This window comes from Streptomyces varsoviensis (assembly GCF_000718635.1).
In the GTDB taxonomy this organism is placed as follows: Bacteria; Actinomycetota; Actinomycetes; order Streptomycetales; family Streptomycetaceae; genus Streptomyces; species Streptomyces varsoviensis.
Genome location: NZ_JOBF01000032.1, coordinates 1 through 57,671, shown reverse-complemented (window position 1 = coordinate 57,671; position 57,671 = coordinate 1). Strand labels below are relative to the sequence as shown.

General features: G+C 73.7%; 41 protein-coding genes and 1 pseudogene (1 of these 42 running past the window's edge). 23 read left to right on the top strand and 19 right to left on the bottom strand.

Annotation, left to right across the window (positions count from 1 at the left end; all coding sequences use genetic code 11):
* The 3 genes from IF55_RS32080 to paaK form a co-directional block, all read right to left on the bottom strand.
* On the bottom strand, nucleotides 1-2,499 hold the 5' portion of the coding sequence (locus IF55_RS32080) for a lantibiotic dehydratase (protein ID WP_078645608.1). The gene continues 783 nt to the left of window position 1, outside the view; only the first 2,499 of its 3,282 coding nucleotides appear in the window; its start codon is at nucleotides 2,497-2,499; its stop codon lies beyond the left edge, outside the window.
* Between the two features lie 204 nt (nucleotides 2,500-2,703).
* Nucleotides 2,704-2,847 carry a hypothetical protein gene (locus IF55_RS39570; RefSeq protein WP_157854561.1) on the bottom strand — a complete coding sequence of 48 codons (144 nt, stop codon included), beginning with the start codon at nucleotides 2,845-2,847 and terminating at the stop codon, nucleotides 2,704-2,706.
* Nucleotides 2,848-2,985: 138 nt separating this feature from the next.
* Nucleotides 2,986-4,284, bottom strand: a complete 1,299-nt coding sequence (gene paaK, locus IF55_RS32075) for a phenylacetate--CoA ligase PaaK (RefSeq protein ID WP_030890633.1) — start codon at nucleotides 4,282-4,284, stop codon at nucleotides 2,986-2,988.
* A 245-nt stretch (nucleotides 4,285-4,529) separates the two neighbouring features.
* Here paaK and aroQ point away from each other — a divergent pair, with 245 nt between their 5' ends.
* Entirely contained in the window at nucleotides 4,530-5,270 is a 741-nt protein-coding gene (gene aroQ, locus IF55_RS32070) for a gamma subclass chorismate mutase AroQ (RefSeq protein WP_245661566.1), read from the top strand.
* Between the two features lie 79 nt (nucleotides 5,271-5,349).
* On the opposite strand, the gene IF55_RS32065 is transcribed toward aroQ, so the two are convergent.
* Nucleotides 5,350-6,972 (bottom strand): acyl-CoA synthetase, encoded by a 1,623-nt coding sequence (locus IF55_RS32065; RefSeq protein WP_030890624.1) that lies wholly within the window; start codon nucleotides 6,970-6,972, stop codon nucleotides 5,350-5,352.
* A 282-nt stretch (nucleotides 6,973-7,254) separates the two neighbouring features.
* Between IF55_RS32065 and IF55_RS32060 the strand changes: the two genes are divergently transcribed.
* The 6 genes from IF55_RS32060 to IF55_RS32035 all read left to right on the top strand — a co-directional run bounded on the left by IF55_RS32060 (nucleotide 7,255) and on the right by IF55_RS32035 (nucleotide 12,703).
* Nucleotides 7,255-8,055 (top strand): crotonase/enoyl-CoA hydratase family protein, encoded by an 801-nt coding sequence (locus IF55_RS32060; RefSeq protein WP_030890622.1) that lies wholly within the window; start codon nucleotides 7,255-7,257, stop codon nucleotides 8,053-8,055.
* Nucleotides 8,056-8,390: 335 nt separating this feature from the next.
* Nucleotides 8,391-9,398: a Zn-ribbon domain-containing OB-fold protein gene (locus IF55_RS32055; RefSeq protein ID WP_030890620.1), complete on the top strand. Its 1,008-nt coding sequence runs from the start codon at nucleotides 8,391-8,393 to the stop codon at nucleotides 9,396-9,398.
* Entirely contained in the window at nucleotides 9,398-10,477 is a 1,080-nt protein-coding gene (locus IF55_RS32050) for a thiolase domain-containing protein (protein ID WP_030890617.1), read from the top strand. Before IF55_RS32055 ends, IF55_RS32050 begins: the two co-directional genes overlap by 1 nt.
* On the top strand, nucleotides 10,474-11,640 hold the full coding sequence (locus IF55_RS32045; RefSeq protein WP_030890615.1) for a thiolase domain-containing protein: 1,167 nt from the start codon (nucleotides 10,474-10,476) through the stop codon (nucleotides 11,638-11,640). The genes IF55_RS32050 and IF55_RS32045 overlap by 4 nt, the downstream gene beginning before the upstream one ends.
* 160 nt (nucleotides 11,641-11,800) lie before the next feature.
* The gene (locus IF55_RS32040; RefSeq protein WP_030890613.1) at nucleotides 11,801-12,037 is read left to right on the top strand and encodes a DUF397 domain-containing protein; all 237 of its coding nucleotides are present in this window, start codon (nucleotides 11,801-11,803) and stop codon (nucleotides 12,035-12,037) included.
* 165 nt (nucleotides 12,038-12,202) lie between these two features.
* On the top strand, nucleotides 12,203-12,703 hold the full coding sequence (locus IF55_RS32035; protein ID WP_030890610.1) for a hypothetical protein: 501 nt from the start codon (nucleotides 12,203-12,205) through the stop codon (nucleotides 12,701-12,703).
* A gap of 95 nt (nucleotides 12,704-12,798) precedes the next feature.
* On the opposite strand, the gene IF55_RS32030 is transcribed toward IF55_RS32035, so the two are convergent.
* Both IF55_RS32030 and IF55_RS32025 read right to left on the bottom strand, forming a co-directional pair.
* Nucleotides 12,799-14,832 (bottom strand): N-acetylmuramoyl-L-alanine amidase, encoded by a 2,034-nt coding sequence (locus IF55_RS32030; RefSeq protein ID WP_245661568.1) that lies wholly within the window; start codon nucleotides 14,830-14,832, stop codon nucleotides 12,799-12,801.
* Between the two features lie 274 nt (nucleotides 14,833-15,106).
* A complete protein-coding gene (locus IF55_RS32025; protein WP_030890605.1) occupies nucleotides 15,107-16,249 on the bottom strand; it encodes an aminoglycoside phosphotransferase family protein in 1,143 nt (380 codons plus the stop codon).
* A gap of 235 nt (nucleotides 16,250-16,484) precedes the next feature.
* Here IF55_RS32025 and IF55_RS32020 point away from each other — a divergent pair, with 235 nt between their 5' ends.
* Nucleotides 16,485-17,984, top strand: a complete 1,500-nt coding sequence (locus IF55_RS32020) for a DNA-binding protein NsdB (protein WP_030890602.1) — start codon at nucleotides 16,485-16,487, stop codon at nucleotides 17,982-17,984.
* Between the two features lie 78 nt (nucleotides 17,985-18,062).
* On the opposite strand, the gene IF55_RS32015 is transcribed toward IF55_RS32020, so the two are convergent.
* Complete coding sequence (locus IF55_RS32015) at nucleotides 18,063-19,514, bottom strand: PP2C family protein-serine/threonine phosphatase (RefSeq protein ID WP_030890601.1); 1,452 nt, start codon at nucleotides 19,512-19,514, stop codon at nucleotides 18,063-18,065.
* A 322-nt stretch (nucleotides 19,515-19,836) separates the two neighbouring features.
* On the opposite strand from IF55_RS32015, the gene IF55_RS32010 reads away from it, so the two are divergent.
* Both IF55_RS32010 and IF55_RS32005 read left to right on the top strand, forming a co-directional pair.
* Entirely contained in the window at nucleotides 19,837-21,264 is a 1,428-nt protein-coding gene (locus IF55_RS32010) for a hypothetical protein (RefSeq protein WP_030890598.1), read from the top strand.
* A 119-nt stretch (nucleotides 21,265-21,383) separates the two neighbouring features.
* Nucleotides 21,384-24,980: a hydantoinase B/oxoprolinase family protein gene (locus IF55_RS32005; RefSeq protein ID WP_030890595.1), complete on the top strand. Its 3,597-nt coding sequence runs from the start codon at nucleotides 21,384-21,386 to the stop codon at nucleotides 24,978-24,980.
* Here the strand turns inward: IF55_RS32005 and IF55_RS32000 are convergent.
* Genes IF55_RS32000 through IF55_RS31990 form a run of 3 tightly spaced genes read right to left on the bottom strand, consistent with a single transcriptional unit; the run spans nucleotide 24,965 to nucleotide 27,245 of the window.
* Complete coding sequence (locus IF55_RS32000) at nucleotides 24,965-25,867, bottom strand: 5-oxoprolinase subunit C family protein (protein ID WP_030890592.1); 903 nt, start codon at nucleotides 25,865-25,867, stop codon at nucleotides 24,965-24,967. The genes IF55_RS32005 and IF55_RS32000 overlap by 16 nt on opposite strands.
* Nucleotides 25,864-26,484 carry a 5-oxoprolinase subunit B family protein gene (locus tag IF55_RS31995; RefSeq protein ID WP_030890589.1) on the bottom strand — a complete coding sequence of 207 codons (621 nt, stop codon included), beginning with the start codon at nucleotides 26,482-26,484 and terminating at the stop codon, nucleotides 25,864-25,866. The genes IF55_RS32000 and IF55_RS31995 overlap by 4 nt, the downstream gene beginning before the upstream one ends.
* Nucleotides 26,481-27,245 (bottom strand): LamB/YcsF family protein, encoded by a 765-nt coding sequence (locus IF55_RS31990; protein ID WP_030890586.1) that lies wholly within the window; start codon nucleotides 27,243-27,245, stop codon nucleotides 26,481-26,483. Before IF55_RS31990 ends, IF55_RS31995 begins: the two co-directional genes overlap by 4 nt.
* Nucleotides 27,246-27,564: 319 nt before the next feature.
* Between IF55_RS31990 and IF55_RS31985 the strand changes: the two genes are divergently transcribed.
* The 7 genes from IF55_RS31985 to IF55_RS31955 all read left to right on the top strand — a co-directional run bounded on the left by IF55_RS31985 (nucleotide 27,565) and on the right by IF55_RS31955 (nucleotide 38,448).
* On the top strand, nucleotides 27,565-28,281 hold the full coding sequence (locus IF55_RS31985) for a GntR family transcriptional regulator (protein WP_030890583.1): 717 nt from the start codon (nucleotides 27,565-27,567) through the stop codon (nucleotides 28,279-28,281).
* A 234-nt stretch (nucleotides 28,282-28,515) separates the two neighbouring features.
* Complete coding sequence (locus tag IF55_RS31980; protein ID WP_030890581.1) at nucleotides 28,516-29,271, top strand: DUF969 domain-containing protein; 756 nt, start codon at nucleotides 28,516-28,518, stop codon at nucleotides 29,269-29,271.
* The gene (locus IF55_RS31975) at nucleotides 29,268-30,236 is read left to right on the top strand and encodes a DUF979 domain-containing protein (RefSeq protein WP_030890578.1); all 969 of its coding nucleotides are present in this window, start codon (nucleotides 29,268-29,270) and stop codon (nucleotides 30,234-30,236) included. The genes IF55_RS31980 and IF55_RS31975 overlap by 4 nt, the downstream gene beginning before the upstream one ends.
* A 70-nt stretch (nucleotides 30,237-30,306) precedes the next feature.
* Entirely contained in the window at nucleotides 30,307-30,951 is a 645-nt protein-coding gene (gene pcp / locus IF55_RS31970; RefSeq protein WP_030890575.1) for a pyroglutamyl-peptidase I, read from the top strand.
* A 57-nt stretch (nucleotides 30,952-31,008) separates the two neighbouring features.
* Nucleotides 31,009-32,532: a hypothetical protein gene (locus tag IF55_RS31965; protein WP_030890572.1), complete on the top strand. Its 1,524-nt coding sequence runs from the start codon at nucleotides 31,009-31,011 to the stop codon at nucleotides 32,530-32,532.
* A gap of 118 nt (nucleotides 32,533-32,650) precedes the next feature.
* Nucleotides 32,651-33,562, top strand: coding sequence for a hypothetical protein (locus IF55_RS31960; RefSeq protein WP_030890569.1), 912 nt, complete (start codon nucleotides 32,651-32,653; stop codon nucleotides 33,560-33,562).
* A gap of 65 nt (nucleotides 33,563-33,627) precedes the next feature.
* Complete coding sequence (locus IF55_RS31955) at nucleotides 33,628-38,448, top strand: hypothetical protein (protein ID WP_048832919.1); 4,821 nt, start codon at nucleotides 33,628-33,630, stop codon at nucleotides 38,446-38,448.
* 4 nt (nucleotides 38,449-38,452) lie between these two features.
* Here the strand turns inward: IF55_RS31955 and IF55_RS31950 are convergent, their stop codons facing one another.
* From IF55_RS31950 to IF55_RS31940, 3 genes and pseudogenes are all read right to left on the bottom strand, one after another.
* On the bottom strand, nucleotides 38,453-39,106 hold the full coding sequence (locus IF55_RS31950) for a hypothetical protein (RefSeq protein WP_030890563.1): 654 nt from the start codon (nucleotides 39,104-39,106) through the stop codon (nucleotides 38,453-38,455).
* Nucleotides 39,106-40,263, bottom strand: a complete 1,158-nt coding sequence (locus tag IF55_RS31945; protein ID WP_157854559.1) for an L-histidine N(alpha)-methyltransferase — start codon at nucleotides 40,261-40,263, stop codon at nucleotides 39,106-39,108. The genes IF55_RS31950 and IF55_RS31945 overlap by 1 nt, the downstream gene beginning before the upstream one ends.
* A 93-nt stretch (nucleotides 40,264-40,356) precedes the next feature.
* Nucleotides 40,357-40,695: pseudogene (locus IF55_RS31940) on the bottom strand (hypothetical protein); the annotation flags it as partial.
* 354 nt (nucleotides 40,696-41,049) lie between these two features.
* On the opposite strand from IF55_RS31940, the gene IF55_RS31935 reads away from it, so the two are divergent.
* The 4 genes from IF55_RS31935 to IF55_RS31920 all read left to right on the top strand — a co-directional run bounded on the left by IF55_RS31935 (nucleotide 41,050) and on the right by IF55_RS31920 (nucleotide 45,312).
* Complete coding sequence (locus IF55_RS31935; RefSeq protein WP_030890550.1) at nucleotides 41,050-43,554, top strand: sensor histidine kinase; 2,505 nt, start codon at nucleotides 41,050-41,052, stop codon at nucleotides 43,552-43,554.
* Nucleotides 43,551-43,988, top strand: coding sequence for a roadblock/LC7 domain-containing protein (locus IF55_RS31930; RefSeq protein WP_030890548.1), 438 nt, complete (start codon nucleotides 43,551-43,553; stop codon nucleotides 43,986-43,988). The genes IF55_RS31935 and IF55_RS31930 overlap by 4 nt, the downstream gene beginning before the upstream one ends.
* Before the next feature lie 8 nt (nucleotides 43,989-43,996).
* Nucleotides 43,997-44,410: a DUF742 domain-containing protein gene (locus IF55_RS31925; protein WP_030890545.1), complete on the top strand. Its 414-nt coding sequence runs from the start codon at nucleotides 43,997-43,999 to the stop codon at nucleotides 44,408-44,410.
* A gap of 290 nt (nucleotides 44,411-44,700) precedes the next feature.
* Nucleotides 44,701-45,312, top strand: coding sequence for a GTP-binding protein (locus tag IF55_RS31920; protein ID WP_030890542.1), 612 nt, complete (start codon nucleotides 44,701-44,703; stop codon nucleotides 45,310-45,312).
* A 63-nt stretch (nucleotides 45,313-45,375) separates the two neighbouring features.
* On the opposite strand, the gene glpK is transcribed toward IF55_RS31920, so the two are convergent.
* The 4 genes from glpK to IF55_RS31900 form a co-directional block, all read right to left on the bottom strand.
* Nucleotides 45,376-46,965 (bottom strand): glycerol kinase GlpK, encoded by a 1,590-nt coding sequence (gene glpK / locus IF55_RS31915; protein ID WP_048832915.1) that lies wholly within the window; start codon nucleotides 46,963-46,965, stop codon nucleotides 45,376-45,378.
* 13 nt (nucleotides 46,966-46,978) lie between these two features.
* Nucleotides 46,979-47,713, bottom strand: coding sequence for an MIP/aquaporin family protein (locus IF55_RS31910; protein WP_030890536.1), 735 nt, complete (start codon nucleotides 47,711-47,713; stop codon nucleotides 46,979-46,981).
* Nucleotides 47,714-47,995: 282 nt separating this feature from the next.
* On the bottom strand, nucleotides 47,996-48,835 hold the full coding sequence (locus IF55_RS31905; RefSeq protein ID WP_398245585.1) for a M15 family metallopeptidase: 840 nt from the start codon (nucleotides 48,833-48,835) through the stop codon (nucleotides 47,996-47,998).
* 274 nt (nucleotides 48,836-49,109) lie between these two features.
* Complete coding sequence (locus IF55_RS31900; protein WP_048832925.1) at nucleotides 49,110-51,554, bottom strand: TIM-barrel domain-containing protein; 2,445 nt, start codon at nucleotides 51,552-51,554, stop codon at nucleotides 49,110-49,112.
* Between the two features lie 309 nt (nucleotides 51,555-51,863).
* On the opposite strand from IF55_RS31900, the gene IF55_RS31895 reads away from it, so the two are divergent.
* A complete protein-coding gene (locus IF55_RS31895; RefSeq protein ID WP_048832913.1) occupies nucleotides 51,864-53,927 on the top strand; it encodes an acetoacetate--CoA ligase in 2,064 nt (687 codons plus the stop codon).
* Between the two features lie 134 nt (nucleotides 53,928-54,061).
* Nucleotides 54,062-54,997: a hypothetical protein gene (locus tag IF55_RS31890; protein WP_048832911.1), complete on the top strand. Its 936-nt coding sequence runs from the start codon at nucleotides 54,062-54,064 to the stop codon at nucleotides 54,995-54,997.
* Between the two features lie 51 nt (nucleotides 54,998-55,048).
* Here the strand turns inward: IF55_RS31890 and ptsP are convergent, their stop codons facing one another.
* Nucleotides 55,049-56,719 carry a phosphoenolpyruvate--protein phosphotransferase gene (gene ptsP, locus IF55_RS31885; RefSeq protein WP_030893312.1) on the bottom strand — a complete coding sequence of 557 codons (1,671 nt, stop codon included), beginning with the start codon at nucleotides 56,717-56,719 and terminating at the stop codon, nucleotides 55,049-55,051.
* 78 nt (nucleotides 56,720-56,797) lie between these two features.
* Nucleotides 56,798-57,247, bottom strand: coding sequence for a PTS sugar transporter subunit IIA (locus tag IF55_RS31880; protein ID WP_030893314.1), 450 nt, complete (start codon nucleotides 57,245-57,247; stop codon nucleotides 56,798-56,800).
* Nucleotides 57,248-57,671 lie beyond the last annotated feature (424 nt).

Genomic DNA, 57,671 nt, shown 5'->3' with positions numbered 1-57,671 from the left:
CCAGCGGTCCACCTCCTCGGGCACCCCGGCGAGCAGGGAGTTCATGGAGCGCGCGAGCAGTTCGTCGTGCCGGGCGGCGGTGCAGTGGACGGTGGCGTACAGCCATTCGCCGCCCGGGGCGTGTGCGAAGTCGTGCTGCCGCCGGGGCGAGGGGCCGGCTGGTTCCCGCCGGCCCGGTTCCCGGAGGGGCGGAGCGGCGGGCCGCTCGGCAGGCGCGTCCGGGGCCGGCCGCGCCACCAGAGGGATCACCAGTTCGTTGCGGTGCGGGCCGTCCGGGCCGGTCAGCCACCCCGCGCCCGACCCGTCCGGGTCCAGCAGTTCCTGCACCACGGTGGCGGGGCGGCGTTTCAACTCGTGCCGCAGCAGCCGCAGATGGAGCGGGCGGGTCAGGTCGAGTTCGAGGCGCTGGTCCGTGTAGACCGAGCAGATCCGGTCGGGCACCCGCCAGCGCTTGCGCCACGCGTGCACCGCGTCGGCCCATTCGCCGAACGGCGCGTCCTGGTCCCGGACGGCCTCGGAGGGGCGCCAGCGTGCCGGAGCGAGGACGACGCGCCCGTAGCGCACTCGCGGTACGTACGGCAGGTTCCCGGCCTGACCCCAGTCCCAGTGGACGCCGCGGACCTCGCCCCGGCCGATCTCGGCCAGCAGGCGTACGGCGTTGGGGGCCAGGGAGTGGGTGTTGAGCCGGTGCAGCACGGTCGGCAGCACCTCCCGGCCGCTGCCGGTCTCCACGATCCGCAGCCGCCGCGGACCGGCGGTGACGGCGAGGTTCTCCAGCGGCAGCGTGCCGGGCTCGGAGGCGTCGGCGAACACACCCACCGGAACGATGTGCTCCAGCAGCCGCGGGACCTGGGCCACGTTGTCGCCGCGGCCGTGGCGGGCCTGGAACACGAGTTGCGCGCGCAGCGCGTCCGGCGCCGAGTCCCCGCCGCCGCCCGCCTCGGCCAGTTGGGCCAGCGAGGCCCGCGGCTCGTCGGGAAGGAGGTAGGCGAACCGGCCGAACGTCGAGACAGCCGAACCCACCGCGCCGCCCGTCAGGACCAGCCGGAACTCCCCCTCCCGCAGCGCCTCCACCGAGGTCGCCAGAAGCTGGGCGAACAGCTCGGCCGATGGCGGCCGCCGCTCCTGGGCGCCGCCGGTGAACCGGGCTGCTCGCTCGATCACGTCCTCATCGACCACGACCTCGTCGGCGCCGGAGAGCAGCGCCTCCTGGGCGAGTTCCATCATCAGCCGGTCCCGCTCGGTGGCGTCGGACGGCACCGGCGGCGCGGTACGCGTACTGGGCGGCTGCGCATACCCGGCGGGCGCGCCCAGCCCGGCGTCGGGGTCCAGCAGCTCCGTCACGGAAACGGCCCGCCCCGTGCCGTAACGCTCCACGAACTCCCTGTGGTATTCGCCGAGTGCCGTGGAACCGGGGGAGTCCGGGGCGAGCCGCCACAGGAGGTCCGCCGCCCGCTCGGCCTCCGCGGCCACCGCGGGCGGTAGCCGCACGCTCGCGTCCAGAGCCAGGTCCACTTGCACACCCCGCTGCGCGGGCCGCAGCCGGTGCATCCGCGAGACGATGTCACGCCAGGCGCTGTGACCCTGCCCCAGCGGCGCGGCCGCGTAGTCGGAGAGGGAACGGACGACATCGCCCAGTGCGGCCGGGTCCGGGAACGCGGAAGGGTCCACAGCGGCGAGAGCGTCCAGTACGTGCCGCCCCGCGTCTGGCGTCTCCGCCGGTGGGCGAAGATCGGTGAGCAGGAATTCCTTTCTGATCAGCTCGCCCAGCATGCGGTCGACCGCGCCCCTCGGGGCCGCGGGGAACCGCTGGGCCAACCGCCGCCTCAGCTCCGGGTAGCGCAACGGCCTGTCCCGCACCGCCTCCAGCGCGGCCCGCACCGCTTCGGTGTGACGGACGTTGACCTCGCGCACCCCCTCCTGCGGGGCGGCGGCCTCACCGCTCTGATCCTCCAGAGGCAGATACGACAACGCGAGACGGTCGCCGCGCACACGACACAAGTTGTTGGCCGATACCCGGAGTTCGTTCAGCACCTCCGCCCTCGTGGTCCAGGAAGCCGCGAGCGCCCTGATCCAGCCCCGCTCCAGCCGCACCGACTTGCGGTGCGCCGTGCCCACACGCACCCGAGCGGACTCCGCGGTGTCCGCGAATCGCGCCACCGCGACCCCGGCCATCAGCCCGAACGGCGTGCACCGCGTCGCCATCCGCAACCGGTACGCGGTCAGCGCGCGCACCACCCGCCGCACGTCGGAAGCGCGCCCCTTCTCCCCGCGCAGAATCTCATCCCAACGACGCGCCAGAGACGGACTGGAGACCCCCACCGCCTCCCGCAACAGCTCGTCGCGGGCCAGCGAACGCAGATACCCCACACTCTCGGAGATCTCGTCCGCGTCGCCCTCCACGATGTCGGCGTGAGTGACCGCGGCGTGACGCAAGGACTGGGCCGGAGCACGGAGCAGCACAACACCGGCGCATGAGAAGGAGATCCAGTCAGGCACGTCGCTCTCTTCGGCGTTCGGTCGACACCATCGACAACATCGACAACAACGACAAGGCCGAACGAGGAGACGACTCCCGCTGTAACACAGGCAGCCGCCTCCCGTTCACCCCAGGCCCACTGGTCACAGTTGAGTAATCAGGCCCACGGGTTCACGCGTTCATCGATGCACGCGTTCATCGGTTCACAGACAAGGAAAAGCGCTTTACGCGCACGTCCACGCACACGTCTGAGGGCACGTCACGGCCTCGGTCTGGGTCATGGCCACAGGCATCGTGGTCTCGTTCGGGTCCACGATCTCGCGTACGTCCAAGTCGAATATGTCCTGGGAACGGTCATGGTCGAGCATGGTTCCTCCTGATATCGAACGGGATGGCACGTACTGACCGACAAGATCGGCCAACATGTGGAGAGTGACAGGTGCCTGGGGCATCTACAAGACCCGCGCGTCACTCCAGCCACCCCGCACGGGGCACCGGCTCCCCGCCTACGAGGGCCTGGCGTCCACGATGCGTTTGAACTTGCCCACCGAGCGCTCCAGCGTCTCCGGGTCGACGATTTCGACCGCTACCGACACCCCTATGCCGTCCTTCACGCCGGAGGAGATCAGCCCGATCGCCTCCGTCCGCTGCTCGGGCGTCGCACCGGGCCGCGCCTCGGCCCGTACGGTCAAGTGGTCCATGCGGCCCTCGCGCGTCAGCCGGAGCTGGAAGTGCGGCGCGATGCCGGGGGTGCGCAGCACGATCTCCTCGACCTGGGCGGGGAAGAGGTTGACCCCGCGCAGGATGATCATGTCGTCGCTGCGGCCGGTGACCTTCTCCATCCGGCGGAAGGGCGCGGCGGCCGTGCCCGGCAGCAGGCGGGTGAGATCGCGGGTCCGATAGCGGATGACCGGCATGGCCTCCTTGGTCAGCGAGGTCAGGACCAGCTCGCCGTGGGCGCCCTCGGGCAGCGCCTCGCCGGTGATGGGGTCGACGATCTCCGGGTAGAAGTGGTCCTCCCACACGTGCAGCCCGTCCTTGGTCGCCGCGCACTCCTGCGCCACGCCCGGGCCGATGATCTCCGAGAGGCCGTAGATGTCCACGGCGTCGATGGCGAACCGCTCCTCGATCTCGCGGCGCATCTCCTCCGTCCACGGCTCGGCCCCGAAGACGCCGACCTTGAGGGACGTGCTGCGCGGATCGACGCCCTGGCGCTCGAACTCGTCGAGGAGGGTGAGCATGTAGGACGGCGTCACCATGATGATCTCGGGGCGGAAGTCCTGGATGATCCGTACCTGGCGCGCGGTCATGCCGCCGGACGCCGGAATCACCGTGCAGCCGAGCCGCTCGGCGCCGTAGTGCGCGCCGAGGCCGCCGGTGAACAGTCCGTAGCCATACGCCACATGGACCTTGTGGCCCGGCCGGGCGCCGGCGGCGCGCAGCGACCGGGCCACCACCTCGGCCCACGTCTCCAGATCGCGCTCCGTGTAGCCGACGACGGTGGGCAGTCCCGTCGTGCCGCTGGAGGCGTGGATGCGCCGGATGTCGGACTCGGGGACGGCGAACATGCCGAACGGGTAGTTCTCCCGGAGATCCGCCTTGACGGTGCAGGGGAAGCGCGCGATGTCGGCGAGCGACGCGCAGTCCTCGGGCGCCACCGCCGCCGCGTCGAACGCGCGCCGGTAGAAGTCGACGTTCTCGTACGCATGGCGCAGCGTCGCGCGCATCCGCCGCAACTGGAGGGCTTCCAGCTCCTCGCGCGACATCCGCTCCGCGCCGTCGAGGAGGTCCCGCGGACCCGTCATGACATCACCGCCCCATCGAACCGACCGATCATTCGGTCGCCGTGTCTCCGATCAAATAACCAGGAGGCCCCGGCATGCGTCAAGGAGGGGCGGCGGCCTGTGGATAACTGGTTCGGGAGCCGATGGCTCGGCGTGGAAGCCCAGCATGCGCGCCAGTCGCGCCATAGGCTCACGCGGGTGCCCGGCCAGGATGAGGAAGACGAGGAAGATGAGGAAGACGAGGAAGATGAGGAAGGGGCCGCCCCGTGTCACCGCGTCCATACCCGCGCCGCTCGCTGACCTCGGTCTCCGCCGTCGCCGCCGCCCTCTCGGTCGCCGTCGCGAGCGGCGTGGCCGCCACCCCAGCCGCCGCCGAACGCAGGCCCGTACCCGTCTCCGCGCCCGTACCCGTCTCCGGGTCTGCGCCCGCGCCGCGGCTCGTACCTGCCTCCGCGCCCGTACGCGGCTCCACGCCCGTACCCGCGTCCGTACCCACCCCCACGCCCGCCGCGTACGCCCCGCTGCTGGCGCTCGTGGACCTGTCGGCGCGGCGGCTGGCGATCGGGGACCTCGTGGCCGCCGCGAAGTGGGGGAGCGGCGGGCCCGTCGACGATCCCGCGCGCGAGCGGCGGGTGCTCGACGCGGTGGCGCGGCAGGCGGCCCAGCGGGGCGCGGACCCGAAGGCGACCGTACGGATCTTCCGCGACCAGATCGAGGCGAGCAAGGTGGTGCAACGAGCCCTGCACCGCGCGTGGCGGGCCGATCCGGCGGCGGCGCCGTCACCGGCCGAGCGCCCCGACCTCGCCGAAATCCGGCTGAAGATCAACCGTCTCAACGACGACCTGGTACGGGCCATCGCCGCCGCGCGGCCCGCCCGCGCCGCCCGCACCTGCGACGGCCTGCTGGCGGTGAGCGCCGCGCGCACCCGGCAGACCCGCCACCTGGACCTGACGCACGCCCTCGCCCTCGCCCGCGCGCTGCCCTCGGTGTGCGAGCACCGGCCTTGACCACGCGGCGCGGGGGCCGGGGCCGATGCTGGTGTCAGTGCCAGTGCAGGCTCCGCCTTCGGTGCGCTTGCGCGCGTCCTCACCCCGCCTCGGCGGCCTTCGCCTTGGCCCAGCGGTAGTCGGCCTTGCCGCTGGGGGAGCGCTGGATGTGGTCGGTGAAGACCACGCTGCGGGGGATCTTGTAGCCGGCGAGCCGGGTGCGGCAGTGGGCCTGTACGGACTCTGGACTCAGCGGACCGGCCCCCTCGCGCGGCTGCACGACGGCCGCCACCCGGTTGCCCCAGCGGGCGTCCGGTACGCCCGCGACCAGCGCGTCGTACACGTCCGGATGCGCCTTCAGCGCCTGCTCGACCTCCTCCGGGTAGACCTTCTCGCCGCCCGTGTTGATGCACTGCGAGCCGCGCCCGAGCACGGTGACCACGCCGTCCGCGTCGACGGTGGCCATGTCGCCGAGCAGTACCCAGCGTTCGCCGCGCGCCTCGAAGAACGTCTCGGCGGTTTTCTTCGGGTCGTTGTAGTAGCCCAGCGGCACGTGGCCGCGCTGTGCCAGCCGGCCCGGCTCGCCGGGGGCGACCGGCTCGTGCGTGGCCGGGTCGACCACGGCCGTACGGTCGTTGACGCGGAGCCGGAACCCCCGGTCGGGGCCCGAGTCCTCGGTGGCGGTGCCGTTGAAGCCGGACTCCGAGGAGCCGAAGTTGTTGAGCAACAGCACGTTCGGGACGAGTTCCTGGAACTGGGCCCGTACGGTGTCCGAGAGGATCGCCCCCGAACTGCTGACGGTGAACAGCGACGAGCAGTCGGTGCCGCGCAGGGGGCCGCCGAGCGCGTCCACGAGGGGGCGCAGCATGGCGTCCCCCACCAGGGAGACGCTGGTGACCTTCTCCTTCTCGATGGTGCGCAGCACCTCGTGGGGCACGTACTTGCGGTGGATGACCACCTTCTGGCCGAAGTCGAAGGCGATGAAGGTGGTGAGCGTGGAGGTGCCGTGCATGAGCGGCGGCGCGGGGAAGAAGACGAGGCCCTCGCCGCCCGCCGCCACCCGCTCCGCCAACTCCTCGGGGCGCTTGACGGGTTCGTCGGTGGGCGCGCCGCCTCCGAGGCCGGAGAAGAAGAGGTCCTCCTGGCGCCACATCACGCCCTTGGGCATGCCGGTGGTGCCGCCGGTGTAGATGATGATCTGGTCGTCCGCGGACCGGGGGCCGAAGCCGCGTTCGGGCGAACCCTCGGCTTCGGCCTCGGCGAAGCCGACCGGCGTGATACGGGGCTCCGGCGCGCCGTCCGGGGCCGCGCCGACGCGAATAAGGTGGCGCAGCCGCTCCGCGCGGGGGTGCGCCGCCGCGACGCGCGCGGTGAACTCGCCGTCGAAGACGAGCGCCACCAGGTCCGCGTCGCGGTAGAGGTAGGCCAACTCTTCTTCTACGTAGCGGTAGTTGACGTTGACCGGCACGGCGCGGATCTTCAGGCAGGCCCAGAGCGTCTGGAGGTACTCGACGCCGTTGTAGAGGTGCAGGCCGACGTGTTCGCCGGGCCGTACGCCGCGGTCGCGGAGGTGGTGGGCGAGCCGGTTGGCCGCCGCGTCGAGCTGTGCGTAGGTCAGCCGCCGTTCGGCCCCGGTGCCCGGATGATCGGCGAAGACCAGTGCCTCGCGGTCGGGCACGGTGTCGACGATCGATTCGAAGAGGTCGGCAAGGTTGTACTCCACGTGTCCTCCAGATCGGGGCTGACAGATCGGGGTTGACCGGGGCGACCGAGCGGCTTGGCGGTCATTAGAGCGCCTGGCCGTACAGGTGGGAAGGGCGCGCGCCGAAGAAAACTGACTCCCTGTCAGATAACTCTTGTACTCGCCCCCCGGCTGCTGCAACCTGTTCTAGGTCTTGAGGCGAGCGGACCGACAGGGCGAGCGGGCCCGACAGCGCTGCCGGGCCCGACAGGACCGACAGAACCAGCAGGACCGACAGAACCGACCGGACCGGGAGGACGTGGCATGGGCGGGGAAACGGAACACCTCGGCGTGGAACGCGTCGGCGCCACACTCGTACTGACCCTGAACCGGCCGGAGGCGAAGAACGCGCTCTCGCTGCCGATGCTGGTCGGGCTCTACGACGGCTGGCTCGCCGCCGACGCGGACGACGACATCCGCTCGGTCGTGCTGACCGGCGCGGGCGGCGCGTTCTGTGCCGGCATGGACCTCAAGGCGCTGGCCGGCGACGGCATGGGCGACCAGTACCGGGACCGCCTCAAGGCCGACCCCGACCTGCACTGGAAGGCGATGCTCCGGCACCACCGGCCGCGCAAGCCCGTCATCGCCGCCGTCGAGGGCCACTGCGTGGCGGGCGGCACCGAGATCCTTCAGGGCACGGACATCCGCGTCGCGGGCGAGAGCGCCACCTTCGGCCTCTACGAGGTACGCCGCGGACTCTTCCCCATCGGCGGCTCCACGGTCCGCCTCGCCCGCCAGATCCCGCGCACCCACGCCCTGGAGATGCTGCTCACCGGACGCCCGTACCCCGCCGCCGAGGCCGCCAGGATCGGGCTCATCGGCCACGTCGTGCCGGACGGCACCGCCCTCGCCAAGGCGCTGGAGATCGCCGAGGCCGTCAACGCCAATGGGCCGCTGGCCGTCGAGGCCGTCAAGGCGTCGGTGTACGACACCGCCGCCATGACGGAGGCCGACGGGCTCGCCCACGAACTGGAGCACGGCTGGCCGGTCTTCGACACCGCCGACGCCAAGGAAGGCGCCCGCGCCTTCGCCGAGAAACGCCCGGCCGTCTTCCGGCGCGCCTGATGACCGGCTCCCGCCATGTCACGGCGCCCGCCGCCGAGGCACTGTTGCCGGTCGCATCCCGCTGCGCCCCGTCCCGTCGGCAGCGCGCGCCCGGGCACCCCGTACGGCGCCCGCCGAGGCGCTGCTGTCGACAGCGTCCCGCTGCGCCCCGCCCGTCGGCAGTGCGCACCCGGGGTGCCCCGGGCGACGCCCGCCGCCGACGCGCTGCCGCCGGCCGCGTCCCGCTGCGCCCCGTCCCGTCGGCGGCGCGCACCCGGCCGCAAGCCCGTATGTCACCGCGTGACCGTCGCCCCGCCAGGGAAACGGCCCAGGTTCTACGCGAAGGAGACCACCGCATGTCATCCGCCCCGGCGCCCGAGGCGCTGAGTGCGCCGCTCACCGTCGAATTCCCCTTCACCCGCTCTCTCGGGCCCGTGCAGAGCGCGTTCCTCACCGGGCTGCGGGAACGCGTGCCGCTCGGCGTGAGGACGAGCGACGGGCGGGTGCTCGTGCCGCCCGTGGAGTACGACCCGGTCACCGCCGAGGAGATCGGCGAGCTCGTCGAGGTCGCGCCCACCGGGACCGTGACCACCTGGGCCTGGAACCCGGCGCCGCGTCGCGACCAGCCGCTGTCCACGCCCTTCGCCTGGGTGCTCGTCCGGCTCGACGGCGCCGACACCGCCCTCCTGCACGCCCTGGACGCGCCGGGGCCGGAGGCCGTGCACACTGGGATGCGGGTCCGAATCCGCTGGGCCGCCGAGCGCGGCGGGGCCATCACCGACATCGCGTGCTTCGAACCGGACGACGGCCCGGACGACGGCCCGGAAGGCCGCCAGGACGACGGCCGTGACAGCAGTGCCCAGGCCGCTGAAGCGCGCCCGCACGACGGGCGGTTCGCGGACCTCGTCACCGGCATCGTCGCCCCCGCCCGGCTCGACTACCGCTACTCGCCCGGCCGCGCGCAGACCCGGTACCTCGCCGCGCTCGCCGAGCACAAGACCGTCGGCGAGCGCTGCCCCTCCTGCCGCAAGGTGTACGTGCCGCCCCGCGGCGCCTGTCCCACCTGCGGCGTCGCGACGGCCGAACAGGTCGAGGTGGGGCCGCGCGGCACCGTCACCACGTACTGCGTCGTCAACATCAAGGCGAAGAACCTCGACATCGAAGTCCCCTACGTCTACGCCCACATCGCGCTCGACGGCGCCGACCTCGCGCTGCACGCCCGCATCGGCGGCATCCCCTACGACCAGGTCCGCATGGGCCTGCGCGTGGAGCCGGTGTGGGCCGAGGGCGGGCGCTACCCCGACCACTACCGACCCGCCGACGAACCAGACGCCGACTACGACGCGTACAAGGAGCTGCTGTGATGCCCGACGCCCCCGACGTACCGGACGTGGCCGTCGTCGCCTTCGGGCAGAGCGAGCACCGCGCGAACACCGCGGACCTCTCCGAGGTCGAGATGCTGCTCCCCGTCCTCGCCGAAACCCTCGGCCAGGTCGGACTCACCGCAGGGGAAACCGACTTCACCTGCTCGGGATCGAGCGACTACCTGGCCGGCCGCGCCTTCTCCTTCACCATGGCCCTCGACGGCGTGGGGGCCTGGCCGCCGATATCCGAGTCCCATGTCGAGATGGACGGGGCCTGGGCGCTGTACGAGGCGTGGGTCAAGCTCCGCACCGGCGAGGCCGAGACCGCGCTCGTCTACTCGTACGGAAAATCTTCCCCGGGTCACCTCCGGGACGTGCTCACCCGGCAGCTCGACCCCTACTACCTCGCGCCCCTGTGGCCCGACTCCGTCTCCCTGGCCGCGCTCCAGGCCCAGGCGCTCATCGACGCGGGCCACACCGACGAACGCGCCCTCGCCGCCATCGCCGCCCGCGACCGGACGAGCGCCGAGGAGAACCCGCACGCCCAACTGCGCGGTTCGGCCCCGCCCGAGCGGCTGCTCGACGCCGACTACCTCGTACGGCCGCTGCGCGGACACGACGCGCCGCCCATCGGCGACGGCGCCGCCGCCGTCGTCCTCGCCGCCGGGGACACGGCCCGCCGGCTCTGCACCAGGCCCGCGTGGATCAGGGGCATCGACCACCGCGTCGAACCGCACGCCCTGGGCGTCCGCGACCTCACCGACTCGCCCTCCACCCGGCTCGCCGCCGAGCGCGCCGGAGCCTTCGACGCCCCCGTCGACACCGCCGAACTGCACGCCCCCTTCACCTCCCAGGAAGTCGTCCTGCGCAAGGCGCTGCGGCTCGGCGACGACGTGACGGTCAACCCCTCCGGCGGCGCCCTCGCCGCCAACCCGATGATGGCGGCGGGCCTCATCCGCATCGGCGAGGTGGCGGCCCGCATCCACCGCGGCGCCTCCGACCGGGCGCTCGCCCACGCCACCTCGGGCCCCTGCCTCCAGCAGAACCTGGTCGCCGTACTGGAAGGAGACCCCCGATGAGCAAGGAGCCCGTCGCGGTCGTCGGGATCGGCCAGACCAAGCACGTCGCCGCGCGCCATGACGTGTCCATCGCCGGTCTCGTCCGGGAAGCGGCCGTACGGGCGCTCCAGGACGCCCGACTCGGCTGGCCCGACATCGACGCCGTCGTCATCGGCAAGGCCCCCGACTTCTTCGAGGGCGTCATGATGCCGGAGCTGTATCTCGCCGACGCCCTCGGCGCCGTCGGCAAGCCCATGCTGCGCGTGCACACCGCGGGCTCCGTCGGCGGCTCCACCGCCCTCGTCGCCGCCAACCTCGTCGCCGCCCGCGTCCACCGCACCGTCCTGACCCTGGCCTTCGAGAAGCAGTCCGAGTCCAACGCCATGTGGGGCCTCTCCCTGCCCATCCCCTTCCAGCAGCCGCTGCTGGCCGGGGCCGGCGGGTTCTTCGCGCCGCACATCCGGGCGTACATGCGGCGCACCGGCGCCCCCGACACCGTGGGCTCCCTCGTGGCGTACAAGGACCGCCGCAACGCCCTCAAGAACCCCTACGCGCACCTCCATGAGCACGACATCACCCTGGAGAAGGTGCAGTCCTCGCCGATGCTGTGGGACCCCGTCCGCTACTCCGAGACGTGCCCGTCCTCCGACGGCGCCTGCGCCATGATCCTCACCGACCGGGGCGGCGCGGGGCGCTCGCCGCACCCGCCCGCCTGGGTGCACGGCGGCGCGATGCGCAGCGAGCCCACCCTCTTCGCGGGCAAGGACTTCGTGTCGCCCCAGGCCGGCAAGGACTGCGCCGCCGACGTCTACCGGCAGGCGGGCATCGCCGACCCGCGCCGGGAGATCGACGCCGTCGAGATGTACGTGCCCTTCAGTTGGTACGAGCCGATGTGGCTGGAGAACCTGGGCTTCGCCGCCGAGGGCGAGGGCTGGAAGCTCACCGAGTCGGGCGTCACCGAACTCGATGGCGACCTCCCCGTCAACCCCTCCGGCGGGGTCCTGTCCACCAACCCCATCGGCGCCTCCGGCATGATCCGCTTCGCGGAGGCCGCCCTCCAGGTGCGCGGCCAGGCGGGCGAGCACCAGGTGGACGGGGCCCGCACGGCGCTCGGCCACGCCTATGGAGGCGGCGCGCAGTTCTTCTCCATGTGGCTCGTCGGCTCCGAACCGCCGACGTCCTGACCACCGCCGGAGGGGTACGGGCGGGCCGCCGCGGCCTCTTTGGAGCGGCTCGCCGCACCGCGCGCCGTCCGGGGCGTACGGACCTGTCCCCGCGGCCTGTCCGGCGCCCGCCCCGATCGCTAGGGTGGGGCCCCGACGACCGACCGGGAGGAGCACGGACGTGGCGGAGAGCACGACTGAGCATCCGGCTGCCGGCGCGCGGCCGCAGCTCGACCTGAGCAACGCCCAGTGGCAGTCGAGCAGTCAGGGACCGGGCGACGTGCAGGTCGCCTTCGTGGAGGGCTACATCGCCATGCGCGACGGCCGCAGCCCGGAGGGCCCGTCGCTGATCTTCAACCCCGGCGAGTGGCGCGCGTTCGTACTGGGCGCGCGGGACGGGGAATTCGACCTCACCTGAGGCACCCGGCGCGGCGGCCCGGGGCCGGCTCCGCCGGCGAGCCCTCCCCGGCCGCTCCGCGACCCCTCCGTCCAGCGCCGCCCACCGGGCCGCCGACGCGGCGACGGGCCACGACCGCCCCGGGCCCCGAGACGCGAAAGGCCGCCGGGCACGTACGATGTGGGCATGTCGTTCCTCCGCCGCCGCAGCGCAGCCACGCCCACCGGGCCGGACTTCGACGTCCTCGCCATGGACCCGGGGGACTGGCCCGGGGACCTCGGAGCCGGGCTGCTGCCCGCGCCCGACGGTAGCTGCCAGGGCGTTTTCCTGCGCTACGACCTCTTCGGCGGGCGCGGACCAGCGATGATCATCGGCAATCTGCCCGAGGGCTCCCCGGCGCGGGACGTCGCGGACGGGCAGGTGCCGTTCGAGGTGGCGCAGCTTCTGGCCGCGCTCGACAACGACGAGCCGGTGCACGTCGTGGAGACCGAGGACACCCCGGTCATGCACGACGACAACCTGCTCATCGTGCGGCGCGTCAAGTGCTCCGAGAGCCGTGTCTCCTGCGCCCAGTTCGACCGCAGCGACGGCGTGCTCGTCACCATCGCGAGCTGGGACCGGCCGATCACCGACGAGCTGTACCAACTGCTCAAGCCGCTCCCCGCCGAGCTGTTCCAGCAGGGCTGAGCACGCCCGGCCGGGTCGAGCGCATCCGGCAGGACCGGGCGCGGGGCCGGCAGTCGCCGGGCCCCGCGCCGCGCGCGTCATCCCCCCCGCGCGCCTCACCGGCCGGAGGGCCGCAGCGTCACATCGGCGGCCCGTACGTACCCCACCCGGTGCCCGACCTGGATCTCGTAGTACGTGTCCTTGCCGCGCACCACCTTGTGCCCGGCCGGATCGAACGTCTGCGCCCACAGGTACTCGGCCGCGGCCCTGCCGCCCACCGCGTACGCCTGCCCGGCGAGCAACCGGTACGGCAGCGGCGAGGCGGACTGCACCGGCACCCCGGCCGGGTACGCGGCCTTCTCCGGGTACGCGCGCCCGTACACCGGGACGCCGCCGGGGCGCCGCTTCGGGACGGCGACGAGGCCCTTGGCGTCCAGGGCGGTCGGCCGGGCGTGCGGGTTGTGGAACCACGCCTTCTGCCCGAGGTACCAGATCGCCGTCCAGTCGCCGTGCCGCCCGGCCACGGCGAACCGCTGACCGGTGGAGGCGCGGGCTCCGGTGTCGTTGACGCCGGTCGTGGAGTCGCCGCCGTCGGGACGCAGCCCGATGTCCTTGACCAGCGGCGCGCCCGCGCTGGGCGCGGTGTGCAGCCGGACCGCTCCGGAGCCGTGCGGCGCGCAGGTCTGTCCCGCCTTCTCGCAGCCCGTGTATACGGGCCGGTGGCGGTCGTAGTCGGGGGCCACGGTCACCAGGCCGCCGTGCGGGCCCGCGGTGCGGTTAAAGGGGCGGCCCAGCAGCCGGAAGTAGTGCGCCCAGTCCCAGTACGGGCCCGGGTCGGTGTGCATGTCCTTGACCGTGCCGGCCGTCGTGCCGGGCACGTTGTCGTGGCCCAGGATGTGCTGCCGGTCCAGCGGGATGCCGAGCTTGTGCGACAGGTACCGCACCAGCCGGGCCGAGGTGCGGTACATCGCCTCCGTGTACCAGGCGTCGGGGGCGGTGAGGAAGCCCTCGTGCTCGATGCCGACGGACTTGGAGTTCACATACCAGTTGCCGGCGTGCCAGGCGACGTCCTTGGTCCGCACGTGCTGCGCGATGTGCCCGTCGGAGCTGCGCACGGTGTAGTTCCAGGAGACGTACGTCGGGTCCTTGATCAGCTTGAGGGTGGTGTCCCAGCTCCCCTCGGTGTCGTGGACGACGATGTAGTCGACCCGCTGCGACGCGGGGCGGTCGGCCAGGTCGTGGTTGCCGAAGTCGCCGTCGCCGAACCGCTCGTAGGGGGCGGGAACCCACTCGCACGCCACCGTGCGCGGGCACTCGACGCCGCGGCCCGCGCCGTCCGCCGCGCCCTTCGCCGGAGTTCCGGCGGGCAGGCCGAGCCGGTCCAGTTGCGCGGATTCGGCCCGTAGCGCCGGGTCGGCGGCGAGCGTCACGCGCTGGCCCTGGTCCGTGGTGCGGGACTCGCCGCCGCGCAGCACGTCGTAGACGTCGTCGGCGAACACGGCGGCCGTCGCCGCGTCCGAGGCGCCCGAATAGCCCGCCACCGCGCCGTACCAGTCGGCGGGGTCCGCGCTCGGCGGCAGCCCCAGCCGCCGCTGTTCGGCGGCGAGCAGCGCCGCGCCGCCCCGGACGTTGGCCGCCGCGTCCCGCCGCAGCCGCTCGCCCGGCAGGCCGGTCAGCGCGGCGGCCCGGTCCAGGGTGCGCAGCCGGGCGGGCGCCTCGGCGGCCTGCTGGGGAAGCCGGTCGCGTACGGGCGTCCAGGGCCGTGCGCCGTCGCCTCGGGGGTCCTCGCCGCCCTCGCCGTGGTGCGGGGCCTCGGCCAGGGCCGTACGGGCGTCCGTGAGGTGCATGGGGCCGTAGCCGCCGGTGACGCTCGGTGCGCCGCCGTGGCCGTCCCAGCGGGACTCCAGATAGCCGACGGCGAGCAGGACGCTCGGCGGCACGTGGTAGGCGGCCGCCGCGTCGGCGAACGCGCGCTGCAGCTCCCCGGAGGGCGGCGGCGCGGCGGTGGCGGGCGGGCCGGTCGCGACGAGCGGCAGCAGCAGGGCGGCGGTCGCCGTGGCGGCGGCCGCGGTGCGTAGCGCGCGGCGGTGGCGCGACGGTCCCGAATCGTTTCTTCGCGGTCCTGCCGGACGCAGGAGCAGTGCGGACAGTGTGGGCAACACAGCCTCCTCAAGCCGGGCCGTACCGTGCGCCGGGGCGCATGGTGCGCGGCGGGCGGGCGGAGCCGGACCCACTTAGAGGTACCCCTGGCCGAGGCGGCGCCAATCCTGCGGGAGGAAGCCGCGATCCTGCGGGAGGAAACGGAACGCGCACGTCAGCGCCCATGTCGGGGAGTTTCCCGGAGCAGCCGCGCGGACCTGCGGCGCGTCACAGGTCCATACCGGTGACGCGCCGCACAGAGGTCGAGACCCGATGCCGGTGGTGTCAGCGGGTGCCGACCGCGGCTCGCACGGCACGCCGTGCGAGCGCGCAGTCGTCGTGCAGCCGCCGGAGCAGCAGCCGCTGCTCCTCACCGCTCTCGGCCGCGCCCGGAGCCGCCGGGGCGGGGTCGTGCATGGTGCGCTGCACGGCCGTCTCATAGGTGCGGATCTCGCGGGTCAGCACCAGCATCAGATTCACCAGGAAGGCGTCCCGCGCGGCGGCACCGCTCTGCTGGGCGTGCTGGCTGATCTGACGGCGCGCCACCGGGGCGTCCCCGAGCACCGTCCACAGGGTGGCCAGGTCGTACCCCGGCAGATACCAGCCCGCCTGATCCCAGTCGACGAGCACCGGCCCGGCGGGGGACAGCAGAACGTTCGACAATTGGGCGTCGCCGTGACAGAACTGCCCCTGCGCGTGGGAGAGTCCGCGCAGCAACTGCTGGAGGTCGCCGAGGTCCCGGTCGGTCAGCAGCCCCAGCTCATGGAAGCGGGCGATGCGCTTGCCGTAGTCCAGCGGCATCTCGAACAGGCCCGCCGGCGGCCGCCACTGGTTGATCCGGTGCACCGCGCCGAGCGCGGCCCGGACGTCCGCGCGCGGTGGCGCCTCGACCGGATGCCGCTGCGTGGCCGTCGCCCGCCCCGGCATCCGCTCGACGACCAGCGCGCAGTTGTCCGGGTCGGCCGCGATGAGCCGGGGCACGCGCACCGGCGGCCGGTGCCGCACGAACGCGCGGTAAGCGGCTATTTCGTGCCGGAACCGCTCGGCCCACGCCGGGGAGTGGTCCAGTAAACACTTGGCGACCGCGGTGGCGCGGCCCGTCGTGCCGATCAGGATCACGGACCGGCCGCTGTGCCGCAGTACCTGCACCGGGCTGAACTCCGGACAGATCCGGTGCACCGAGGCGATGGCCGCGCGCAGTTGGGCGCCGTGCGGGCCGGACATGTCGATTCTCCCGCTGAGCGGCTGGGAGCGGCCCGCGCCCTGGGGGCGCTTGAGCCGCCCGCCGACGCCGGGAGGGGCGCCCGGGGAGCCGGGGACGACGCCCGCACCGGCCGCGTGGGTGGGGTCGAGGTAGGGCCCCCCACCGGCCGGCTGCGGACGGTAGGGCCGAGGCGGCGCGGACACGGAGGACGATGCTGCGTACATGGGCTATACGGATCCCTTCGTGTGCCGACGAACTTGCGTGCGCGCCCCGGTCCCGGATGCCATGGGCACCCTGGGGAATGCGGTCCGGCTGCCGGGCCCGGGTGGCGCGTTCCTACATCACACCCGCGCCCGGGTGGCACACCATCTGGCGCACCCTGGCGAACCCTGGCGAATACTCGCGTGGCTCATGACGGGCCGATACCTTCAAGTCAGCCGAGGAACCTGGGGGCTTGACGTGATGAGGGAACCCAACACCCGACTTTCGGACCTGTTCGGCCTGGCCGGCTGGTCGAAAGGGGAGCTGGCGAGGCTGGTGAACCGGCAGGCGGCGGCCATGGGCCACCCGCAGCTCGCCACCGACACCTCGCGGGTGCGGCGCTGGATCGACACGGGGGAATGCCCCCGCGACCCCGTGCCGAAGGTGCTGGCGGCCCTCTTCACCGAGCGTCTCGGTCGTGTCGTGACCATCGAGGACCTCGGGTTCGCGAAGCAGGGGCGCGCAGGCAAGAAGCAGTCCGCGGACGGACTGCACTGGCCCCCCGGGCGTACGGCCGCGGTCCTCACCGAATTCACGGGAATGGACCTCATGCTCAATCGACGTGGATTGGTGGGCGCGGGCGCCGCGCTCGCCACCGGTACCGCACTCAGCAGCACGCTGCACGACTGGCTGAAATCCGACAAGACCCTGGCCTCCGACGCCCCCCGCGTCGACGACCCGCTGTCCTCCCTCTCCTCCATGACGGCCGATCCGGCCAGTTACGACCGGTACGAAGCGGCCCCCGTGGGGTCCCAGGAGATCGACGCCCTGGAGAGCTCCGTCGACGTCTTCCGCCTCTGGGACGCGAACCGCGGCGGCGGCCTCCAGCGCAAGGCCGTCATCGGCCAGCTCAACGAGGTGGGCGGGATGCTCGCCTACCACCACCCCGAGCCCCTTCAGCGCCGGCTGTGGGGGGTGGCCGCCAACCTGGCGGTCCTCGCGGGCTGGATGTCGCACGACGTGGGCCTGGAGCCCACCGCCCAGAAGTACTTCGTGATCGCCGCGCACGCGGCCCGTGAGGGCGGCGACCGGCCGCGGGCCGGCGAGGCGCTCTCCCGCGCCGCCCGCCAACTGGTCCACCTCGGCCGCCCGGACGAGGCGCTGGACCTCATGAAGGTGGCGCAGCGCGGCTCGGGCCCGGAGAACCTGCCGCGCACCCGGGCGATGCTCTGCACCATCGAGGCGTGGGCGCAGGCGTCGATGGGCCATGGCCAGGCCATGCGGCGCTCCCTGGGCCGGGCCGAGGAGCTGTTCGCCGCGGACAAGGGCGATGTGCCGCCGCCGAGTTGGATGCAGATGTTCGACGAGGCGGACCTGCACGGCATGCAGGCCCTGGTGCTGCGTACGCTCGCGGAGCGCGATCCGTCGGCGGCGCGCCTCGCGCAGAACCACGCCAAGCTGGCGCTGGAGCTGCGGGTGGACGGCCGCGAGCGGTCGAAGATCTTCGACTACATCTCGATGGCCTCGGCCTGCTTCATCGGCAGCGACCCGGAGCAGGCCGACCGGTACGCCCGGCTGGCCCTGTCGACCATCGGCCACACCTCGTCCCACCGCACCTGGGACCGGCTGCGCGAGATGTACCGGCTCACCGGGCGGTACGCGAGCGACGGCAGCATCCGGGAGCTGCGCGCGGATATCCGCAAGGCCATGCCGAAGGCGCCGAAGAGCGCGGCGAACGGCAGGAGCGGCGCCGTGTGAGGGGCGGGCGGCACCGCGGGAACCCGCCTGCCGCGGCCCGGCCGCCTCTGCAGCCGGGCCGGCGTCGCAGGGCCGGTGTCAGGGGCCGACGCGCGCGATCAGCACGCAGGCGTCGTCTTCCCGCTCCTCGCCGCCGAACTCCTCCACCACGGCCCGTACGCACTCCTGGGCGCCGCGGGCGGCGGCGAACCGCGGCGCGAGCTCCAGCAGTCGCTCCGGACCCCGCTCCACGTCCAGCTCGGGCATGCGCGGGGAGAGCCCGTCGGTGTGCAGCACGAGCAGGTCCCCGGGGAGCAGCTTCTCCTCGGCCTGCCCGTAACGCGCGCCGGAGACCGCGCCGAGCAGCACGCCCTCCGGCGGCCGGAGGGCGCGCCCCACGCCGTCGCGGAACAGCAGCGGCGCGGGGTGGCCGGCCTGGGACCAGGACAGGGTGCGCGAGCCGGGCTCGTACCGGCAGCAGATCGCGCTGCCCAGGGCGGGCTGCGCGGAGGCGTCGAGCATCTGGTTGAGCCAGCCCATCAGGGCGCCGGGCGCGGCGCCGGACACGGCCATCCCGCGCACGGCGCCGAGCAGCATGGCGACGCCCGAGGTGGCGCTCACGCCGTGTCCGGTGAGGTCGCCGACGCTGAGCAGCGTCTGGCCGTCGGGGAGCTGGAGCGCGTCGAACCAGTCGCCGCCGACCAGGGCGCTGGTCGAGGAGGGGAGGTAGTGCCCGGCGAGGTCGAGGGAGGCCGGGCCGCCCTGGGGGAGCCGCAGGGAGCCGCGCCAGGGCGGCAGCACGGCCTCCTGCAACTCGACCGCGAGCCGGTGCTCGGTCCGCGCGATGTGCCGCTGGCGCTGCAGACAGTCGCGGCTCTCGCGCACCGCGCGCTCGCTGCGGCGGAGCTCGCTGACGTCGCGCAGCACCGCCCACATGGACGCCGTGCTGCCGTCGGCGGCGAGCACGGGCTCGCCGGTCATGTGCACCGTGCGCCGGCCGCCGTCGGGGCGCACGATGCGGAACTCGTCGTCGATCGGCTTGCCGTCCACCAGGCAGTCCGTGACCCTGGCCGTCAGCAGCTCCTGATCCTCCGGGAGGAGGCAGGAGGGCAGCTCGTCCAGGGTCGGGGCGCCGTCCGCGCGGCTGCGGCCGAAGATCTGGAACAGCTCCTCGGACCAGGTCACGTCGTCGGTCAGCAGATTCCATTCGGCGCTGCCGACGCGCTTGAGCAGCGAGCCGCGCTCCGGCTCGGGCGGGGCCGCGGGCAGCGGCGGGCGGTACGGCTCCGGCTCCAGCAGCTCGGCGGGCACCCCTTCGCGCAGTTGGCCGAGGTGCGCGCCGAGGTCGTCGAGGTGGTGCACGGCCAGCTCGCACAGCGCGCGCTGCCAGCGGATCTGCGGGTCGTCGAGCTGCTCCTCGTCCACCGCGGCCTCCCGGCGGACGGCGTCCACGCCGCCGCGGAGCCGTCGGGTCTGGGAGATGAGGGCGTCCACCGCGCCGCGCTCCGGCGGCTGGGCGGAGGAACGGTCCGCGAAGAGGGGGGACGGCATGTACGTACTCCGATTGACGCGCGGCGCGGCCGGCTCGGGCGGATCTGGCGAAGTGGGCCGGTAACGACTGTTGCACAGGGAGCGACGCCGCGTAAGGGATTTGGCACTACCCGATACGGTGGTGCTTCTGACATATGCCACCGGCTCGGCCGGTGAGCGCTGGCCGGAACTCGGCGGAATCCATTCCTCCGGGTAGGCTGCGCCGCGCGGAAGCACCGAGGTCCGCACTGTTCACCCGGCATAGGACGGGCGGACACCGGCAAGAATGCCGGACGACGGAAATCCCGTTGCCACCGAAGTCCCCGCACCGGATGCTGACCCCATGTTCGATCCAGACATAGCGCCCAGCGGCACCCTGCTCGGCCTCCTGCAGCGAGGCCGCGGCGACGGGACCCTGCACGCCCTCGCGGCCCCGCGGGCCGAGGCGCTCGCCGCGCTGCACCACTGCGTGCTCCGCGACCCCAGGCGCGACTGGCAGGTCGAGAACCGCTCGCTCTACTACGCCCGCCTCCACATGGAGCTCGACGGCCCCCTGGACGCGATCGAACACCACCTCTTCCACCCCGACGACCTCCTCGACCCGCGCGAGGAGCGCACCGGCCTCGCCCTCTCCGTCCTCGGCCACCTCGCCTCCTACGGCCGCCGCGACGCGCTGCTGCTGCTGCGCCGCTACGCCGCCACGGGCACGAGCTGGGCCTGGGCCCTCGACGAACTCGCCCTGCGCGACGACGACACGGGCCTGGCCGGCCTCGGCGAGCTGATTCTCGCCAGATTCCCGCGGACCGCCGACGGCGACGCGGCCCTCACCGCGGCCGTACGCGACGCGTTCGAGCCACGCCCCTGGCGGTTGTGGGCGGACGACACCCTCTCCCCGGGCACGGCCGCCCGGGTGCGCGCCGCCGGCGAACAGGGCTCCTTCGACCGCTGGCGACGCCAGATGCGGCCGGCCGGCCCGGGGCCGGGCTGGAGCGTCCGCGAAGTCCTCGAATGGGCCCAGGCGGGCCTCGACATGCACCCGACCCAGCACCGCCACGTCCCCGCCACCCGCTGCCTCACCGCCGTCGCCGGGCCCGAGGACCGCCTGGAGATCATCGAGGCCGCCTTCGCCGGCCCCGAGGCCGCCCGCGCCACCGCCCTGCGCTACCTCGCCGAACACCACGACCCGCGCGCCCTCGACCTCATCGAGAGCGCCGTGGAGGACCCCAGCGCCCTCGTGTCGGACGCCGCCGTCACCGCGTTCGAGCGGATGCGCAGCACGGCCGCCCTGGTACGGGCCCGGGCCTGGCTGCACCGCACCGACGCCCTCGGCGACGCCGCGGCCGGAATGCTCGCCTGCCGGGGCGCCGAGTACGACGCCGGCCCCGTGCTGACCGCGCTGCGCCGGACCGTACGGACCGAGGGCCCCGACGCCGGGGTCCTGTGGGACCTCGTCGACGGCGCCGGCCGCCTCTCCATCGGCTGCGCCGCGCCCGTACTGCGCCATGTCTACCGCGAGACGTCCTCCTCCCATCTGCGCGGCCGCGCGGCCCGCGCGCTCGCCGCCACCGACCCCTCCTTCGCGGCGGGCTTCGCCGTCGAGTGCCTGTGGGACTGCGAGGAGACCACCCGCGAACTGGCCGCCCGGCACGCCGCCACCGCCGACGACCGCGTCGTCGACCAGCTTCGGCGGCTCGCCGCGGACCCGGCCGAGGAGGCCGAGGTCCAGACCGCGGTACGCAGCCGCATCGGGCCGGACGCCCCCGCGGTGTAGCGGGCGCCCCGGGGCTCCGCGGGGCCCGGTCCGGCCATCGGGGCGCTCCCGGGGCACCCCGTCCGCACCGGCCGGGAACGCTCCCGCACAACCGCGAACGACGCTGCCACAATGGCCGGGTGACAGGGCTCTGGGAGTTTTGGGTCGACCGCGGCGGCACCTTCACCGATGTGGTGGGCAAGCGCCCCGACGGCAGTCTGCACACGCGCAAGCTGCTGTCCCACAACCCCGAGCGGTACCGGGACGCCGCCGTCGCCGGCATCCGCGCGGCCCTGGAACTCGCCCCCGGCGACCCGATCCCCGCCGACCGGATCGCCGTGGTCAAGATGGGCACCACCGTCGCCACCAACGCCCTCCTCGAACGCAAGGGCGAGCCGACCGTCCTCGTCACCACCGAAGGGTTCCGGGACGCGCTGCGCATCGCCTACCAGAACCGGCCGCGCCTCTTCGACCGCCGCATCGTGCTGCCCGAGGCGCTCTACGGGCGGGTCATCGAGGCGCGGGAACGGGTCGGGGCCGACGGCCGCGTCGTACGGCCGCTGGACCTGGACGCGGTACGCGCCGAACTGCGCGCGGCCCGCGGCGACGGCTACCGCAGCGCCGCCGTCGTCCTCCTGCACGGCTACCGCTACGCCGAACACGAGAAGGCGGCGGCCGCGGCGGCCCGCGCCCTCGGCTTCACCCAGGTGAGCTGCTCGCACGAGGTCAGCCCGTTGATGAAGCTCGTACCGCGCGGCGACACCACGGTCGTCGACGCCTACCTCTCCCCGGTCCTGCGCCGCTACGTGGAGGAGGTCGCGAGCGAACTGCGCGGCGTGCGCCTGATGTTCATGCAGTCCAACGGGGGGCTGCGCGAGGCCGCGCACTTCCGCGGCAAGGACGCGGTGCTGTCCGGGCCGGCGGGCGGCGTCGTGGGCATGGCCCGCTCCGCCGCCGAGGCCGGGCACGACCGCGTCATCGGCTTCGACATGGGCGGCACCTCCACCGACGTGTCCCACTACGCGGGCGAGTTCGAGCGGATCTTCGGCACGGAGGTCGCCGGGGTGCGGATGCGCGCCCCCATGATGAACATCCACACCGTGGCGGCGGGGGGCGGCTCGATCCTGCACTTCGACGGGCGGCGCTACCGGGTGGGACCCGACTCGGCCGGGGCCGTGCCGGGCCCCGCCTGCTACCGGCGCGGCGGCCCGCTGACCGTCACCGACGCCAACGTCATGCTGGGCCGGGTGCAGCCCGCCCACTTCCCGGCCGTCTTCGGGCCCGACGGGGACCGCACGCTCGACGCGGAGACCGTCGCCGAGCGGTTCGCCGCGCTCGCCGACGAGGTCGCGGACGCCGTCGGCGACCGGCGCGGCCCCGAGGAGGTCGCCGCCGGGTTCCTGGAGATCGCCGTCCTCAACATGGCGAACGCCGTCAAGAAGATCTCCGTGCAGCGCGGGCGCGATGTCACCCGCTACGCGCTCACCACCTTCGGCGGCGCCGGCGGCCAGCACGCGTGCGCCGTCGCCGACGCCCTCGGCATCACCACCGTCATCGTGCCGCCGCTCGCCGGCGTGCTCTCCGCCTACGGCATCGGGGTCGCCGACGCCACCGCCATGCGCGAGCAGTCCGTCGAGCGCGAACTGGACGAGGAGACGCTGCGCCACCTGCGCGCGGAGGCCGAGCGGCTGGCCGGGCGCACCCGCGCCGACCTCCTCGCCGACGGCGTCCCGGAGCGGGCCCTGACCACGACGGCCAAGGTCCAGCTCCGCTACGAAGGCACGGACGCGAGCCTCGCCGTGCCGCTCGGCGAGCGGGCCGCGATGACCGAGGAATTCCTGCGCATCCACCGGGCCCGTTACGGCTTCACCATGGACAAGCCCCTCGTCGCCGAGGCGGTGTCGGTGGAGACGGTCGGCGCGGCGGGCGGCACGCAGAGCCCGGTTCTCGGGGCCTCGGCGGGCGAGGGGACGGCGGAGCCGGTCGCGACCGTACGGACCTTCATGGCGGGCCGCTGGCAGGACACCCCGCTGTACGAGCGCGACGGCCTCGGCCCGGGCGACACCGTCACCGGCCCCGCGATCATCGCCGAGCCCGACGCCACCACCGTCGTCGACCCGGGCTGGCAGGCGGCCCCGGTCGAGACCGGCCACCTCCTGCTCACCCGCGTCGGGCCGCGGCCCCGCACCGCCGCCGTCGGCACCGACGTCGACCCCGTCATGCTGGAGGTCTTCAACAGCCTCTTCATGACCATCGCCGAGCAGATGGGGCTGCGCCTGGAGAACACCGCGCACTCCGTCAACATCAAGGAACGGCTCGACTTCTCCTGCGCCCTCTTCGACGCCGACGGCAACCTGATCGCCAACGCCCCGCACATCCCGGTGCACCTCGGCTCGATGGCCGACTCCATCAAGGAGGTGCTGCGGCGCAACGCCGGCGACATGCGCCCCGGCGACGTGTACGCCATCAACGACCCCTACCACGGCGGCACCCACCTGCCGGACGTCACCGTCATCACGCCCGTCTTCGACGAGCCGGGAGCGGAACTGCTCTTCCTCGTCGCCTCCCGCGGCCACCACGCGGAGATCGGCGGCATCACCCCCGGCTCCATGCCCGCCTTCAGCCGCACGATCGAGGAGGAGGGCGTCCTCTTCGACAACTGGCTGCTGGCCCGCGACGGCCGGCTCCGCGAGGCGGAGACCCGCGAACTGCTCGCCTCCGGCCCGTACCCCTCCCGCGCGCCCGACGCCAACCTCGCCGACCTGCGCGCCCAGATCGCCGCCAACGAGAAGGGCGTGCGGGAACTGCGCGGCATGGTCGAGCAGTTCGGCCTGGACGTCGTACGGGCCTACATGGGGCACGTGCAGGACAACGCCGAGGAATCGGTGCGCCGCATCGTGGCGGGGCTCACCGACGGCTCCTGCCGCTACGAGACGGACAGCGGCGCGGTGATCCGGGTCGCGCTGCGCGTGGACCGGGCGCGGCGCAGCGCCGTACTGGACTTCGCGGGCACGTCACCGCAGCAGGAGGGCAACGCCAACGCGCCCCGCTCCGTGGTGACGGCGGCCGTGCTCTACGTCTTCCGCACGCTGGTGGCCGAGGACATCCCGCTCAACAGCGGCTGCCTCAAGCCCCTGACCGTCCGCATCCCCGAGGGGTCGATGCTCGCGCCGGTCCACCCGGCGGCCACCGTCGCGGGCAACGTGGAGACCTCGCAGGCCGTCACCGGCGCCCTGTACTCGGCGCTCGGTGTGCAGGCCGAGGGGTCCGGGACGATGAACAACGTCACCTTCGGCAACGACCGCGCGCAGTACTACGAGACCTTGGCCAGCGGCTCCGGCGCGGGCCACGGCTTCGACGGCGCGGACGCCGTCCAGACCCATATGACCAACTCCCGGCTGACCGACCCCGAGGTCCTGGAGTGGCGCTACCCGGTGCGGGTGGAGAGCTTCTCGGTACGGGCCGACGGCGGCGGGCGCGGCCGGTGGCACGGCGGCCGGGGCGTCGAGCGGCGCATCCGCTTCCTGGAGCCCATGACCGTCGCGCTGCTCACCGGCCACCGCAGGGTCGCGCCGTACGGCATGGCGGGCGGCGAGCCGGGCGCGCGGGGCGAGAACCTCATCGAGCGGACGGACGGCACGGTGGAGCCGCTGGCCGGCTGCGACGTGGCCGAGGCGCGGACGGGGGACGTGCTCGTCGTCCGCACCCCCGGCGGCGGCGGTTACGGCGCGGCCTGACCCGGCGCGACCGCCGCCGCCCGGGGCCGCCGGGGCACGAAGCGTACGGGCGTGCCCGGCACCGCCTGGGCGGCGGCGGGCAGCCAGCGCTCCGGCACGACGCCCACGACGGGGTAGCCGCCCGTCGTCGGGTGGTCGGCGAGGAACAGCACGGGCCGGCCGTCCGGCGGCACCTGCACGGCCCCCAGCACCATGCCCTCGCTGGGCAGTTCGCCCTCCTTGGCCCGCTCCAGCGCCGGCCCCTCGGTGCGCATCCCGATGCGGTTGCTCGCCGCGGACACCGAGAAGCCGCCCGAGGCCAGGGTGCGCAGGGCCGCGTCGGTGAACCAGTCGTCGCGGGGGCCGAGCAGCACCGGCAGCACCAGTTCGCGTACGGGGCCGGGGAACGGCACCGCGTCCGGGCCCGCGGGCACCGGGCGCGGCGCGCCGAGCGCGAGGACGGCCCCGTCGGCCAGCGGCGGCGGGCCGAGCCCGGACAGGACGTCGGTGGAGCGGCTGCCCAGCACCGGTTCCACGTCGACGCCGCCGGAGAACGCCAGATAGCCGCGGAGCCCGTGGGTGGGAGCGCCGACGTCGAGCACGGAGCCGTCCGGTACGCGCACGGCCGCGCCCCACGCCACCGGGCGGCCGTCCACGGTGACCGGGCATGGCGCGCCGGTGACCGCGACGGTCACGGTGCCGTGCGCCCGTACGGCGCACCCCGTCAGCGTCGTCTCCACGGTGGCCGCCTCGGGCCCGTTGCCGACGAGCCGGTTGGCGAGCCGGTGCGCGGGCTCGTCGAGGGCGCCCGCGCGCCCGACGCCCAGGTGGGCGTGGCCGGGCCGCCCCAGGTCCTGCACGGTGCTGAGGGCACCCGCCCGTACGACCGTGATCGCGCGATCGCTCATCGGGCGCCCTCCGGGACGAAGCGGACCGAGGTGCCCGGCGCGAAGAGCGCCGCGGGCTCCCGCGAGTGGTCCCACAGCACGGCGTCCGAGGAGCCCACGAGCTGCCAGCCGCCGGGGGAGGAGCGGGGGTAGACCCCGGCGTACGGGCCCGCGAGGCCGAAGGAGCCGACGGGGACGCGCGTCCTGGGGGTGGCCCTGCGCGGCACGTGGTACCGGGGCGGCAGGCCGGTGAGGTAGCCGAAGCCGGGGGAGAAGCCGCAGAACGCCACGCGGAACTCGGTCTCGGAGAGGATGCGGACGACCCCTTCGGGGGAGGTGTCCCACAACGCGGCGACGTCGGCGAGGTCGGGGCCGTCGTAGCGGACCGCGATGTCCAGGGCGCCGCCCCGGTCGCCGGCGAGCGGCGGGACGGTCCAGGTGGGCAGCTCCGCCGCGAGGCGGGCGGGGTCGGCGAGGCCGGAGAGCAGCACCGTGCGCGCGGCCGGGACGATCTCGCGGACGGGGGGCAGCTCGTGCGCGGCGGCCCGGCGCAGCAGTTCGGCGTGGAGGGCCTCGGCGGCCGCGCCGCTGTCCAGCTCGACGAGCAGGGCGCCGTCCCCGACGGGCAGGGCCCTCACGCGAAGGCCGCCACGCGCACGCCCGCGGCCTCCAGTTCGGCCCGTACCCGGCGGGCGAGGGCCGCGGCGCCGGGGGTGTCGCCGTGCAGGCACAGGGACCGGGCCCGTACGCGCACGACCTCACCGCCGAGCGAGGTCACCGTGGCCTCGCGGGCCAGGGCCACCGAGCGCTTGACGACCGCGTCGGGGTCGGTGATCACGGCGCCCGCCTCGCGGCGCGGCACGAGGGTGCCCGCCGCGGTGTAGGCGCGGTCGGCGAAGGCCTCGGCGACCACGTCCAGGCCCGCGTCCTCGGCGGCCTCGTGGAGCCGGGAGCCCGGCAGGCCGAGCACCGGGTACGGGCCGCCCGCGAGCCGTACCCCCTCGATGACGGCGGCGGCCTGCTCCTCGTCGTGCACGCAGCGGTTGTAGAGCGCGCCGTGCGGCTTGACGTAGGTGACGCGGGCGCCGGCGGCGCGGGCGAAGACCTCCAGCGCGCCGATCTGGTAGGCGATCTCGGCGGCGAGTTCGTCGGGCGGCACGTCCATGGAGCGCCGGCCGAATCCGGCCAGGTCGCGGTAGGAGACCTGGGCGCCGACGGCGACGCCGCGCTCGGCGGCGAGGTCGCAGACCCGGCGCATGGTGCTCGGATCGCCGGCGTGGAAGCCGCAGGCGACGTTGGCGCTGGTGACGACGGAGAGCAGGCTGTCGTCGTCGGTGAGACTCCACCGTCCGAAACCCTCACCGAGGTCGGCGTTGAGGTCTATCACCGGGTCGGTCATGTGCGTCCGTTCCAGAGGTGCCGGGTCGGGGGCGGCCGCCCGGTCCGTATGCACGGCTGATCCATGGCTGTCCATGGCCGCGTACGCGGTGCGCAGGGGTGTCCGCGGTGGGGGTCCGTGGTGGCCTCAGGTCGCAGGACGCTGGATGGCAGCCGGGCCGAGTGGCGTTCCCGTCAAGTTAGAGGATCGTTGAACGATTCGACAAGAGGGGTCGGGTATTGGCTTGAGATCTGGTTGTCTCGACCTTCGATCTGGGATTGACTTCTGACGTCAACGCGGCCCCGGCCGGGGCCCGTCAGGGGCGAAAGGCAGGCACGGCGTGGCGAAAGCGGTCGACCCGGGACTCATCGAGGTCTCCGGGCTGGAGGGCGACCGGGTACTGCTGGGGCGGCTCAGCACGGCGGAGCGGGTCGCCGACATACTGCGCGACCGGATCGCCTCCGGGTACTTCCCACCCGGTGTACGGCTCTCGGAGGAGAGCATCTGCGGCGCGCTGAGCGTCTCGCGCAACACCCTCCGGGAGGCGTTCCGGCTGCTCACGCACGAGCGGCTGCTGGTGCACGAACTCAACCGCGGGGTCTTCGTCCGCGTCGTGACGGTCGAGGACCTGGCCGACATCTACCGGGTGCGCGAGATCGTGGAGTGCGCGGCGGTGCGCGGCCTCGGGGAGCCGCCCTACCGGCTGGCCCCGGTCATGGCCGCCGTCGCCGCGGGGGAGCGGGCCGCCCAGGACCGGGCCTGGCGGGACCTGTCCACCGCCAACATCCGCTTCCACCAGGCGCTCGTCGGGCTGGCCGGCAGCCCGCGGACGGACGAGCTGATGCGCGGCGTCCTCGCCGAACTCCGACTGGTCTTCCACGTGATGGACGACCCGCGCCGCTTCCACGAGCCCTACCTCTCGCGCAACCGGCACATCCTGGAGGCCCTCCAGGCGGGCGCCGTCGCCGAGGCGGAGCGGCTGCTGACCGGCTACCTGGAGGACTCACTGCGGCAGCTCTCGGGCGCCTACGCCGCCAAGGTGCCCGCCGGGGGATGAGGGCCGGAAGGCACTCCCGGGGGCTCGTGGGGGACGAGTCCCCGGGGCTGCCGGGGCGAGCCGGGGCGGTTGCCGCGGCGTGCTGAAGGCCGCCCCGCGCGAGTTGAAGGGCGAAACGATCCGCCGAGAAAGTCCGGATGTCAAGCTCTTGTCTGATCGTTGAACGATCCTCTAACCTCCGGGACAGTCTCCTCACGCTCCAGGTGAGGTCCTGGAACGCGGAAGGCGGGGCGCATGATCGTTCTGCTGGGCGTCCTCGTGGTGATCATCGGCTTCGCCACGAGACGCAACCCCCTGTTGGTCGTCGGAGTGGCGGGCATAGCCACCGGCCTCCTCGGCGGCCTCTCGCCGCAGAAGGTGATCGCCGCCTTCGGCGACGGATTCGCCTCCAGCCGAGCCGTGACGATCTTCGCGATCACCCTCCCGGTCATCGGCCTCCTGGAGCGCTACGGGCTCCAGGAGCAGGCCCGCCGGCTGATCACCCGCTTCGCCGGGCTCACCACCGGCCGGTTCCTCGCCCTCTACCTGCTGCTGCGCCAGGTCACCGCGGCCCTCGGCCTGCAGAGCGTCTTCGGCCACGCCCAGACGGTGCGCCCGCTCGCCGCCCCCATGGCCGAGGGCGCCACCGAGCGCAAGAACGGCCCGCTGACCGACAAGGCCCGCGAGAAGGTGCGCTCCTTCGCCGCCAGCGCCGACAACGTCGGGCTCTTCTTCGGTGAGGACGTCTTCCTCGCGGTCGGCTCGATCCTGCTGATCACCGGGTTCGTCAACACCACGTACCACACCCACCTCGAACCGCTGCAGCTCGCGCTCTGGGCCATCCCGACCGCGATATGCGCGCTCGTCATCCACGGCGGCCGGCTGCTGCGCCTCGACCGCCAACTGGAGCGCGAACTCAGCGCCCCGGCCGCCAAGGACGGCGGCGCGACCAGCACCAAGGGCGCCGCGAAGAAGGCTCCCAAGAACAGCGCACGGGGGACCACCAAGTGATCAAGGCAGAATGGTTCTACTGGCTGGTCGGCGCGATCTTCCTGGTGATGGCCGCCCAGATGGCCACCGACCGCACCAACCCCAAGCGCTTCGGCACCGCCGCCTTCTGGGGCCTGCTCGGCCTCGGCTTCGTCTACAGCACCTGGGTCGTCGACAAGTCGGCTCCGGCCGAACCGCTCGGCGTCGCCGTCCTCGTCATGGTCTGCCTCGCCGGCTTCGGCTTCACCGGCCGCGGCAAGGTCCGTACGAGCACCGCCGAGGAGCGCGCCGCGAGCGCGGACCGGCTCGGCAGCAAGATCTTCATCCCCGCCCTCACCATCCCCGTCGTCGCCCTGATCTGCGCGGTCGGCGTCAAGAAGCTGCGCATCGGCGGCCAGCCGGTCCTCCAGACCGGCAGCGAGACGATCCTCGGGCTCGGCATCGGCGCCGTCGTCGCGCTCGCCGTCGCCATGATGATGATGCGCGAGAAGAAGATCTCAACCCCCATGCACGCCGGCCGCTCCATGCTGGAGGCGATGGGCTGGGCGATGCTGCTGCCGCAGTTGCTGGCCACCCTCGGCACCATCTTCTCGGTCTCGGGCGTCGGCGAGCAGGTCGGGAAGATCACCAAGTCGGTGCTGCCCGACGGGTCGGTGCTCATCGCCGTCATCGTCTACTGCGCGGGCATGTTCCTGTTCACCGTGGTCATGGGCAACGGCTTCGCCGCCTTCCCCGTGATGACCGCGGCCGTCGGCTGGCCCGTACTGGTCGAGCAGGCCCACGGCGAACCCGCCATCATCCTCGCCATCGGCATGCTCTGCGGATTCTGCGGCACACTGGCCACACCCATGGCCGCCAACTTCAACGTCGTACCGGCCGCGCTCCTGGAACTCAAGGATCAGTACGGGCCCATCAAGGCCCAACTGCCCACCGCCGGCGCGCTGCTCGTCTGCAACATCGTGATCATGTACGTCTGCGCCTTCTGAGCCCTCCCCGGACTCCGCCGGCCACCCCGAACCACCCGCACCACCGTGCACGACCCCCTTGGAGCCTCCCATGACCCGGGTACTGCTGACCGGATTCGAGCCCTTCGGGGGCGATGCCACCAACCCCGCCTGGGAAGCGGTCCGCGCCGTCGCCGACAACCCGCCCGACGGCGTGGAGCTCTCCACCGCCTGCCTGCCCTGCGTCTTCGGCGACGCCGTGGACGCGCTGCGCGCCGCCGTCGAGCGGCACGACCCCGAACTCGTGATCAGCGTCGGGCAGGCCGGCGGCCGCCCCGACATCACCGTGGAACGCGTCGCCGTCAACATCGACGACGCGCGCATCCCCGACAACACGGGCGCCCAGCCCATCGACGAGCCCATCGTGCCCGGCGGCCCCGCCGCCTACTTCGCCGAACTCCCCGTGAAGGCGTGCGTCGCGGCCGTACGGGCGGCGGGGCTGCCCGCGTCCGTGTCGCAGACCGCCGGCACCTTCGTCTGCAACGAGGTCTTCTACGCCCTCATGCACCTGGCCGCGACCGAACGGCCCGGACTGCGCGGCGGCTTCGTGCACGTGCCGTTCGCCCCCGAGCAGGTCACCGACAAGCTCCAGCCCTCCCTCCCGATCGCGGTCACCGCCGAGGCGCTGCGTGTGATCACCGTCACCGCCGCGGCCCGCGCCGCCGACATCAAGGCTGTGGGGGGCGCCACACACTGACCCGTTCACCCCGTGCCGTTTCGTCCGTTGTCAGTGCGACCGCCTACTCTGTGCGACGTGACTTCTCAAGCGCCCACGGCCGCTCCGTCCCAGCTCAACGGGGACGCGCGACCAGCACCGGGACCGGCCGCCGACGAGGGACTGGCCCGTCGGCTGCGCGCGCTGGCGTGCACCGCGCCGCTGCACGACCTCGACGCGCGCAAGGCCAACCTCGCGGGCGAGTACGGGATCTACGCCATGGCCGAGGTCGCCCTCGCGGCCATCGACGCCGTCACGCTCCACATGGACTTCGACACCGGCGCCGACCACGAGCAGATAGTGGCCAAGCTGCTGCCGCGCGTCGCGGCGCAGGCGCCCCACCGGCCCGCCGCCGAGCACGACCGCGTCGCCCGCTGGGTGCTGGAGAACCTCATCAACGTCGGCAGCGTCGACCGCGGCTTCCGCGCCGTGTACGGCACGTTCGGCGCCGACGGCGCGTACGTGCGCCGGGACTACGACTTCAAGCTCGTCGAGGAGGTCCCCGGCCACGGCGGCACGGTCTTCCTGCGCACCACCGACGAGGCCGTCAACGTCCTGGTCGGCGCCCTCGACACGGACGTCACCAGCGCCCAGATCGCCGCCGAGGTCAAGCTGGAGGTGCTCATCAGCCGCGGCCGGCTCGCCGACGCGCAGCTCGCCGCCGAGCAGGCCCGCTACCGCACCGTGCAGTACGCGGAAACGCTCCGCAAGACCCTCGACGCCACCCGCCGCAACGTCCGCGCCGTCGACTGGCTCAGCGCCGTCCCCGACATGATCGCCGAAGCGCTCGACCACGTCGCCGACCGCTACCGCCACGAGAACGCGATCCTCACCAACATCCGCAAGGCCCGCGACGAGGCGGAGGAGCCCGAGCACAAGCGCCGCGCCGCCGAGCTCGTCGACATCGTCAAGGACTGCATCCGCCGCCACACGCAGCTCCAGTCCCGGCTCCTGGAGGCGGGCCCGCTCTTCCGCGCCGAGCAGGACCGCCAGGCGTTCGCGACCCCCACCGGCCACGCCGGACTCGATCTCTACGGACAGCTCCTCGCGCCCCTCCTGCCGCTCCCCGTCGCACAGGCCACCCGCGTCACCGACGCCTTCTTCGCCCGCGGCACCGGGCTGCGCACCCCCGCCGCCGTGCGCGTCGGCGACCTCGTCGACATGCTGCTGACCCCGCCCGCCGAGCGCGAACACCTCGGCGTGGAGATGCCCGAACCGGACCTCATCGCCACCCCCGACGACAGCCGGTTCAGCGAGGCGCAGCTCGCCGAGGCGATGGAACTGCTCGACCTCCCCGCCGACGCGCCCCGCCGGCTCTCCGGCCTCCTCGCCGACGCCCGCCGCCGCGACCCCGAACTCCCCTACCTCCTCGCCCTGCTGGCCGTCCACGCCGCGAGCCCCGCCGTCGGCACCGCCTATCGCCAGGGCGAGGAGAAACTGCTCTTCGCCGTCGACGACGGCACCCCCCTGGACGACCGGGAATTCGGCGGCGCCGACCTCATCGTCGGCACCGCCCTCCTCGACGCCGCCGGCATGGCGGCGGACCGCACGGAGGCGGCGTGACGACGCCCGGACGCCGCCTCGTCGCGCCCCCTGGAGGGCGCGGGGAACCGCGCGATCAGCCACCGACGGCCGAGAGCCGAACGACGAACCCATGCCACCCCCGACAGGAGCTTCACCCGTGAGCGAGTACGACGCCGAGCACTCCGACGGCGCCGCGCAGTGGGAGGCGGCATCCGCCGAGGCGGAACCGGCGCACCCCGCGCAAGCGGCCGTCACCCCCGCCGACGCCGCCGACGCCGCGCGCCTCGTCGCCTACGGGCTTCAGCCCAAGCTGCTGCCCGCCCGCGACGCGGACTACGCCGACCTGCTGCGCCGCCACCGCGACGAGCCCGCCTTCGCGCGGCTCGCCGATGCCGTCGCCGCCGGACTCGGCCTGATCGTCCTCGAAGTGTCGCCCCGCGCGGGCATGGCCGTCGCCGCCGCCGAGGACTCCGTCTTCGCCGTCCGCATGGGCGACTACGCCCGCCGCGCCACCGCCGACTCCGCCGACCGCTTCCTGCACGGACTGGCCCACCTCTGCGTAGCCGCCCTGGCGTTCCCCCGCCCCGAGGACCTCGCCGACGACGGATACATCGGCCGCGTCACGGTCAACGGCGTCGACGCGTTCGTACGGCAGGCCTGCCGCCGCCTGGAGGAGCGGGCCGAGCAGCAGGGCGACAACACCGACCCCGCCACCGACGCCCCCGGCCTCGAAGCGGCCTGGCGGGTGTACGCGCGCCGCAGCGCGACCGGCGCCACCAAGGACGCCCGGCGGCTGGCCGGTTCGACCACCGGCATCATCGCCAAGGCCGTCGCCTTCCTCGTCGACTCCGGCTTCCTCCAGCGCACCGGCGACGACTCCGGCGGCGCCTTCCGCACCACCGCCCGCTACCAGCTCCAGGTCCGCGACATGGCGGGCAGCGCCGCCATGGCCGAACTCCTGGAGCTGGGCATCGTGCCCGTCGGCGACGGCGGCGCCACCCTGCTGCCGCCGCAGGACACCGACGACCTCGACCTGGTCGCCGACGCCGGCCTGCCGTTCCACGCCTGACCCCAGCACCGCCCGAGCCCCCGCCGCCACCGCAACCCGCCCGCACGCAACGAGAGTCCGCCGCCATGTACGAGCTGTCCCGGGTCCGCCTCTACTCCATCGGACCCGCCGGCGCGCGCTACGCCGACACCGTGCTGGACCTGCGCGGGGTCGGCGCGCCCGTGCCCGACCCCGCGCCCACGCAAGCGGAGTTCTTCGAGGACGAGCCCGTCGGACCGCCCCGCCGCCCCGCCCCCGCCGGAGTGCTCTTCCTGGAGAACGGCGGCGGCAAGTCCGTACTCCTCAAACTGATCTTCTCCGTCATGCTGCCCGGCCACCGCAACACCCTCGGCGGCGCCAGCTCCGGCGTGCTGCGCAAATTCCTCCTCGCCGACGACTGCGGCCACGTCGCCCTCGAATGGCAGCACGTCCTCACCGGCGAGAGCATCGTCGTCGGCAAGGTCAGCGAATGGCGCGGCCGGCAGGTCTCCGGCGACCCCCGCAAGTTCGCCGAGGCCTGGTACTCCTTCCGCCCCGGACCCGGCCTCAGCCTCGACTCCCTGCCCGTCGCCGAGTCCACCGCCATGCGCCGCGGCGTCGAGGGCGCCTCCGGGGCCCGCGGCCGCCGCCGCACCATGAAGGGGTTCCGCGACGCCATCACCGAGGCCGGCAAGGCGTACCCGCACCTCGACGTGGTCTGGGAGGAGATCCACGAGCGCTGGAACGAGCACCTCGGCGAACTCGGCCTCGACCCCGAACTCTTCCGCTACCAGCGCGAGATGAACGCCGACGAGGGCGAGGCCGCCGGCCTCTTCGCCGTCAAGAACGACTCCGACTTCACCGACCTGCTGCTGCGCGCCGTCACCGACACCCGCGACACCGACGGCCTTGCCGACCTCGTCCACGGCTTCGCCCACAAGCTCGGCCGCCGCGCCGAACTGACCGCCGAACGGGACTTCACCGCCGGCTCCCTCGACCTCCTCTCCCGCATCGCCGACGCCGCGCTCCACCGCGAACAGGCGCGGGGCGTGCACGCCGACGCCGAGCGCCGCACCCGGGCCCTCGCCCGCCGGCTCTCCGCCCGCGGCGCACAGGAACGCGGCAACGCCGCCGAACTCGCCGAACAGGTCGCCTCCGCCGCCCACGCCGTCACCGAGGCCGAACACGAACGCGGCCGCAGCTCTCTCGTCGCCGCCGAACTCGCCTACCGGCACGCCTCCCTGGCGCTCGCCGCCGCCGAGAAGGGCGCCGCCGCCCAGCGCCGCGAGCTGACCGAGGCCCGCACCCTGCACATGGCCTGGCAGGCCGCCGAGACCGTGCTGCGCCACCGGGCCGCCGCCGACCGCTCCGCCCGCGTCGCCGCCGCCATCCGCGAGGCCGAGCGCGACGCCGCCCCGGCGCTCGCCGCCCGCGCCGACGCCGCCGCCCAGCTCGTACGGGCCCTGCACGCGGCCGCCGAGGACGGCGAACGGGTCGCCGCCGAGGAGGAGGAGCGATCGGCGGCCCTCCAGGAGACCGGCGAGGCCGCCCACCGCGACGCCACCGCCGCCGCGACCGCCGCCCAGCGCGCCCGCAGCGAGGCCGAGCACCTGCGCCAGCGGCTCACCGAGGTCGAGCAGGAGACCGCCGAGGCGGTACGGGCCGGCTGGCTCGACGACAGCGCCCCCGACGCCGACCCGGCCCGCGCCGCCCTCGCCGCCAGCGACGCCGAGAAATCCGCCGCCGCGGCCTGGGAGAGCGCCCGCGACACCGCCCGCCAGGCCGCCGAGCGCGCCAAGGACGCCGCCGCCGAGCACGCCCGTACGGAGCTGGCCGCGGCCCGCGCCGCCGACGCCGCGACCGCCGCCGAGGCCGCCCACGACCTCGAACGGCGCGCCGCCGAAGCTCTCGGCGCCGAGCAGCGGCTGACCGACCTGCTCGGCCTGCCCCAGCCCGCTGGAGTGCCGGGCCCCCGCCCCGGCGAGGAGAGCGACGGCCCCGAGGACGGCGCGGCGCCCGCCGTGGCCGGCCCGCGCACCGCCCCGGACGCCGACGGTCCGCCCGGCCGGCTCGCCGGCTCGGCCGCGGTCCGCCTCGCCCGGCAGCGCACCGCCGACGGCCCGCTCACCGCCGAGGAAGTGGACCGCAACGCGGACGCGCTGCGCGAACTCCTCGACGAGAGCGTCGCCAACGCCGAACGGCACCTCTTCGAACTGCGCACGGCCGCCGCCGAGGACTCCCGCATCCTCGGCGCGCTCGGCGACGGCGGACTGCTGCCGCCCAGCCCCGACGTGCTGGCCGCCGTCGAATACCTCGGCGAGCACGGCATCCCCGCCCTCCCCGGCTGGCGCTACCTCGCCCAGGCCGTCGACCCCGCCGACCACGCCTCGGTGCTCGCCGCCCGCCCCGAACTCGTCGACGGCGTCGTCATCACCGACCCCGCCACCCACGCCCGCGCCCGCGAAGTCCTCGGCACGGCATCGCTGCTGCCGCGCTCCGCCGTCGCCGTCGGCACCTCCGCCGCGCTGCTCGCCCCCACCCCCGCGCCCGACGCCGAGGACACGGGCGTATTTCTCGTACCGCCGAACCCCGCCATGCACGACGAGGGCGCCGCCGACGGCGAACGGCAGGCCCTGCGGGCCCGCGCCGCCGCCCGCGACGAGGAGATCCGCACCCTCGCGACCCGGCTGGCCGGCGACCGCGCCCTCGCCTCCCGGCTCGCCGCCTGGCGCGACGGCTGCCCCGCCGGCGGCCTCGCCGAACTGCGCACCGCCGCCGAGACCGCCCGCGCCGCGGCCGACGCCGCACGGGAAGCGCTGGAGGAGGCCCGTACGGCACGGGCCGAGGCCGACGAGACGGCGGCCGAGGCGACCCGCGTCCGCGACGAGCGGCAGGAGGCGGCCCAGCGCGCCCGTCGCGTCGCCGACGCCCTCGCCGGGCTCGCCTTCCGGCTCCGTGAGCGGGCCCGCTGGCAGCCCCGGCTGCGCGAACTCGCCGAGGAGGCCGCCGAGTCCGAGGAGCGCGCCGCCGCCTGCCTCGACCGGGCCCGCGCCGCCGACGAGGACCGCCGCGCCGCCCAGCGCGCCGCCGACGACGCCCACCGCACCGCCCGCGCGCTACGGGCCGAGCGCGCCGAGATCGCCGGCGCCCCCGACCACGTGAGCACCGAGGACGGCGCGCCCACCGCCTCGCTGCCCGCCCTGCGCGAGGCGTACCGCGCGGCCTCCCAGCTCTACGAGAAGGTCGGCGTCGGCGCCGACCTCCGCGCCGAACAGGCCCGCGCCGAGAGCGACGAGAGCGCCGCCCTCGCCGCCCTCGACCGCCTCACCAACAAGGTCCGCACCCGCGCCGCCCAGCTCCTCGAAGGCACCGACGGCGCCGACGGCCCCTCCCGCCAGGCCGCGGCGGGCCGGGCCGAGTCCCTGGTGCAGATGCTGGAGTCCCGCGCGTCGGCCGCCAGCGAACAGCTCGGCAGGCTCCGCGGCGAGGCCGAGCGGCTCGCCCCCGAGCACGGCGACGCGCACACCGAACTCCCCGAGGAACTGGTCCCCGCCGACGCCGGGCAGGCCAAGGAACTGCTGCGCACCGCCACCGGCGAACTCGCGGCCCGCAGCGACGCCCTGGACGCCGCCCGCGCCGCCCACGGCGAACTGCTGCGCGCCCACCGCACCGCCGAGGACGCGGCCGGCGGCTTCGAGGAGACCGCCGCCATGCTGCGCGACCTGCTCCGCGACAACCAGCGCGCCGCGGACGGCGAGGGCGACGGGGAGGCCGAGCGCGGCGAGCCGTACGCGGGGAACCTGGAGGCGGCCCGGCAGTCCGCCGCCGAGGCCCGCCGCTCGCTGCGCGGCTGCGCGAGCGACCTGTCGGCCGCCGAGTCGGCGGTACGCGAGGCGAGCGACGTCCTGGTGCGGCACGCCAACTCCACCCGGTACGAGCAGGTGCGCACCCCCGCCCGCCAGCAGATCCGCGAGCTGCCCGCCGCCGCCCTGCCGGAGCACGCCGCGGCCTGGGCGGACGCCTTCGCGCCCCGGCTGCGCGTGCTCAGCGACGAGTTGGAACAGCTCGAACGCAACCGGGGGAGCATCGTGGACCGGCTGCGCGGCCTGGTCGAGTCCTCGCTCACCACCCTGCGCTCCGCGCAGCGGCTGTCCCGGCTGCCCGAGGGACTGGGGGAGTGGTCGGGCCAGGAGTTCCTGCGCATCCGCTTCGAGGAGCCGGATCAGGCCACGCTCAGCGAGCGGCTCGGCGAGGTCATCGACGACGCGACCCGCTCGGCCGTGAAGAAGAACTCCGACCTGCGCCGCGACGGGATGTCGCTGCTGCTGCGCGGGGTCGGCGCCGCCCTCCAGCCGCGCGGCGTGGCCGTCGAGATCCTCAAGCCGGACGCGGTGCTGCGCGCCGAGCGGGTCCCGGTCGGGCAGATGGGCGATGTCTTCTCCGGCGGGCAGTTGCTGACCGCGGCGATCGCGCTGTACTGCACGATGGCGGCGCTGCGCAGCAACGACCGGGGCCGCGACAAGCAGCGGCACGCGGGCACGCTCTTCCTCGACAATCCGATCGGGCGCGCCAACGCCACGTATCTGCTGGAGCTCCAGCGGGCCGTCGCGGACGCGCTCGGCGTCCAGCTCCTCTACACCACGGGTCTCTTCGACACCACGGCGCTGGCCGAGTTCCCGCTGGTCATCCGGCTCCGCAACGACGCGGACCTGCGCGCCGGCCTGAAGTACATCAGCGTGGAGGAGCACTTGCGGCCCGGGCTGCCGCAGGAGGACCCGGACTCCGAGCCGGTGCACGGCGAGATCACGGCGACCCGGATGTACCGCCGCCCGGAGGACGAGCCGTCGGCCCGCGCCGCGGAGCCCGAGCCCGTACGAGCGCAGGGGGAAGAGCCGGTACCGACCGCGGACCGGCCGGCGGAGGAGTAGCCCGTCAGGCGCCGTCGGCCGGGGGCGCGAGCGGCCGGAGCCGGGCCGCGACGCCCGGCTCGCCACCGTACCGCTCCCGCAGCAGCGACTCGACGCCGGCGCGCAGCTCGCGCACGCCGTCGAGCTGCCCGCCCGCCCGGTGCATGGAGTTGTCGATGGCCAGCAGCTCCTCGTCCGGGATCTGGCTGACGTACGTGCGGAGTTCGGCGAGGTCGAGCCGCCGGTTGAAGTCGTGCACGGCGTCGCGCCAGCGGTGCAGCAGCGCGATCAGCTCGACATGGCCCGGGGCCGAGAACGCCCCGGAGACCAGCGCCGCATCGGTGGCGGACTGCACGAGGCGCGGGTAGACCCGCGCCTTGGGGGCGTACGGGTCCAGCCGCGCGAACCCCTCGCCGGTGAGCAGTTCGGTGTTCTTCACCAGCTCGTCGGCGAGCGCGTACAGCGCCTGCGCGCGCCGTTCGCGCGCCGCCGCCCGCCGCTCCGCGTAGACGCCGGTGATCGCGGCGACGAGCGCGAGGCCCGTGGTGGCCGGTTCGAACCTGCTGCCCGGGCCGCGCGAGGTGAGCAGCCACCACACGCTCAGGGCGAGGGCGAGCAGCAGGCAGGCGAAGGTCGTGGCGGCGAAGAACGGCCGGCTCAGCCGCCTGAAGCGCTCCATCAGGCGCGCGGCCCGCTGGCGGCGAAGGGGTCGGGTCCGGCCGGGGTGCGGGGCGCCTCGGTGCTCTGGAGCAGCAGCAGCGTCATGCCGAACGCGGGCCGGTCGAAGGCCGCGTGCCCGGTGTCGTGGACCTGCCCGGCCTTGACGACTCTCGCCTCCGCCAGCATCTTCTCCACCCCCGGCTGGGTGTACTTGCGGCTGAGGTAGAGCCGGATGGTGTCCCGGTCGGGGAAGGGGACCGTGCTGCGGTCCGGCAGCGTCAGCTCCACCTGTTCGCCCGTGCGGTTGTGGTATATGACCTTGACCTTCAGCGCCCGGTCGTCCTCGACCGTCCCCTCGTAGGTGAGGCTGTTCATGTCGATCCGCAGATCCGTGTACTGCATCAGGGCGCTGGTGACGAACTCGCGGAAGCGCGGGCTGTTCTCGTACTCCTGCGCCGCGGCCCGGGCCACCGCGTCGCTCTGGTCTGCGGTGTTGGCGATCTCCAGCAGGAAGCGGTCCTGCGGACGCAGCAGCTTGTCGGCGAGGAGCGCCAGCAGTTGGGAGTCGCTGTCGAAGTTGGCGAGGGTGTTGCCGAGCAGGGAGTAGAGGACGGGCTCGTCGCCCACGGTGCGCCGGATCACGGTGCTGAGCCGGTCGAGGTTGCGGGGGAGCGAGAAGTCGAGCTGTACGGGCAGGACGTCGCCGGCCGGTACGTGCAGGTGCTGGAGGGCCTCGCGCTGGGCGAGCCGCAGCATCTCGGCGCTCACGTCCACCGGGATGTAGCAGGCGGACTGGCCGCGGCTGTCGAGGTACCGCAGCAGCGCCTGGTCCTTCTGGCCGGTGCCCGGGCCCAGGCTGACGTAGTGCAGCGGGCCGTCCGGCAGCGCGTTCCCCATGGCGTGCCAGCGGCGGCTGAACGAGCCGATGCTCTCGCGCATCACCGGGTAGTACAGGTCGTTGCAGGCGTGCGCCCAGGCGACGGTGGACTCCAGGCCCCAGTACGAGAATCCGGAGGTGATGAGCTTGCCGCCGCCCGCGGGGTCGGGCCGGTGCCGCAGCCCGGCGGTGACCTGGGCGAGCTTGCCCGACTGCTCCTCGCCGACGAGACACACCGTCCAGCCGGGGTCCCCGAGGATTCCTGGAATGCGATGGACCGCTCGATCCCGGTCAGCCATGGCTGTCCTCCCCCTTAGCCCCTCCGCCGCCGCCGGCGGACACACCGTCAACAGCCGAACTTACCGGGCCGCTGACGATCAGGGGAAGCGTGGCCGACGGGCCTTGCGGAGCTGCCGGGCGGAGCTGCTGGGAACGGAGACCACGCCGTGCCGCTGGTTCCACACCTGCCGGGTGACCCAGACGTCGACGACCGCCCAGGTGGCCACCACGGTGCTGGCTATGCTGCACAGCGTGGCGGGAAAGGCGAACCAAGCGCCGGCCAGCGCGCAGAACACCGCGACCATGGTCTGGGCCAACGTCACGGCGATGATGATCACCGCACGGACCGCCGCCGTACGGACCGGATCGGGCATCCGCCGTCTGCGGGCGGGCTCCTCGGTCCACAGCGGTGGCCGTCCCCGGTGGGACGGGATGTCGTGATCCTGGTCCATGGAGATTCACCCCCTCAGTGACTGCCCCGTACGGGCACTTCCCAAAAGAGGGGCATCAGGTGTATTCCTCCCACCCCTTCGGGAGGAAGAGCGAACAACCATGGTCAAAGGTTCCCATGGTGAGGGGAATTCCGGCCAGAAGAGGTCGCTCTCCTACCCCGTCGACGGGGTGTCATGTACCACAAGCGGGCGCGGAAAGTCCGTTTATCGCCGGACAACTCGCCACCAAAGCCGCTGCTCACACGGTGTCAAGGACCGTACACGTCTTCGGGTTGGTCGCCCGGCAGTAGTAGGCTCGCGCCGCTTATTGTCGGAACACGACCCCCGCGCGCCGGGGTTGACGTTGGGGAGGCCATGCGCTTTCGCGGGAAGTCGATCCGCCGGAAGATCGTGGCGCTGCTGCTGGTGCCGCTGGTGGCCCTGACCGCCCTGTGGGCCTTCGCCACCGTGATCACCGGCAAGGAAGCGGCTCAGCTCCTGACCGGGGCCGACGTGATGCGCAGACTCGGCCACCCCGCCGAGGACATGGCCCAGGCCCTCCAGAAGGAACGCCGCCAAACCCTCGTCTACCTGGCCGACATGCGCCGCTCCGACGCCCTCGAAGCCCTGCGCGCCCAGCGCCGCGCCACCGACAAGACCGCCGTCGACCTGCGCTCGGGCGCCGGCCACGGGGTGCGCGACGACATGAGCGCCGCCTCCGCCGACCAGTTCACCACCATCGAGGACGGCCTCGACGACCTCGCCGGCCTGCGCCGCAAGGTCGAGCACAACACCCTCACCCGCGACGGCGCGCTGCGCGCCTACAACGAACTCATCGACCCCTACTACGCGTTCCTCGGCACCCTCAACACGCTCCAGGACGCCGACATGGACAAGCAGGGCCGCGCCCTCGTCGGCGTCACCCGCGCCCGCGAGGCCCTGTCCCGCGAGGACGCCCTGCTCGCCGCCGGGCTCGCCGCGGGCTCCATGAACCGCCAGGAGATCCGCGCCTTCTCCGACCGGATCGCCGAACGCAAGCTCCTCTACACCACCAACCTGCCGGTCCTGCCCGCCTCCGACCAGAACATCTACGCGGACTTCTGGCGCGGCGCCGATGCCCGCGCCCTGGAGAAGGCCGAGGAGGCCGTCCTCGCCGCCGGCCCCGCCAAGGCGGTCCAGACCATCAACTCCCAGCGCTGGGAGGCCGCCGTGGGACCGGTCCTGGAGGACCTGCGCCGCATGGGCGCCGACGCCTCCGACCGCTACCAGGACCGCGTCAAGCCCATCGCCGACGACATCCTCCTCAAGGCCGGCGCGGCCGGCGTCCTCGGCTTCCTCGCCCTCGCCGTCTCCCTCGTCATCTCCACCCGCATCGGCCGCTCCCTCATCCGCGACCTGCGCCGGGTCCGCAAGGAGGCGCACGAGGTGTCGGGCGTCCGGCTGCCCAGCGTGATGCGCCGCCTCGCCGCGGGCGAGAACGTCGACGTCGAGACCGAGGCGCCGCGCCTCCAATACGGGCAGGACGAACTCGGCCAGGTCGGCCAGGCCCTCAACACCCTGCAGCGCGCCGCCGTCGAGGCCGCCGTCAAACAGGCCGACATGCGCCGCGGCGTCTCCGAGGTGTTCGTCAACCTCGCCCGGCGCAGCCAGGTGCTGCTGCACCGGCAGCTCACCCTGCTCGACACCATGGAGCGGCGCACCGAGGACACCGACGAACTCGCCGACCTCTTCCGCCTCGACCACCTCACCACCCGCATGCGGCGGCACGCCGAGGGCCTGGTCATCCTCTCCGGCGCGGCCCCCTCCCGGCAGTGGCGCAAGCCGATCCCGCTCATGGACGTCGTACGGGCCGCCGTCGCCGAGGTCGAGGACTACGAGCGCATCGAGGTCCGCCGGCTGGCGCGGCTCGCCGTGAGCGGCCCGGCCGTCGCCGACCTCACCCACCTCGTCGCCGAACTCCTGGAGAACGCCACCCTGTACTCCCCGCCGCACACCGCCGTCCAGGTGGTCGGCGAGCGGGTCTCCAACGGCTTCACCCTGGAGATCCACGACCGGGGCCTCGGCATGACCCCCGACGCCCAGTTGGAGGCGAACCTCCGGCTCGCCGAGACCCCCGAGTTCGAGTTGTCCGACACCGACCGGCTCGGCCTCTTCGTCGTCAGCCGCCTCGCCCGCCGCCAGGGCGTCCGCGTCTCCCTCCAGCCCTCCCCGTACGGCGGCACCACCGCCGTCGTGCTCATCCCCGAGGCGCTGCTGGTCGACGCCGGTACGGCCGCCGGACACGAGCGGGAACCGGACACCGGCGAGTCGGCGGCCGGCGGCAGCGGGCTCGCCGCGCTCGCCCAGGTGCCCGTGCCGCTGCCCGAACGGCCCGACGCGGACCGGCCGGCGCTCGCCGGACCGGCCGGGGAACGACTTGTGTACGGCGCGTTCGACGAAGCGGAGGGCGCGCTGTTCCGCCGCCGCGCCGCCGCGCCCGCGCCGGAACAGCACCAGCAGGCTGCGGAGGCCCCCGCCCCCACCCGGCCCGACGGCCCCGCACCGCTGCCGCGCCGCCGCACGGCCGCCCGCGCCGCCGATCACCGGCCGCCGGACGCGGAGGACGGCGCCGCGGGCGCGCGGCGGGACGAGAAGACCCTCGCCCTGCCCCGGCGGGTGCGGCAGGCCAGCCTCGCCCCCCAGCTCAAGAACGACCCCGCGGCGCGGACCGCCGCCGCGGGCCCCGCCGATCCGGAACCCGAGCGCGATGCCGACGAGGTGCGGGCCAGGATGGCCTCGCTCCAGCGCGGCTGGCAGCGCGGGCGGGAGCACAACGCCCTCGAACCCGACGGCGCGGCAGGCACCGCACCAGGAACGACATCTGAAGGGGACGGTCGATGACCGCACCGAAGGCCGCAGCACGCACCGCGACCACGAGCACCGGCGAGCTGAACTGGCTGCTCGACGAGTTGGTCGAGCGCGTCGGCAGCATCCGCAAGGCACTCGTACTCTCCGGGGACGGCCTGCCGACCGGCACGTCCAAGGAGCTGACCCGCGAGGACGGCGAGCATCTGGCGGCCGTCGCCTCCGGCTTCCACAGCCTCGCCAAGGGCGTGGGCCGGCACTTCGACGCCGGGAAGGTCCGGCAGACCGTCGTCGAGCTGGACGAGGCGTTCCTCTTCGTCACCGCGGCGGGCGACGGGAGCTGCCTCGCCGTCCTCGCCGACGCCGACTCCGACGTCGGGCTCGTCGCCTACGAGATGACGCTCCTCGTCAAGCGCGTGGGCGCGCACCTGGCCGCCGCTCCGCGGACCGGCGTGGCCGCCGACGGGTGACCGCGGGCATGACCGAGGACGGCGGCGGCCCGGCCCACTGGTTCGACGACGCGGCAGGCCCTGTGGTACGGCCGTACGCCATGACGCGCGGCCGTACCCGCAGCGCGGCCGAGGCGAAGCTCGACCTGATCGCGGTCGTCATCGCCGACGAGTCCCTGGACGCGCACTTCGGCGACGTGCACGCCGTGGTGGACCAGGCGCTGTCCCCGGAACACCTCGACATCATCGAACTCAGCGTCGACGCCCCGCAGTCCATCGCGGAGCTGGCCGCCGGGCTCGATCTGCCCGTCGGGGTGGTCCGGGTGCTGGTCGGCGATCTGCTCGACGCGGAACTCGTCCGGGTCTCCCGGCCGGTGCCCCCGGCGGAGCTCCCGGACGAGTCCATCCTCCGCGAGGTGATCGACGGCCTCCGGGCGCTGTAGCCGGGCCGCGCCCGTACGGTCGGCGGGCGCTGTCACCGGGTCCGTGCCCGTACGGCGTCCGGGCTTCCGGGCCGGCCCGCGGCGCCCCGTTCCGTACGGTGCGCCCGGCCGTCGCGGGCCGCGATCGGCCCTCGGCGGGCCGGAGTTGACGTGCGAGCGCGGGTGACCACGTTGTACTGTTCCCTTGCCAATGATGACCACATACTGATCACTTGGTAAGTCGTTCCATCAACATCCATCACCATCCAGCACATCCACCACCATCCAACGCCACCCAGGAGAAGAGGCTCATGGTCTTCGGGCGCTCCGACCGAAGCCGCAAGCGGTCCAAGGCCGACCCGGTGACGCTCAAGATCCTGGTCGCGGGCGGCTTCGGGGTCGGCAAGACGACGCTCGTCGGCGCGGTCAGCGAGATCCGCCCGCTGCGCACCGAGGAGCTGCTCAGCGAGGCCGGCCGGCCCGTCGACTCCACCGACGGCGTGGAGGCCAAGTCCACCACCACCGTCGCCATGGACTTCGGCCGCATCACGCTCCGCGAGGACCTGGTCCTCTACCTCTTCGGCACCCCCGGCCAGGACCGCTTCTGGTTCCTGTGGGACGAACTGGCGCAGGGCGCGCTCGGCGCGGTCGTCCTCGCCGACACCCGCCGGCTCCAGGACTGCTTCGCCGCCATCGACTACTTCGAGCGGCGCTCCATCCCCTTCACCGTCGCCGTCAACTGCTTCGACGGCGCGGACCGCTACCCCGAGGAGACCGTGCGCGACGCCCTCGACCTCGACCCGGAGGTGCCCGTCCTGCTCTGCGACGCGCGCGAACGGGAATCCGCCAAGCGGGTCCTGATCTCGGTCGTCGAGCACGCGATGGAGACGTCCGCCAACCAGCGCGAGCACGCCGGCGCCTGACCCGCGCCCGGCCCCGTACGCCTCGCGAGCCCTCCGGAGGCACGGGCCCGGGCACGGCGGCGGTCAGCCGCCGCTCTCCTCGTGCGCCGTGCTCTCCTCGTGCCCCGCGGCCGCGCCCATGTCGTCTTCCTCGTGCCAGCCGAAGCTGCGCTCCACGGCTTTGCGCCAGTTGCCGTACTCCCGCTCGCGCTCATCGGCCGCCATCCGCGGCGTCCACTCCGTGTCGCGCCTCCAGTGCGCCCGCAGCTCGTCGAGGTCCTGCCAGACGCCCGTGGCCAGCCCCGCCGCGTACGCCGCGCCCAGGCACGTGGTCTCGGCGATGACCGGCCGGATCACCGGCACCCCCAGCACATCCGCCTGATGCTGCATCAGCAGATTGTTGACGGTCATCCCGCCGTCCACCTTCAGCGAGGTGAGCCGCACCCCGGAGTCCTGGTACATCGCGTCGACCACCTCGCGCGTCTGCCAACTCGTCGCCTCCAGCACCGCGCGCGCGAGATGCGCCTTGGTGACGTACCGGGTGAGACCGGTGACCACGCCGCGCGCGTCCGAGCGCCAGTACGGCGCGTACAGCCCGGAGAACGCCGGCACGATGTACGCCCCGCCGTTGTCCGCCACGCTCGCGGCCAGTGGCTCGATCTCGTCGGCGGACCGGATGATGCCGAGCTGGTCGCGGAACCACTGCACCAGCGCGCCCGTGATCGCGATCGAGCCCTCCAGGCAGTAGACGGCCGCGTCGCCGCCCAGCCGGTAGCCCACCGTCGTCAGCAGCCCGCTCTTGGACGCCACCGGCCGCTCGCCCGTGTTGAGCAGCAGGAACGAGCCCGTCCCATAGGTGTTCTTCGCCTCGCCCACCCCGAAGCAGGTCTGCCCGAAGACGGCGGCCTGCTGGTCGCCCAGCGCCGAGGCGACCGGCACCCCGGCCAGTGGGCCGACCGCCGTCCCGTAAACCTCCGCCGAGGACCTGATCTCGGGCAGCATCGCCTCGGGCAGGTTCATCGCGGCGAGCACCGACGCGTCCCACTGGAGCGTCTCAAGGTTCATCAGCATCGTGCGCGACGCGTTGGTGACGTCCGTGACGTGCGCCCCGCCGTCCGTGCCGCCGGTCAGATTCCAGATCAGCCACGAGTCCACGGTGCCGAAGGCGATCTCGCCCAGCTCCGCCCGGCGGCGCAGCCCCGGCACGTTGTCCAGCAGCCAGGCCGCCTTGGGCCCCGAGAAATAGCTGGCGAGCGGCAGCCCCGTGGCCGCCCGGAACCGGTCCTGGCCGTCCGCGCCGCCCAGCTCCCGGCAGAGCGCGGACGTCCGCGTGTCCTGCCATACGACCGCGTTGTGCACCGGCTTCCCGGTCGTACGGTCCCACAGGACCGTCGTCTCCCGCTGGTTGGTGATGCCCACCGCGCTCAGCTCGTCGGCCCGCAGCCCCGCCTTGGCGAGCGCGCCCGCCACCACGGCCTGCACCTTCGACCAGATCTCGGTCGCGTCGTGCTCCACCCAGCCCGGCTTGGGGAAGATCTGCCGGTGCTCGCGCTGGTCCACGGCGACGATCGCGCCGTCCTGGTTGAAGACGATGCAGCGGCTGGAAGTGGTGCCCTGGTCGATCGCGGCTGTGTACGTGCCGGCCTTGTCGGCCGCGCCGGTCGTGCCGATCATGACGTCTCCCGAGTCAGTAGGCTGCGTTGAAGATGAGACCGGACAGCGCCGCCCCGATCAACGGACCCGCCACCGGAATCCAGGAGTACCCCCAGTCGGAGGTGCCCTTGTTGGGTATGGGCAGCACGGCGTGCGCGATGCGCGGGCCGAGGTCGCGCGCCGGGTTGATGGCGTAGCCGGTCGGCCCGCCCAGCGAGAGGCCGATGCCCACCACGACGAAGGAGACCATCAGTGTCTGGGTGCCGGACTGCCCGAGCCCCTTCGTGAGCCCGAAGGCCAGCACCGGCAGCACCAGCCCCATCGTCGCGATGACCTCGGTGAGCAGGTTGGCCACCGGACTGCGGACCTCCGGAACGGTCGAGAAGATCCCCAGCGTCGGCTGCGCGTTCTCCGCCTCGGCGTTGGCCGCGAACTGCGCGTAGTACGCGAGCCAGCACAGCACCGCGCCGAGCACCGCGCCCACCAACTGCCCCGCCACATAGACCGGCACCTTGTCCCAGTGCCCGGTGTCGACGGCGATGCCCAGCGTCACCGCCGGATTGAGGTGCCCGCCGGAGAGCGGCCCGGCGGTGTACGCGCCGGCCAGCACGCCGAAGCCCCAGCCGAAGGCGATGACGACCCAGCCGGCGGCCTTGGCCTTCGAGCGGGTGAGCGTGACGGCGGCGCACACGCCGGCGCCGAAGAGAATCAGCACCGCGGTGCCGATGATCTCGCCTATGAAGATGTCGCCATTGGAGAACTGATCCACTGCGGCTCCCAGTCCCTCGCCCGGGACGCCGTCCCGGTCCTCCGTGCAGGGGGTTGCTCCCCATCGAGGCGGCGGCCGGCGGCCGAGGGTTTCCGTGCCCCCTGCCCGGCGCCGGCGATCGGCGCGAACGGGCATTCGCCAGGGGAGCGGTGGCACCACCGGGGACGCCCTACTGCGGCGGTGCCGACTGATACCCGGCAGTGTTCACCGGTGCTGACGGAGCGTCAAGGTCGCTCGCAAGGGCGGCGGCGCGGCGCCGGCCGCCGCCCCGCCGCCGCCCGCTCAGCGCCCGTGCACGGACCGGTAGGAGACCGGGAAGTCGAAATACGTGTCGGGGAACGGCTCCGTCCGGTACGTGTAGTGCCACCACTCCTGCGGCAGGTTCACGAAGCCGGCGGCCTCCATCGAGGACTTCAGCAGCAGCCGGTTGGCCTTCCGCTGCCCCCGCACCCGCGGGTCGAGGGTGTGCGAGAGGGTGTCCATGCAGTCGTACCCGGTCCCCATGTCGAGCGAGTTGTCCGGGAACCGCTGCCACTTCGGCGCGTGGCAGGGCACGAGCCGCTCCCCGGGCACGTACGGCCGAGTCGGGACGGCCGGCAGCCGGACCACCGTCAGATCCATCGTGCTGCCCCGGCTGTGCCCCGACTTCTCGGCGATGTAGCCGTCCTCGAACAGCCGCGACTTGTCCACCCGCGGATAGAACTCGCGCTTCATCCGCTGATCCGACAGGTCCTTGCCCCAGGCCACGAAGGACGCCACCGCGCGCTGGGGCCGGTAGCAGTCGTAGACCTTCAGCGTGTACCCGCGGCGCAGCAGCCCGCGCTGCACCCGGTGCAGGGCCAGCGCGGCGGGCCGGGTCAGCAGGCACACCGGCCGGCGATAGCCCTTGACGGGGCGCCCGGTGAAGTTGTGCGGGGTGATGTAGCGGATCTCCTGAAGGATCGTCGGATCGACATCGCCGAGCGCCACGAACTCCTTCGGCGCCTTCGGCTCCTTCGACTCCTGCCCGGGGACCGGCTCCCGCCCTTGGCTCGGCTCCCGCCTCTGGCTCGACTCCAGGCCCTGGCCCGCCTCCTGCGCCGCTGCGGCCGGGGCCAGCGCGAGGAGCGCGACGGCGGACAGGGCGAGCGCGCGGGGGAGGGGCGAGGCGGGTGGGACGAGAGCACGCCGAGCGCGTACGGGGGCGGGGGCGTCCTGTACGGGCGTGGGGGCGGCAGCGGTCCGTACGGGCGGGTCGGCGGCGGGTCGGCCGCGTACGCGGGAGAAGGTGACGGACACGGCGCGTACGTGCGAGACGGCGGCGGACAATCCTGGCATGAACCCTCCAAGCGGTCGGCGACCCCTCCACTTAGCAGCTCCGGACGCCGCCGCGAAAGAGGGCACGACGGGCGCCCCGCTACCGCCCCGCCACCGGCCGCACCCGCACCGGATAGCCCACCTCGGCCGCACCCTCCCGCTCCACCCCCACCCGCCCCTCCCGCCACCGCGTCGTGAACCGCACCGCCGCCGGCCGCTCCCAGCCGTCCCCCGGGTCCGGGATCAGCAGGCCCCCGCCCGTACGCCCCTGAGCCGGCTCCCACACCTCCAGCTCCACCCCGCCCCCCGCGCCCACCACCGGCACCACCGACCCCGCCCGCGCCAGCACCGGAATCCGCTCCAGCGGCGCGGGCAGCAGCACCTGCCCCGGCCCCTCGTACGCCCGGCCCGTCGCCGTGTCGTACCACCGCCCCCGCGGCAGCCGCACCGCCCGCCACTCGGCCCCCGCCTCCAGCACCGGCGCCACCAGCAGCGAGTCACCCAGCAGATACGCGTCCTCGCAGTCGCGCAACGCCCGGTCCTGCGGCGAGCGCCACCACACCGGCCGCACGTACGGCGCGCCCGTCCGGTGCGCGAGCTGCGCCAGCGTCACGAAATACGGCAGCAGCCGCGCCCGCTCCCGCAGCGCCGCCCCCGCGTGTTCCAGCACCTGGGCACCGAACTCCCACGGCTCCCGCCGCCCCGCGTCGATCGCCGCGTGCGTACGGAAGAACGGCAGCAGCGAACCCAGTTGGAACCACCGCAGAAACAACTCCGGCGACGGCGCCCCCGTGAAACCCCCGACATCCGGCCCCGAATACGGCACCCCGCACAGCCCCAGCCCCAGCACCAGCGCGAGCGACGCCCGCAGCCCCGGCCAGCCCGTCGCCACATCCCCCGACCAACTGCCCCCGTACCGCTGCACCCCCGCCCACCCCGACCGCGAGAACAGGAACGGCCGCTCCGCGGGCCGCAGCTCGCACAGCCCCTCGTAACCGGCCCGCGCCATGGCCAGCCCGTACACGTTGTGCGCCTCCCGGTGATCACCGCCGCGCCCCTCCAGGGCGTGCCGCGCCGACCGCGGCAGCGTCGGATCGCCGAAGGCCACGAACGACACCGGCTCGTTCATGTCGTGCCACACCCCCGCGAACCCGCGCGCCAGCCGCTCCCCGTACAGAGCGCCCCACCACTTGCGCACCCTCGGCTCCGTGAAATCGGGGAAGACCGAATCGCCCGCCCACACCTCGCCCCGCACCCGCCGCCCCCGCCCGTCCCGCACGAAGGCGTCCACCGCCACGCCGCTGTCGTACACCGCGTTCCCCGGCTCCGCCTTCACCGCCGGATCGACGATCGACACCAGCCGCACCCCCTGCCCGCGCAGCTCCGCCGCCAGCCCCGGCAGATCCGGGAACCGCTCCCCGTCCACCGTGAACACCCGGTGCCCCCGGTAGTGGTCGATGTCCAGATGGAGGGCCGACAGCGGCAGCCCCCGCTCCCGGTACCCGGCCACCACCCGCCGCACCTCGGCCGCGTCCCCGAACCCCCAGCGCGCGTGGTGGTACCCCAGCGCCCACGTCGGCGGCAGCGCGGGCGCGCCCGTCAGCGCCGTCCACGCGTGCAGCACCCGCGCCGGCGTCCCCGCCATCACCCAGTAGCGCAGCGGCCCCCCGTCCATCCGCACCTCGCAGCCGCCCGGCCGGTCGTGCCCCGACCCCTCGCCCTCCACGCCCTCCCGCACCGACACCCGCCCGTCCCACGAGTTGTCGTGGAAGACCAGATGCGAACCCCCGTCCGCCACCACCAACTGCACCGGCATCGTCAGATACAGCGGGTCGTCCCCCGGCTCGAAGGACCCGCCCGGATCGGTGTTCCACAGCCGGTACGAACCGTCCCGCAGCCGGGGACCCGCCGCCCGGCCGCCCAGCCCGAAGAACCGCGCGTCCGCCGCCACCTCGGAGCGCTGCACCCAACGCGCCCCGGCCCGCGCGTCCGCGGGCCCTTTGACCCCCTCAGCTTCCTTTTCAGCTTCCTTGGTCGGGACGTACGCGGCCTCCGCCGCACCCGGCCCGGCGCACCGCCCGTCCACCGGCTCCCACCAGCGCGGCGGCAGATCCCGCCGGAGCACCACACCACCCGGCGTACGCACCTCCACCGCGCCGTGCCGGTCCACCACCACCAGCACCCGCTCCGACAGCACCCGCCAGCCGCCGTCCGTATCCGGCTCCAGCACCGCCCGCTCGTCCACCGCCGGACACGCCCCCGCCAGCGCGTACGACGGCTCCGGCTCGGCGCCGTCCCAGCCGCAGAACACCGCCCCGCCCGCCGCCACCCGCACCCGCAGCGACGACCGCGCGAACCGCACCACACCGCCGCCCGGCTGCGGCTCGGCCCCCTGCGCCGCGCCCGGCACCCGCGCCCGCTCCGGACCGCGCCGCGGCAGCGCCGCCGCGTCCAGGCGCCGCCGCCGCACCGCCGAACGCAGGGACCGCAGCCCCCGTGCCGAACCGACTGATTTCACCGACCGCACCAGGTCACGCGCATCCATGCTGCTCACCCTGCCACCGACGCCACCGGACGCGCGCTCCGTTCAACTCGCGTTCACCCGGGGGTATCCCGCCGTCTCTCCCAGCCTTTACCGCACACTCAAAAAACACACCGGCCGCACCAGCCGCACCCCCGATACCAGCCACACGAACCGGACCACCCACCCCGCGCCGCCCTGCCCGCCCGCGTCACAGGGCCCGGACCTGGTGCGAGAGTCGATCACGTGGCATCGTCCTGCACAGCCGCGTTCCGCGCACACCCCGCACGTGCGCGGCGACGCCCACGACGCGTGACAGCCGGGAGACGCCAGATGACCACCGCACCGCAGCCCGCCACAGCACAGCCGGAACCCCTGTGGCAGCCCGGCGAGGACCGCATCGCCGCCGCCCAGGTCACCCGCTTCCAGGAGTGGGCCGCCGCACGGCACGGCGCGCCCGCCGCCGTACCCGGCGACCCCGCCGCCAGCTACGCCGCGCTCCACCGCTGGTCCGTACAGGAACTGGAACGCTTCTGGCAGGCCACCACCGAATGGTTCGACGTCCGCTTCACCACCCCGTACGAACGCGTCCTCGCCGACCCCGCCATGCCCGGCGCCTCCTGGTTCCCCGGCGCCACCCTCAACTACGCCGAACACGCCCTGCGCGCCGCCGACGACCCCGCCCGCGCCGACACCCCCGCCCTCCTGCACGTCGACGAGACCCACGAGCCGCGGCCCATCACCTGGGCCGAGCTGCGCGGCCAGGTCGGCTCCCTCGCCGCCGAGCTGCGCCGCCTCGGCGTACGCCCCGGCGACCGCGTCAGCGGCTACGTCCCCAACATCCCGCAGGCCGTCACCGCGCTCCTCGCCGCCGCCGCCGTCGGCGCCGTCTGGACCTCCTGCGCCCCCGACTTCGGCGCCCGCAGCGTCCTCGACCGCTTCCAGCAGGTCGAACCCGTCGTCCTGTTCACCGTCGACGGCTACCACTACGGCGGCAAGCGCCACGACCGGACCGAGACCGTCGCCGAACTCCGCCGCGAACTGCCCACCCTCCGCGCCGTCGTGCACATCCCGCTCCTCGGCACCCCGGCCCCCGAAGGCGCCCTCGAATGGTCCGCCCTCACCAGCGCCGGCACCGAACCCGTCTACGAGCGCGTGCCCTTCGACCACCCCCTGTGGGTCCTCTACTCCTCCGGTACCACCGGCCTCCCCAAGGCCATCGTCCAGTCCCAGGGCGGCATCCTGATCGAACACCTCAAACAACTCGGCCTGCACTGCGACCTCGGCCCCGGGGACCGCTTCTTCTGGTACACCTCCACCGGCTGGATGATGTGGAACTTCCTCGTCTCCGGCCTCCTCGTCGGCGCCACCCTCGTGCTGTACGACGGCAGCCCCGGCCACCCCGACATCTCCGCCCAGTGGCGCGTCGCCGAACGCACCGGCGCCACCTTCCTCGGCACCTCCGCCGCCTACGTCATGGCCTGCCGCAAGGCCGGCATCCACCCCGGGCGCGACCTCGACCTCGCCACCGTGAAATGCGTCGCCACCACCGGCTCACCGCTGCCGCCCGACGGCTTCCGCTGGATCCACGACGAGGTCGCCGAGTCCATGTGGATCGCCTCCGTCAGCGGCGGTACGGACGTGTGCTCGTGCTTCGCCGGCGCCGTCCCCACCCTCCCCGTCCACATCGGCGAACTCCAGGCCCCCGGCCTCGGCACCGACCTCCAGGCGTGGAACGCCGACGGCAAACCCGTGATCGACGAGGTCGGCGAACTGATCATCGCCAACCCCATGCCCTCCATGCCGATCCACTTCTGGAACGACCCCGACGGCAGCCGCTACCGCGACAGCTACTTCGAGATGTTCCCCGGCGCCTGGCGGCACGGCGACTGGATCACCCTCACCTCCCGCGGCTCCGTCGTCATCCACGGCCGCTCCGACTCCACCCTCAACCGCCAGGGCGTACGGATGGGCTCCGCCGACATCTACGAGGCGGTCGAACGGCTCCCCGAAATCCGCGAGTCCCTCGTCATCGGCGTCGAACAGCCCGACGGCGGCTACTGGATGCCCCTCTTCATCCAGCTCGCCCCGGGCGCCCGACTCGATGACAGCCTGCGCGACCGCATCAAGAACACCATCCGCGAGAATCTTTCTCCGCGCCACGTCCCCGACGAGGTCATCGAGGTCCCCGGCGTCCCGCACACCCTCACCGGCAAGCGCATCGAGGTCCCCGTCAAGCGGCTCCTCCAGGGCACCCGGCTGGAGACGGCCGTCAACCCCGGCTCCGTCGACGACCTCGAACTCCTGCGCTTCTACGAGCGACTTGCCCACGACCGCGCCGGCACGGGCGACACAACGGACGGTGCGGACGGGGCGGGCCGTAAGGCCGACCGCTGAGACCGACCGCTGAAACCGCAGGTCGAGGCTGGGGCCCGAGGCCGGATGTCGAGACCGAGCGCTGGGCCGAGCGCCACTGTCAGTGCCCCCGATTACTCTGAGTGAGCATTGATCGCTCGCGCTGAGGGGGAGTCATGGCGCACACCGGAAATGACGGAAAACGGCCCACCGCACGGCACCTGCTGCGCCGAGAAGTGCCCAGCACGGTGGCCGTTCTCGCCGACGAGCGGGACTTCGCGGCCATGCGCCGATACGAGACCTTCGCCTTCGACGACCACACCGCCTATCTGCGGCAGATGGAAGCACTGCTGAGGACGCTCGCCGCCCGGGGCGTCCACATCACCGTCGCCCTCTTCGACCCCGTCGGCTACGAGGAGTACTGCGCCCACGCCCGCCTCGACCCCGACGCCCCCGCCAGCCGCACCCGCTACACCGCCCACCTGGCGGCGGCCGGCGGCACGGTGCCGTACGAGGGCCAGCCCATCGACCGACTGCTGCCGCACCTCATCGAGACGGCCGAACGGCAGGCGACCTGGGAGTACGCGTCGGGGCTGCTCTCCCGGTCGGGCCAGTGCCGAGAACACTGCGGCGAGGCGCGGGCCGACGAGGCGTTCGCCCGCGCCTCGCACGCCCTGCGGCTGCTCCTGGAGACCGTCGGCCACGGCGAGCACCACCTGGTGTGCAGCATCCCGGCCGACGACGCGCCGCTCATCGCGGTGCTCCACACCCGACCCCGCCCGGGCGCCGAGCCCGACGTGGATTCGACCCAGGCCCTCGTCTTCTCCACCGTGCTGGCCGCGGGCCTCGCGACCGGCCGGCGCGGCGGCGTCGTCCTGCGCACCACCACACCCGACGGCCACGACCGGGTCCGCGGCTGGGTCCTGCACGGCGACTGGCTGCGCCCCCTGAGCGAGGCGGAGATCTTCGCCGCCTACTGCACGGACGCCGACACCGGCGAACCCGTACCGCCCGAGCACGGAGTGGAATACCTCGCGGCCCCCGACCTCGTACGACCCCCGGAGGCGCACGGGACGGGGGCGCACGGGACGGGGGCGGACGACATGCCCTGATACGCGCGAGGGGCGCCCCACCACGCGGTGGAACGCCCCTCGCTTCACGGCTCACTCGCCGGACAGCACCGCCTGCGCGGCCCGCCGGGCCTCGTCGGCGGAGTCCACGGCACGGGCCGCGGCGGCGGCGCGCTCGCACTGCGCCAGCGTGTGCTTGGCCAGCGTGGCCCGTACGTACGCGATGGACGCGGCGCCCATGGACAGGCTGGTGACGCCCAGACCCGTCAGCACGCACGCGAGCAGCGGGTCGGCCGCGGCCTCGCCGCACACGCCGCAGCTCTTGCCCTCGGCCTTGGCCGCCTCGGCCGACGCGGCGACCAGGTCGAGCAGCGCGGGCTGCCAGGGGTCCTGCAACCGCGACACCGCGCCGACCTGCCGGTCGGCCGCGAAGGTGTACTGCGCGAGGTCGTTGGTCCCCAGCGACAGGAACTCCACCTCCTGCAGGATCGAGCGGGCCCGCAGCGCGGCGGAGGGGATCTCCACCATCGCGCCGAACTTCGCCCGCAGCCCGGCCTCGCGGCACGCGTCCGCGAACGCCTTGGCGTCCGCCCGGTCGGCCACCATGGGGGCCATGACCTCCAGGTAGACCGGCAGGCCCTCGGCCGCCTTGGCGAGCGCCGACAACTGCGTGCGCAGCACCTCGGGGTGGTCCAGGAGACTGCGCAGCCCGCGCACGCCGAGCGCCGGATTGGGCTCGTCCGACGGCGTCAGGAAGTCCAGCGGCTTGTCCGCCCCGGCGTCCAGCACCCGCACGACCACCCGGCCCTCGGGGAACGCCGACAGCACCTCGCGGTAGACCTCGGCCTGCTTCTCCTCGGACGGCGCCTTGGAGCTGTCGTCCAGGAACAGAAACTCCGTACGGAACAGACCGACACCCTCCGCGCCGGCCTCGACCGCGGCCTTCACATCGCCGGGACCGCCGATGTTCGCCAGCAGCGGCACCTTGTGCCCGTCCGAGGTGGCGCCCGGCCCGGACGACGCCGCGAGAGCGGCCTTACGGGCCTCGGCGGCGCCGGTCAGCTCGGCGCGCTTGGCCGCGTCCGGCTCGACGAAGATCTCACCCGTGCTGCCGTCCACCGCGACGACCGTGCCCTCGACGAGCTCGCCCGCACCCGGCAGCGCCACCACGGCGGGCACCCCGAGCGCGCGCGCGAGGATCGCGCTGTGGCTGGTCGGCCCGCCCTCCTCGGTCACGAAACCGAGCACGAGCGCGGGGTCGAGCAGCGCGGTGTCGGCGGGCGCGAGGTCCCGCGCGATCAGCACGTACGGCTCGTCGCTGTCCGGCACGCCCGGCATCGGCACGCCCAGCAGCCGCGCCACGATGCGGTTCCGCACGTCGTCCAGGTCGGCGACCCGGCCCGCGAGGTACTCGCCGGCCCCGGCCAGCAGCGCCCGGTACGCGGCGAAGGCGTCGTACACCGCGCGCTCCGCGGTGCTGCCGACGGCGATGCGCCGCTCGACATCGGCCATCAGCTCGGGGTCCTGGGCCATCATGGCCTGGGCCTCCAGCACGGCCTGGGCCTCGCCGCCCGCCAGGTTCCCGCGCGCGATGAGATCGGCGGACACCGCCTCCACGGCCTGGCGCGCGCGCCCCTGTTCGCGCGGAGCCTCGTCCGTGGGGATCTGCTTGGCCGGCGGCTCCAGGACCGCCGTGCCCATGTGCCGTACCTCGCCGATCGCCACACCGTGGCTCACACCGACGCCTCGCAGCGTTGTCTCCATTTCACCTGTCTCCCATTGATGCGGCGGCTCGGGCCGTCGCGGTGGATGTCGTACGCGCCGTCGGTGACGGCTCCGGGATCACTGCCAGGTGAAGAGCGTGTCACCGGTCTTGAGGTCGCCCTCCTCGCGGACGTCGCCGAGGGCGTCGGCCGTGGCCTCCAGCGCGATGACCGGGCAGATCGGCGACTTGCCGGCCTCTTCGACGGCGGCCGGGTTCCAGCGCACGACGGCCTGGCCGCGCGTGACGGTGTCGCCCTTGTTGACGAGCAGTTCGAAGCCGTCGCCATTGAGCTGGACGGTGTCGATGCCGAGGTGGGTCAGCACACCGTGTCCCTCGGAGTCCACCACGACGAACGCGTGGGGGTGCAGGGAGACGACGACACCGTCCACGGGCGCGACGGCCGCGGACGGTTCACGGACCGGGTCGACGGCGGTACCGGGCCCCACCATCGCGCCGGAGAAGACCGGGTCGGGCACTGCCGCGAGTCCGATGGCGCGTCCATTGAGCGGGGACGACACGGTGGTCATGGGAAGCCTCCCAGGGGTGGAGATTCATCACGCGCCGTCACTACCTGTCCCGGACGGCGCACTGGTCAGAAGCGTAAGTCATAGGAACGTCTGATTCCGCTCCGATCGTCCCGATCATGAGGAGGGCGCGGGGGAGGGGCGAGGAATCGATTTGCCTCGGCCCTGCGGGGCATGTACTGTCGTATCCCTGCCCACGACCGAGGCACGCAGTCAACTGCGAGCGAATCGGAGGGCGGCACCTATCGGATACTGATCCAATTCTCGGATTCGCTTCTGAGTTTCCGCATGTCTGCGGAAAACGAGCGGTAAGAGCAGCGGAAAAGAACTGATAGAGTCGGAAACGCAAGACCGAAGGGAAGCGCCCGGAGCGGCCGGTGAAACGGCCACAAAGGAAGCGTCCGTTCCTTGAGAACTCAACAGCGTG

Bases quoted from the DNA above. Each gene is read 5' to 3' on its own strand.
- IF55_RS39570 (WP_157854561.1), bottom strand. From the start codon at position 2,847: ATGCTCGACCATGACCGTTCCCAGGACATATTCGACTTGGACGTACGC.
- paaK (WP_030890633.1), bottom strand. From the start codon at position 4,284: ATGACGGGTCCGCGGGACCTCCTCGACGGCGCGGAGCGGATGTCGCGC.
- IF55_RS32060 (WP_030890622.1), top strand. From the start codon at position 7,255: ATGGGCGGGGAAACGGAACACCTCGGCGTGGAACGCGTCGGCGCCACA.
- IF55_RS32055 (WP_030890620.1), top strand. From the start codon at position 8,391: ATGTCATCCGCCCCGGCGCCCGAGGCGCTGAGTGCGCCGCTCACCGTC.
- IF55_RS32050 (WP_030890617.1), top strand. From the start codon at position 9,398: ATGCCCGACGCCCCCGACGTACCGGACGTGGCCGTCGTCGCCTTCGGG.
- IF55_RS32045 (WP_030890615.1), top strand. From the start codon at position 10,474: ATGAGCAAGGAGCCCGTCGCGGTCGTCGGGATCGGCCAGACCAAGCAC.
- IF55_RS32035 (WP_030890610.1), top strand. From the start codon at position 12,203: ATGTCGTTCCTCCGCCGCCGCAGCGCAGCCACGCCCACCGGGCCGGAC.
- IF55_RS32025 (WP_030890605.1), bottom strand. From the start codon at position 16,249: ATGTACGCAGCATCGTCCTCCGTGTCCGCGCCGCCTCGGCCCTACCGT.
- IF55_RS32015 (WP_030890601.1), bottom strand. From the start codon at position 19,514: ATGCCGTCCCCCCTCTTCGCGGACCGTTCCTCCGCCCAGCCGCCGGAG.
- IF55_RS32010 (WP_030890598.1), top strand. From the start codon at position 19,837: ATGTTCGATCCAGACATAGCGCCCAGCGGCACCCTGCTCGGCCTCCTG.
- IF55_RS32000 (WP_030890592.1), bottom strand. From the start codon at position 25,867: ATGAGCGATCGCGCGATCACGGTCGTACGGGCGGGTGCCCTCAGCACC.
- IF55_RS31990 (WP_030890586.1), bottom strand. From the start codon at position 27,245: ATGACCGACCCGGTGATAGACCTCAACGCCGACCTCGGTGAGGGTTTC.
- IF55_RS31980 (WP_030890581.1), top strand. From the start codon at position 28,516: ATGATCGTTCTGCTGGGCGTCCTCGTGGTGATCATCGGCTTCGCCACG.
- pcp (WP_030890575.1), top strand. From the start codon at position 30,307: ATGACCCGGGTACTGCTGACCGGATTCGAGCCCTTCGGGGGCGATGCC.
- IF55_RS31955 (WP_048832919.1), top strand. From the start codon at position 33,628: ATGTACGAGCTGTCCCGGGTCCGCCTCTACTCCATCGGACCCGCCGGC.
- IF55_RS31950 (WP_030890563.1), bottom strand. From the start codon at position 39,106: ATGGAGCGCTTCAGGCGGCTGAGCCGGCCGTTCTTCGCCGCCACGACC.
- IF55_RS31945 (WP_157854559.1), bottom strand. From the start codon at position 40,263: ATGGCTGACCGGGATCGAGCGGTCCATCGCATTCCAGGAATCCTCGGG.
- IF55_RS31935 (WP_030890550.1), top strand. From the start codon at position 41,050: ATGCGCTTTCGCGGGAAGTCGATCCGCCGGAAGATCGTGGCGCTGCTG.
- IF55_RS31930 (WP_030890548.1), top strand. From the start codon at position 43,551: ATGACCGCACCGAAGGCCGCAGCACGCACCGCGACCACGAGCACCGGC.
- IF55_RS31925 (WP_030890545.1), top strand. From the start codon at position 43,997: ATGACCGAGGACGGCGGCGGCCCGGCCCACTGGTTCGACGACGCGGCA.
- IF55_RS31920 (WP_030890542.1), top strand. From the start codon at position 44,701: ATGGTCTTCGGGCGCTCCGACCGAAGCCGCAAGCGGTCCAAGGCCGAC.
- glpK (WP_048832915.1), bottom strand. From the start codon at position 46,965: ATGATCGGCACGACCGGCGCGGCCGACAAGGCCGGCACGTACACAGCC.
- IF55_RS31900 (WP_048832925.1), bottom strand. From the start codon at position 51,554: ATGGATGCGCGTGACCTGGTGCGGTCGGTGAAATCAGTCGGTTCGGCA.
- IF55_RS31895 (WP_048832913.1), top strand. From the start codon at position 51,864: ATGACCACCGCACCGCAGCCCGCCACAGCACAGCCGGAACCCCTGTGG.
- IF55_RS31890 (WP_048832911.1), top strand. From the start codon at position 54,062: ATGGCGCACACCGGAAATGACGGAAAACGGCCCACCGCACGGCACCTG.
- ptsP (WP_030893312.1), bottom strand. From the start codon at position 56,719: ATGGAGACAACGCTGCGAGGCGTCGGTGTGAGCCACGGTGTGGCGATC.
- IF55_RS31880 (WP_030893314.1), bottom strand. From the start codon at position 57,247: ATGACCACCGTGTCGTCCCCGCTCAATGGACGCGCCATCGGACTCGCG.